A 57,671-nucleotide genomic window follows, 5' to 3' on the forward strand; every position below is an offset into this window, starting at 1 on the left:
TATACTTCATTGGCACTGAAATCCGCGGAGAAAGTTAGGAAATCCTGTCTTAACATACCCGATTTTTGATTGCATTTCTCTTTAATTCTCCAAGCCGGAAGTAGTTCCTTTATTCCAGCCCTAACAACCTCTAACTCCGAAACAAATTCCTCTTTACTAACTGAAGTAGATTCAGAATTTCCTATACTTATCCCTTTTCCCATCGCATATCAAACCTAGTGACATTCTCTCCGACCTAAATGGACGGAGTGTTCCAGAGAAGGTTGTTGGTCCAGCCAACCTTATTCTCTATGGTGTTGCCACACCAAAACTACTCTCCATTCCCAATTTGGTTTCAAGCATACCTATACCTGCCTTTTTTAGTCCATACTTGTTGTTTTGTGGACATGTTTTGTGGCATGTTTTGTGGACACGTTTTGGTCAAGCAATAGTCTACTGCTATTTAAACAATCATTATCTATGGCTATTATATCTATCGGGCCTGTATCCCCTCCCTAAAGGAAGAGGGGTCTTAGCCCTGTTTTAAGATGATTTTAAATCTAATCAATCTAAGCTTCAATATATATTGGTTATGTGTATTCCATACTCTATTTTGTAAATTAAATATCTCCTTATAAACATATTTTCCTTAAACTATTTACTATATCCAACATATTCATTTTTCTAATTGCCTTTTAATTCTATTTTTCGGTTTAAAAATTCATGATTAAATTTTTTCAACAAAATGTTTGTTTTAATTAACTAAATGGTTGTTTAACAAGGTTTTTAGAAACAATTTTTAATGTTATATTGTATTTTAGTTTTAACGTTCTTTATTTAGTCAAATATAATCAAGAGTATTGAAATGTTTTATTTTGACATCTTCTTGCCTTAAAGTACGTTGTTTTCTCTTCGTACTTCTGTAATGAAAAAACATAATGAGGTTAAGTGAACTCATTTTTTTGTCTAAAAAAACAGATAAAGGAATTTTTCATAGAATAAAATAAATATTTTCAATCTTAATATTTAGTGTTAAAGGTTTTTAATCAATTATCGATTATTTATTGTTAAGCCTTATATGGAGGATTATGTTGTGAATATAGATGTAGATAAATATTATGGATTGATATCTCCTCGACCTACGGTGTGCATATCAACTGTTGATAGTGATGGGAACAGTAATTTAGCGCCCTACAGTTTTCTAACGCCTTTATCTTTTAACCCACCGTTGATTGTAATTGGTGTTGGTGAAGGTAAAGACACCATAGTCAACGCTAGAGATATCGGTGATTTTGTAGTAACACCATTAACTGAAGACTGGATGGTTGAGGGAATTAAAACTGGTGAGTCATTACCTCATGGTGAAAGTGAGTTTGATTTAGCAGGTTTGAACACAAAAAGTTCAGAGAAAATTAAGTCACCTAGCGTTGCAGAAGCTGCTGTTAACATTGAATGTGAATACTATGGTGAATATGAAATTGGGGATCACCTCTTATTGGTTGGTGAGGTTGTGAACATTACAGCCAATGAAGACGCGGTAAAAAACGATCGTATTGCATTGGAGAAATATGGTGCTGTAGGCCATATATCTGGAGAAGAGTTCGCTGTAGCCAGAGATATAACAGAGATTGAACGTAATTAACTAGTTTAGTTTAACAAAAAATGGTATGAGTTTTTGGAGTGGTTTAAATTGAAGAGATTACAGAAACTGTCTAGAAGAGATTTTATTAAATTGACGGGTGGAGTTGCTGCTGTAGCTGCTGTTGGAGGTTGTATAGATGGAATCATCCCTGAAACCGATGTCCGTTTAGTTACTAGAACCCCATCTGAGATGGTTGAAGAACTAGGGATGGGGAGTATTGATGGTTTTATGGCTTGGGAGCCTTTCAACGCTGAAGCTGCGGTTGCAGGTTATGGAAACATCATTATAGAGAGTGGTGAGATTTGGGAGAATCATCCATGTTGTGTGATGGCTTATGGAAAAGAATGGCTCGATCAAGACGTAGATGATCGGGAAAATATCTTAAAACGGCTTGCTTGGAGTCAAGTTAAAGCTACCCGGTGGATAAACAACGCCCTTGATGAAGATTCTGAAGAACATGAAGAACTTCTTGAGTTAGCTCAAAGTTTCACTGATAGAGATATGGAGGTTGTTGAGAAAGCGTTTGGACCTATCAAGTTCGATTATGATTTGAACAAAGAAGGAACTGAACAGTATATCAATGACCTCGTAGAGTACCAGATCTTTGATCTTTCACGGTGGGATGAAGTTGGCTATGAAGATGCTGAAGAATATGCAGAGGATATTTTAGAAAAAGATTATGTTGAATGGGCAATTGAAAACATCGATCTATCTATTGAAGATGTTGTCGAAGAAACCGGTGGTGCATTGGATTATGAAATAAATGTTGGGTATCTAGAATACGATTTACATCAACTTTCGTATATAGTATCGGCTGAGAAAGGTTGGTTCGACGATCTCGGATTATCTGTGGAGACAAAGGAATATCCAAATGGCGCTGAATTAATGAGAAATGGTTTCGGCGATAACGACATCGATGTTGGATATTTAGGAACAACACCCGCATTGATACATAGAGTTAACACACCAGGCTGTGAAATCGGTATTTTTGCTGGAGTAAACGCTGAAGGCTCCGCTATTGTCGCTAAAGAAGGAATTGACGAGGTCGAAGATTTTGCAGATATAGAAGATGCGGTTTACGCCACACCTGGTGAGGGCACAATGCAAGAATTTATGTCAATCCGGGTTTTCGATGACGCTGGATTAACCCTCTAAAGTATTAAAACAACAATTATAGGGCCGATCTATCCCTCCTTCCTTTTTTATTTATTTAGGTATGTTGTTACTGTGTCTATTATGACTCCGTATGCTACTCCTGCAAACCAACTTGGTACGTCTTTAAATCCTGTTGTGATTGCTATTGCTGAGGTAACAAATATACCGAGTAACAGGCCTCTTAATGCTGCGTTTTTAAGCCAGTTTTGAGCGCCTGGTATCAATGTCCAACCTCCTGCAAACCCTATAATACCTCCCATAATAACTCTGTTGTACCACATTCCAGTTAGGAACCATTCGTTTCCAGCATACCCAATCCGTACTCCAACGCCTAATATACATAAAACTCCTAGTAGTCCGCCTAAGGCTATTGCGGTTAGAATTCTTTTTGAATTTTTATTCAATTTCATTGTTTAATGATATGTTTTTCGTATATTTATTTTGATTTTTTTTATCGATAGATTTTTAGAGTTTAATTTCTAGATAGGTATGTAGGGTTTGATCTTGCCTCTAGGTGATGTAAATGTCTAGGAAAAGAAAGGGAACTAAAAAATCTAAAGAACTCGAGGAGAAATTGCTTGAGGAGCATTTGGATGACATCAAGGAGATTGAGGAGGGAAGAAGATCGGAAAAGTGATTGTTGAGATAGAAGATGAAGAGGTTGAAGTGGAAGTTAGCGAGGGAGCCAAGATATCTAGTTTGGTTGAACAACTTGAGTTAGATGCAGAATCTATGGTCTTTACCAAAAACGATAGGTTTGTACCAATAGATGAAGAAATTGGAGGTTCTAGACGCATAGGAGTTCATAAGGTTGTTTCTGGAGGGTGATCATAAGTAGCCCTCCAACTTTACTTTATTTTATTTTATTTTGTTTTGTTTTGTTTTGTTTCTGGTTCCTTGATGGTTTTTAGTGGTGATGTGGGATTAGGGTTTCCACTCCTAGTATTATTGCTATTCCCAGTATGAACATTGTTAGGATTATCAAGCTTGTTTTTAGGTTTTCTCCGTCGTGTATTTCTGGTATTAGGTCTGCTGCCCCTATATATATGAATCCTCCTGCCGCCAATGGTATTATGTACATTGGGTCTATTATCTCTGCTCCAAGGTATGCTGTTATTCCTCCGGGCACTATTAGTAGAGCTGCTATGAAGTTTACGGATAATGCTTTTATTTTTTCCCATCCACCGTATACTAGTATTCCGAAGTTTCCTAGTTCTTGTGGGATTTCGTGTGCGGCCACTCCAATTGCGGTTACTATGCCTAGGCTGTAGTCGACTAGGAATGCGGCTCCTATTAGTATTCCATCGACGTAGTTGTGGATTCCATTTGCTATTAGGATTAGATAGCTGAATGGAGTTTTTTCGTGTTCTTGAGGTGTTTTATGGCAGTGATGCCAATGGAGGTATTGTTCTAGTATGAAGAAAAATAGGAATCCACCTATTATTAGTAAGGGTGCTGTTAGTTCACCATGTCCAACTCCTAGGTTATCGAATGCTTCAGGTATTAGGTGTATAAATGCTGCTGCGATTAAAGTACCGGCTGCAAATGCTACTAATAGTTTTATAAGTTTTTTAAAGGTTTTTTGTTTTAATGCGAGTGTGAGTATTCCAATCCAAGCCAGTAATGCTATTATTGTGGTGGCGGTTAAAATCCAGATTAGTTCTTGCATTTTTTTCTCCAGGTTTATATCTATTTAAAATTTAATTTCAATACTTATAATAAGTTTTTAGAGTTATTTAAGTAACCTAGAGCAATTAACAGTGTTTTTTAGTTATAGAAATAGTTTTTTAGAGTTATCTTATGGTTTTTCAGGGTTTTTAGTTGGATTAAGTTGGTTTGGGTTGGTATTTGTGTTTTTTTGTGTGTTATTTGATTCTTACTCGGCGTCCTTCTAGCATGTATACTATTCTGGCTCCTATTTTGCATACTAGGTCGCCTGCTCTTTCGAGGTATCTGGCTACGAATAATAGGTCTGTTGCTTCGTCAACTGTTTTTGGGTCTTTGACCATGAAGATGAATAGTTCATTTTGTATTTGTGTGAATGCTTCGTCAACTATGTCGTCATATTCTGAGAGTGATTCTATTTCTCCTATTTTTTTGTTCATTATTGAGTTTTCGACTATTTCTATCATTTCTGATGTTGTTTCGACCATTCTTTTTGTGTCTACTAGTGGTTTGATTGGTGGTTTGTCGCCTCTTTTTTCTGCGATTATGGTTATTCTTTCTCCTAGGTCGCATATTCGTTCTAGGTTGTCGGATATCTTCATCATTGATGCTATGAATCTTAGGTCGCTTGCTACCGGTTGGTGTAGTGTTATGAGGCGCATGCAGTCTTTTTCTACTTTTAGGGTTATTTTGTTGCTTTTTTCTTCTATTTCGTATACTTGTTCTATTTTTGCTGCATCGTAGTTTTCTAGGATTTCGACCGATTTGCATATTGCTTCTCTGGATAGGTGGCATAGTTTTAGTATGTCGTTTCTGGTTTCTTCTATTGCTTCTTCGAAGCTTTTTCTTCTTGGGGGTTCGGATGTGTCTTCTTCTATTTCTTTCATTTTATTCAACTCTGTTTTTGGTTGGGTTTTGGTTTTGTTTTTATCCGAATCTTCCTGTTATGTAGTCTTCGGTTCTTTTTTTCTTGGGGTTTTCGAATAGTCTGTCGGTTTTTGAGAATTCGATTAGGTCTCCCATGTATAGGAATGTGGTGTAGTCGCTTACTCTTGCGGCTTGTTGCATGTTGTGAGTTACGATTACTACGGTGTAGTTGTCTTTTAGTTTAAATATTAGGTCTTCTATTTTGGACATTGCGACTGGGTCTAACGCGGATGCGGGTTCGTCCATTAGGATTATTTCGGGTTCTACTGCTAGTGCTCTTGCTATGCATAGTCTTTGTTGTTGTCCTCCGCTCATGTCTAGTGCTGATTCGTCTAGTCTGTCAGATACTTCGTCCCATAGTGCTGCATCTTTTAGGCTTTTTTCTACTATGTTGTCAAGTTTGTTTTTGTCTTTTATTCCTGCTATTTTTGGTCCGTATGCGATGTTGTCGTATATGGATTTGGGGAATGGATTTGGTTTTTGGAATACCATCCCGATCTCTCGCCGTAGTTTTGCGGTGTCGATTCCTTTTTCGTATATGTTTGTTCCGTTGTATTCGATGCGGCCTTTTATTGTGCAGTTTTCGATCATGTCGTTCATTCGGTTTAGGCAGCGTATGAATGTTGATTTTCCACAGCCACTTGGTCCGATGATTGCTGTTACTTGGTTTCTTGGTATGTCGAGTGTTATTCCGTTTAGTGCTTGTGTTTCTCCGTAGTACACTTCTAGGTCTCTAACGTTCATTGCTGGGTTTTCTATGTATTCTCCATCTATCTCTATGGGTTGGGTTTTTTCTGTTTTTTTGCTTTCTATTGTTTTTGGTTCGTTTAATCCTGTTGTTGATAAGAATTTTTTTAACATATTTTTCTCACCTTTCATATCTATTTCTTATTAATACTGCTATTGAGTTCATGGTGAGGAGTAAGGCTAGTAGCAGTATGATTCCGGCTGCTGCTATTTCGTTTTGGAATGCTTCAACCGGTTCTTGTATCCATCCGTATATCTGTAGTGGTAGGGCGCTGAACTGGCTGAACAATCCATCTGGTGTTGTGAACATGGAGGTTGCTGCACCTATCATTATTAGTGGAGCTGTTTCTCCAACTGCTCTTGATAGTGATAGTATCGTTCCCGTCATTATTCCTGGAAGGGCTTTTGGTAGGACTACGTTTCTGATTGTTTCCCATTTTGTTGCTCCCAATCCGTATGAAGCTCTTCTCAGGCTGTTTGGTACTGATTTTAATGCTTCTTGAGATGAAACTATCACTATTGGTAGTATAAGTAGTGTTAGGGTTAATGCTCCGGCTATTAGGCTGCTTCCCATCTGTAGTGCTCTTACGAATAAAGCGAGTCCTAATAGGCCGTATACTATGGATGGGACTCCTGCAAGGTTTGATATGTTGGTTTCTATTATTCTTTTTAGTTTTCCATCTTTTGCGTATTCTTCGAGGTATATTGCGGTTCCTACTCCTATAGGTAGTGTGAAGAATGCTGTTAATATCATCAGGTATATCGAGCCTATTAGTGCGGGATAGATTCCTGCTTCTTCGGGTAGGATTGATGGTAGGCCTGTTATGAAGTCTATTGATAGCCAGGTCCAACCGCTTTTTAATACGTCTGCTAGTAGTACGATTAATGCTAATATTCCTACCATTGTTGCTAGGAGGCATATTGTGGCGAAGATTCTTCCTCCAAGACTATCCATCTCTTCGCCTTTGATTAGTTTGAAGTTCTTTAGGTCTTGGATGGTGGTTTTTATGTCCATTAGTCGTATACCTCCTGGTATTTTGATTTCATGTACTGGCTAACCATGTTCATAAGTAGTGTTATTATGAATAGGAGGAGGCCGACGGCGAACAGGCTTTGGTATGGTAGTGAGCCTACTGCTACGTCGCTTGAGCCGATTTCTACCATTGCTGAGGTCATTGTTTGTATTGATTCGAATGGGTTTGCTGTTATGTTGGGGGTTCTTCCTGCTGCGATTGTTACTGCCATTGTTTCTCCGATTGCTCTTGATATTCCTAGGATGAATGATGATAGGATTCCTGATAATGCTGCTGGTATTGTTATGTTGGTTGTTACCCGTAGTTTGGTGGCTCCTAAGGCGTAGCCACCTCTTTTAATTTCGTCTGGGACGGCGTTTATTGCGTCTTCGCTGAGGCTTGATATCATTGGTAGTATCATTATTCCTACAACTATGCTTGCGCTGGCTGCGTTGAATATTCCTACGTCTGGGAATATGTTTTGCAGTATTGGTGTTATGAAGGTTAGGGCGAAAAAACCGTATACGATTGTTGGTATTCCGGCTAGTACTTCTAGTATTGGTTTAATTATTTTACGTAGTCTTTTGTCGGCGTATTCGCTTAGGTATACGGCTGTTGCGACTCCTAGAGGTATGGCGACGATTGCTGCTCCTACTGTTATCATTATTGTTCCTGCGAGAAGTGGTAGGACTCCGAACTCTTGTGGCATCATTGTTGGATACCATTCGGTTCCAAGCAGGAACTCGGTTATTGGTATTTCGGAGAAAAAGCTGATTGAATCGCTTACAAGTATGTATATTATTGCTAATGTGGTGATTATGGAGATTATTGCGCAGGTTAGAAATAGTAGTTTGAATCCTTTTTCTTTTAGATTTCTTAGGCGTGTTGAGTCGAGGCTATTGGTCATTTTGTATCCTATTCCATCTTCTTGTAGGAGTGTTTTGGTGGGGGTTTATCGGTCGGTGTGTTCTTCTACACCTATTTCATCTAATATCTGATTTAATTTTTCTAGGTTTTTTTGTTTTAATTCGTCGCCACCAGGTACATATCCTATCTGTTGTATGTCTTGGCTTGCTGATGATTCAATATAGTATTTTAAGAAGTCTCTTATGTGTTTCTTTTTAAGTGACTCGGTGTTGGCGTATGTGTATACCGGTCTTCTTAATGGTTGATATTTTTCTGTTCTTATTGTTTCGAAGTTCGGTTTTATTGGGCCTTCGCCGTGGTCTATTGCAAGTGCTTTCAGGTGTTCTTTGTTGTTGTGGTAGTATCTATATCCGAAGTATGCCATTGAGTATTTTTGTTGTCTTACTGCGGTTATGTTGTAGTTGTGGTTTTCGAAACCGGTGTATCTTCTTGAAGCGCCTGTTTCACCTACTATTTCTTTTGTGAAGTAGTCAAATGTTCCTGAGGCGCTTGTTGGTCCGTATAATTCGAATTTTTTATCTGGCCAGTTTGGGTTTATGTCGATCCATTTTTCTGCGTAGTTATCTGGTCTCCATATCTGTCTTAGTTGTTCAGTGGTTATGTCGTCGATCCAGTCGGCGTTTTTGTTTACGACGACTACTATACCATCGTATGTTAGTTCGAATTCTTCGTATTCTATGTTGTTTTGTTTGCATTTTTGTATTTCTGATTCGGTGATTGGTCTGCTTGCATTGTTGAAATGTGTTTCGCCTTCGGCTAGTTTTGAGAATCCTCCACCTGTTCCTGATGTTCCTAAGGAGATTTCTGCTCGGTTTTCATATTCGTCGTGGAATCTTCTTGCTATGAACATTGCGAGTGGGTATATTGTTCCACTGCCATCTATGTTGATTCTGTATCTTCCTCCTATGTTTATGCAGCCGGGTATTAGTGCTGTAGTTGTTGTTGCTGCTATCAGTTTGAGGAAGTCTCTTCTGTTTATTTTTTCAGTGAACTCTTGTTTCTCTGGCCAGTCCAATTGTTTTTCACCAGTTTATTGCTAAATGGGTTAGACATATATAGTTTACCAATATAATAACTTATACATATATACAGTATATACCTTATATACTATATTTTGGTGTCTATCAATGGAATCAAGAAAAATATACAAAAGCGGTGGCTCAACCTACGTAATGTCACTACCAAAAAAATGGATAAAAGAATTTGAGATAGAGGAAGGCGACACAGTACTACTATCCAAAAGCGAATCAGCAATAAACATATATACCGAAACAGGTGGAACAGCATCAAAACACATAAAAATAGATACAAAAGAGATACCAACACCAAACGGACTGCTTAGAACAGTAATAGCAGCCTACCTAATGGGTGCAGAAACAATCATAATCAAACTAAACGAAAAAACAAAAGTAGAGTTCAAAAAGAAACTAGAAAAAGCAATAAACAACCTAATAGGAATAGAACTCGTAGAAGACATCGGAGACAAAATAACACTAGAAGTATTCATAGACTACAAAAGAATGGGAGCAATAAAAGTACTAAACAGAATCCACAACACAATGGACTCAATGCTCCACGACCTGGAAAAAGGAATAAGCCTAAACGACAAAGAAATGATAAAAGACGCATTAATGAGAGAAGCCGAAGTAGACCGACTATACTTCTTAGTAGTAAGAGAACTAAATTACGCAACAACATACCAAGCAATACACGAAGAAATAGAAATAAAATCACCAAGAGACGTAATAAGCTATTACGCAATAGTAAAAAGCTTCGAACGTGCATCAGACCACATAGAAGACATATGCAGAGTATACCTACAGATAATGAAAGGAGACGACAAAACACAGATATCAGAAAAAATAGTAGAACTATCAAAAATGCTACGAAAACTCCTAAACAAAGCATGGGAAACAAGAACAAACACACAACTAAACAACTACGAAGAAGTATTCAACGAAATAAAACAATTCCAAAAAAGACACAAAGAAATACACACAAAACTATTTACAGACCTAGAAAACCCATCACTAGTAAGAAAATACACAGACATAATGATCTCACTAAGCAGAATCGCCCAATACATCAGCGACATGACAGAAAACGAAATAAACATAAACATAAAAAACTTCGCAACAACAAAAACCAACAACTAAAAACCTAAAAACGATTCAAAATGCAAATAAAAAACGCAAAAAAAGGAAAAACCACAAAAGAAATAAAACAAATCGCAAAACAAGAAAACATAACCACAAAAGAACTAAAAAGAAAAATCGCAAAAGGCCAAGTAGTAATCCCAAAAAACATAAAAAGAGAAATAAAAAAACCAACCGGAATCGGAAAAGGCCTAACCACAAAAGTCAACGCAAACATAGGAACATCACCAGACTACCAAAACATAGAAAACGAAATAAAAAAAGCAGAAACAGCAATAAACGCCGGAGCAGACACAATAATGGACCTAAGCCTCGGAAAAAACATGCAAAAAACACTCAAACAACTAATCAAAAAAACAGAAACCCCAATAGGAACAGTCCCCCTATATAGAGCATTTCACAAAAAACCAATACCAGAAATAACATCCAACCACATACTACAAACAATCGAAAACCACGCAGAAATGGGAGTAGACTTCATAACAATCCACTCAGGAATAACACAAGAAGTACTACAAAAACTAAACAAAACAAACAGAACCATGGACATAGTCAGCAGAGGAGGTTCATTGATATCAGCATGGATCACACACCACCAACAAGAAAACCCATTACACAAAGAATTCGACAAAATACTAGAAATAGCAAGCCAATACGACATGACACTAAGCCTAGGCGACGGAATGAGACCCGGATGCATCAACGACGCAACAGACAAACCACAACTAACAGAACTCCAAACACTATCCAAACAAGTTGAAAAATGCCAAGAAAACAACGTACAAGTAATGGTTGAAGGCCCCGGACACATACCAATGAACGAAATAAAATTCAACATCGAAATCCAGAAAAAACTATGCAACCAAGCACCATTCTACGTACTCGGCCCACTCGTAACCGACATCGCACCAGGATACGACCACATCACAGGAGCAATAGGAGGTGCAATAGCAGCATGGCATGGAGCCGACCACCTATGCTACGTAACACCAGCAGAACACCTATGCCTACCAAACAAACAAGACGTAAAAGAAGGAGTCATAGCTTCAAAAATAGCCGGCCACGCAGCCGACATAGCAAACGGAATCAAAAAACAAAAAGACAAAGAAATGGCAGATGCAAGAAAAAATCTAAACTGGGAAAAACAAATCGAACAAGCAATAGACCCACAAAAACCAACACAACTAAGAAAACAAAGACCAACCGAAGACCCAGAAACATGCAGCATGTGCTCAGACAAATGTGCAATCAAAACAACAGAAAAATACCTCAAAAAAACCAAATAAAACAACAAAAATCCCAAACAAAGATATACCACTAACCCCATTACTTCATTTGAAGCCGATGTCTTTTTTTACAGCCAAGATCAACATCGGTACCAAAAAGAGGTTCTAATATGAGGGATGATGTTCTACACCGAAAATAAAGATAGAAAAATACGGATATTCGATACAACACTACGCGATGGAGAACAAACACCAGGAGTTTCACTCAGTATCGAAGACAAAATAAACATAGCAAACCAACTAGACGCCCTAAACGTCGATGTAATAGAAGTAGGATTCCCCTCCTCATCAAAAGGAGAGATGGATTCCGCTAAAAAAATAATACAACAAAACTTCGACACAAACATCTGTGGCCTAGCAAGAGCAAAAAAAACAGACATAGACGCATGTATAGAAGCCGGAGTCGACACAATACACCTATTCATATCAACATCCGACATACAACTAAAACACACAATCAAAAAAACAAAAAAACAAGTCAAAGAGATCATAGCCGACCAGATAACATACCTAAAAGACCACGACGTAAACTGTCTATTCTCAGCAATGGACGCAACAAGAACCGACTTAGACTACCTCATAGATGTCTACCAAAAAGCAGAACAAGCCGGAGCAGACACAATAAACGTCCCAGACACCGTTGGAATAACCACCCCACACGCAATGGGACAACTAATCAAAAAGATATCAAAAGAAATCTCAATTCCAATAGACATACACTGCCACAACGATTTCGGACTAGCAGTAGCAAACAGCCTACACGGCATCGAATTCGGAGCAAGCCAAGTACAAACCACAATAAACGGAATAGGAGAAAGAGCCGGAAACGCATCACTACAACAAACAGTCATGGGAATAGAATGCCTACTCAACCTCCAAACAAACATAAAAACAGAAAAACTCTACGAAACATCAAAACTAGTAGAAAGACTAACAGGAATCCCAATACTACCCAACACACCCATAATCGGAGAAAACGCATTCTCACACGAATCCGGAATACACGCACAAGGAGTCATATCTGATAGCGAAACCTTCGAACCAGGAATCATGACCCCAGAAATGGTCGGCCATAAAAGACGTCTAGTCCCAGGAAAACACGTAGGCAGGCACGCAGTAAAAACCATGCTTTCAGACGCAGGACTAAACCCCAACGAAGAACAACTAAACGAAATAGTCTCAAGAGTAAAAAACCTAGGAGACAAAGGCAAAAAAGTAACCGACGTAGACCTCTACACAATAGCAGAAGTAGTAATGAACTCAGTCTCCAAAAAAGTCATAGACCTACAAGAACTCGCAGTAATGACAGGAAACCAAATGACCCCCACAGCCTCAATAAAAGCCAAAATAGAAGGCAAAGAAAAAAGAGCCTCCGACATAGGAGTAGGGCCAGTAGACGCAGCAATAAACGCAGCCCAATCACTAGTAGGAGAGTTCCCCAACATAAGCCTAAAAACATTCAAAGTCGAAGCAATAACAGGCGGATCAGACGCAATAGCAGAAATAATAATCGAAGTAGAAGACAGCGAAGGAAGAACCGTAACAGCAAGATCAGAAAGCGAAGACATAGTTATGGCAAGCGTAGACGCATTAATATCAGGAATGAACCGCCTAATGATAGAAAAACAAAAAAACAAAAATAAACAATAAAAAACCGACCCCTAAAAAAAAAGGGGTCTAAAAACCCTTGACATCCTTCCCAAAACCACCCTAACCAACCATACTATCCATTCTATCGATCTAAATTTATTTTTAAATCACTTTCTTTTAAATCCTATCTCCCTTCCGATCGATATCACCAATGTAGTTAACACCACTATAATAAATGTCGATATGATGTTTTGGCCCGGTGTTTCTCCGACATTGACTGTTAAAGTTTCAGTATTGTAACTAACAACTTCATCCCCAGTTTGATATCCATCCGCTTCAACAAGGAGTTCATGTTCTCCTGCCTGAGTGAAATAGATAACAGCCAATCCATCACTATCTGTATTCTCTGATTGATAGTTTGTTGAGATGGTGGCGTTTTCAATTGGTTCACCATCAGATGTAACCTCTATCTCTACAGCTCTATCAACAACTATATGTCCTTTATCAGTCTTTATTTCCACATTCAAATCTTTTTCAACCAGGTCGTACTTAACTTCAGTTTCCATCCAAGCATTGTAATAACTAACTTCATCCCCCTCTTTTTCAGCAAACACATCGACGGTTTCAGTTGAATTAAATGTGAACACAACCTCACCATCTTCATTCGTTACTCCGGTTCTATCGCCTGCAATGACCTCAGCATCTTCAACAGCAGTACCACTTGAACTTACTGTATAAACAATCTCCTCACCTACAACTACTTCTTCAGACCCATCTATCTCCAGTTCTTTATATTCACCTTTATAAACATCTATATAAGCAGTTGGTTCTCCATCAACCAACAACTCAATCGCTTCAGAACCTGTTGCAGTAGGAGTTATTGAAATCCATCCAAACTGTCCGGAGTACCCTTCATTATACTCGGTTGTACTGTACACTCGATACTCAGTTATAGAGCCATCTGCGCTGATTTCGATTCCATCTTCAAGAGGTGCATCACTTAAATTAGCTGTTTTTAACGTAACCATTAACTCATGGGTTTCCCCAAACGGCAACCCCATCGATATGTTATCATCACCGGTGGTCAACGTCTGGTTTAACGTAGGGCTATAAACTTCCATATGTGGAGATTCGGCAATCAACAAAGGAGTATCTACAACTCCAGCTTTCAACTCACTATCTACAGACTCACACCCAACTTTCCAATACACCTCTACAGGCTTATTAGGTGTAAAACCAAAGGTAGCATTACCATCACTATCTAGTTCTAGATATTTTTCATCAGAACAATTCAAACCATTAAAAAAACTTGCATTTAAAACATCATCTGAACAATTCATCCATAAAGTACCGTTTTCAATAGGATTCCCCTCAAAATCCAATGCAGTTATGTTTACCTCATACTCCCTATCAAGCCCAGATGTTGCTATAAACTCCATATCAAAACCATCTATAGTATATTCAATATCTGGTGGATAAACGGTTATCTCGCCTTTAACAACCGTATTATTCTCATCAGTTATGGTAACATTAAAAACACCACTCTCATTAAAAACAAAATCATCATCACTCAAATCTAACTCATCAGACTCTTCCGAATCAAAATCATCGATATCTATGTCATAAAACTCTCTATCCCCATATGAAATAACAACATTTAGATCCCCAGAAATATCTGAATCGATTTCAGATATAACTAAAGAATCATATTTAACGCCGGCCGTTAATTCTTCAGGATCAATATCAAAAGAATCCTCATCATCAAACGACGTAGCACCATAAACCGGGTTTAACAACCCTATAACAAATAAAGCCACAATACATAGTGAAACAAACATTATTTTAATTCGAACATCAATATCCATTTATTCTCCTCCGATAAAGTTAGTTACAACCTAAGTTATATTCTTTATGGACAAGACGACAAACCTTATATGTGCTTCCACATAAAACAGTTTATTATCTAAATTAATCCAACCTAATCCGACCTAACTATCAGTAAATTTAATAATCCTAAGTATAAACAAACTTTATCTTTATAATTGATATTTTTTTATTTAGTTTGGATTTGTTATGAGTTAACCTTATACTGGTTAATTATATAACTCATTTATGAGTTATGTTGTAGATCAACATAATTGATATAAGGAGGTTTTTAGTTATATGAAAAGTTCTTCTAAACGAAATATCTCAGTACTAATCGGAGTGGCGTTATTGGTTTTGGTTTTTACTCTAGGGTCTGTTGCTGCTGTTTCAGCAGAACAAGAGTATATAGATCCACGGATTCAACCCAGCGACGTTGTGAAAGGAGATAATGTTACCTTCACTATGCAGATGTGTACACCTATAGATATCGTTGATGGAGAGTTCGAAGATCCTGATCATTTTAAAGATATAATGGATTCAATGCTTCAGTTTGCTGCTTTAGATGACGAAAGAAATAGTTATATTGGTATTGATGTTAGAGATATCTCCATTGAGATACCGGATAACAAGGTAGAGAACCTTGAGGTCGATGATATCTATGCCATTATGGGTGGGGAAACAGATGAAAATATCTCTGCAGAGCTTGTTAAAACCCAGTTCGACCAGATAACACTTTTTGTGGACACTGAAAACCCAGAATACGGTGCTTTTGAAGTAAGCTTCATAACAGACCCATACCAAGAAATAGATGAGGAAAATGAAGAGGCAAGGCTTTGTTGCGTAGAAATGAAATGGATTACTGGTGAAGAAACAGTTAGTGGGGACTACAGTATACGTGCTTCAGCAACACCACTAGGCTGTGAATCAAAAGTATTTACCGTTGCTGATGGACAGTTATCGATAGATGGGCCTGAAGAAGTAGTTATTGGAGAAGAAGCTGAATATGAAATAACAGATCAACATGGAGAGCCGGTTGAGAATGCAACAGTCACAACTGAAAACCAAGAAGTAACTACAGATGAAGATGGAGTAGCAGTCATCACATTCGAAGATACAGGCACTTTCAATGTCCAAGCTGAAAAAACCAACGAACTGATCTACCTAAGCGATGATATGTACACCCAAGTAACATCAGAATTGCCTGGATTTACATTAATAATAGCATTAATTGCATTGATAGGTGCAGTAGGAGCTTATGCCCTAATAAATAAAAAGAAACAATAAAGAACCTAACTCAGGGTAAAAACCCACCTACATCACATTATTTTTTTATTTTATCTTTATTTTGGTTTGGTTTGGTTTGGCTTTTTTGCTAGTGTTTTGACTATGGCTCTTTTTCCTTGTATGGTTTCTTCTATTCGTTCTATGTATTCGATGATGGTTAGTTTGTTTAGTAGTTTTAGTAGTTGGCCTCTTTTGTATCTTACTTCGTTGTTTTCGGGTCCGATGTCTATGTTTGTGTTTGTTTTTATGTGGCTTTCCCACATGATGTAGCCACCTTTTTTTAGGGAGTTTATTAGTTTGTTTATTTGTTGTTTTTCTTTTATATGGAAGTAACTTAATGTGATTAGGTTGTATTTTTTTGGTTCGGTTTGGAGTTTTAGTATGTCTCCGTGTATCCAGTTGACTTCTACGTTTTTTTTGTTGGCTCTTTCTTTTGCGATTTTTAGGGCTTCGGTTGAGATGTCTATTGCATCTACGTTGTATCCTTGTTCAGCTAGGTATATTGAGTTTCTTCCGGCGCCGCAGGCTATGTCGAGTGCGTTGCCTTTTGGTATTTTCTCGATCCATTTAACTAGGAAGGGGGATGGGTCTTCTCTTCGGTGTCTTCCTTTTTTGTATTTTTCGTTCCAATGTGATTCATCAAATTTGTCTTTTTCCATACTGGTTTCCTCATTTGTCGTTTTTTGGTTTGTAACTTCCTCCAGTTTTTTGGAGGCATTCTGCGGCTATTTTATTTCCTTCTTTTAGACATTTTTCTGGGTTTTTGTTGTTTATATATGCTTTTATGTATCCTGCTGCGAATGCATCTCCAGCACCTGTTGCATCAACTATTTTTATGTCTTTAGCTGGTGCTTTGTAGCTTTTTTGTCTGGTGTGTACTGTTGAGCCTTGGCTTCCAAGTGTTACAACAACTTTTTCAACGCCGATTTTAAGTAGTTTTTGATGTGCTTTGTTGGTTTTATCCCCGGTTAGGTCTTCTAGTTCTTTTTTACTTAAGAAGAGGATGTTTATTTTCTTTAGTATGGGTTTGAGTTTTTCAAGTCCTTGTTCCCTGCATAGGGGTCCTGGGTTGTAGCTGAATTGGTTGTCTGTTTCAAGTATTTTTTTAGTGAATTTGTGGCCTTTTTGGTCTAAGAAAGAGCTTATGTGGATTAATTTTGGTTTTGTTAGGTATTTCTGGTTTATTTTGTTGTAGTCGATGTGTGAACCTACTCCTCCATAGGTGTATAATGTTCTGTCTCCGTCGGAGTCTACTATGCTGTATGCACAGCCGGTTCGACCCGGTTTTTTCTGAATTTGGCTGTGGTCTATGTCGTTTTCTATTAGGTTTTTAAAGATAGATTTGGCTTCGGGGTCTTTACCTACTGCTCCTATAAAACCAAGCTGGAGGTTGTATTTTGATAACCATGATATGGTGTTATAAGCCGATCCACCCGCAGATTCTTCTATTTGGTTTATTGGTGATTCACCGCCACGTTCAGCCAGTTTATCGGTGAATAACAAGCGGTCCCAATTTAGGTTTCCAATACCTACTACATCCATTTTGTTCACCCTAGGTCTGCGGCTTCTCCACGAACGGTTTTTCTATATTTTATGTGTTTTTTTACTATTTCTTCGGTTTCTTCCTCTCTTACTAAACGTATATCTGGTATTGAGGTCTCCAGTTCTATTAAAAGGTCTTTAATTGGTTTTGGAGCCGATTCAGTGTTTTTCTCGATTTTTTCGATATTTTTTTCCCATTGGGTAACCAGTTTTTCAGGTTCGTTTGAATTTAGAATTGGCTCTATGTATCGGATGTTTTCGGAGCCAACTGCGTATTTGGCGTTTGGGATTGCATATTGGTTTCCATTAAAAACTATGCTTTTACCATCATGTTTTTTGATTTCACCTAGCATTTTGTAATCTGTTATGCTGTCGCCAACGACTGAGATGTCTTGTAAAGGTACTTTGTATTTTTTTGAGATCTCTTTAACCGCCTCAAGTTTTTTAGCGCCACCAACAACTTTAACTCTTTCTAAGGGATTGCCATACTCTGTTTTGGGCAGTTCTTTGAAGAAAAAACTATCCAGTTTTTCAACTAAACCATCTATTTCATCTATTTCAACTATTTCATGGCTAACTTCTTTTATCCGGTTTTTAAGGTCTTTAGAAATCAATTTCTGAAGTTCGTTGAAATCTATTTGTGTGCACCATATATCTTCACTCGGAACTCCTATTCTATCTCCAATAGTGTGCGCGTGATAGCTATAGCTGGTTGATATTATCTTAACTATCCATCCATCTTTTTTTAATCTATTGACAAGTTCTTTAGAACCATTTACAACCTTGGCTTTATTAGAAATTTCAAGGACGTTATTTTCATCAATTCCCTCTGCAACAAGGAATGGAGCTATTAGTGAGAGGGTGTCACCAGGCTCATAACCCTCCCTACCTTCAAGCGATATAATATCATCAAACTTACTTATTTTTTCAAAAACCTCTTTACCACCATCTAATAACCCCATTACCTCAAACGCATTATCTTGTGGAGACAAAGGTCCTTCTAAATCAAAACAAACAATCTTACGCATATATATCCTCCATTAAACAATCAAATCGAACTATATTAAACAAACATGAATTAATCTCACAAAAAAATAAAACAATTCACTTGAACAATTCAGTTGAGCAAAAAAATACTGACCTCATAGAAATCATAATAGGTAAAAAAACAAAAATAAAGTTAAGTTTGAGTTAGGTTTATTACTTTTTTTGTTATCTTTTATGGAGAGTAGTTTTGATAAGGTGGTTAGTTTTAATAAAGGTTTAAACCCCTTTATCTTGAAGGTGGAAGGGGTTTTGGTCTTAGATTAGAGCATATTTGAATTAAAATATTTTTTTAGATTTTTTGTTTTTTAGCTAGGAGTTCTGCGTTTAGTATAGATGCTCCTGCTGCACCTCTTATCGTGTTGTGTCCTAGTATTGTCATCTGTATTTCTTCGTCCCCTCTGATTCTACCGGCGGTTACGGCCATTCCTTTTTGTTTGTTTCTATCCAATCGGGATTGTGGGCGGTCGTTTTCTTCTCTAACTATTACTGGTTGTTTTGGTGCTGTTGGGAGGTCCAGTTTTTGTGGTTCTCCTTGGAAGTTGTTCATCGTTTTCTTTATTTCTTCGAGTTCTGGTTTTTCTTCTAACTCTATCCAGAGGTTTTCAAGATGTCCATCTATAACTGGTACTCTGTTGCATGTTGCTTTTATTTTGAAGTCTTTGTGTTTTATCTCTCCATTTTGTAGGTCTCCTAACATTTTCTGTATCTCAGTTTCAACTTTGTCTTCCTCGCCACCTATATATGGAATTACGTTGTCTACTATCGCCATTGATGGTACTCCTGTGTAGCCGGCTCCACTTACGGCTTGAAGTGTTGCTACTCTCAGGTTTTTTATTCCAAACTCTCTTGCTATAGGTGTTACTGGTAATGTTAGAATTATTGATGAACAGTTGGGGTTTGTTATTATTGCTCCGTCCCAACCTCTGTTTTCTCTTTGGATGTCGATTAGATCTATGTGTTCTGGATTGACTTCCGGTATTAGTAATGGGACGTCTTCTGCCATTCGGTATGCAGATGCATTACTTGCTACTGTATATCCTTGTTCTGCGAATTTAGGTTCAACTTCACGGGCTATGTTTGAGGGTAGTGCGCTGAAAATTATGTCTGCTTCGAAGCCTGGTTGGGTTTCAACAACCTCTATGTCTCTGACAGATTCAGGCATCTCGGTATCCAATACCCAGTTTGCGGCTTCGCTATATTTTTTTCCAGCACTTCTCTCGGAAGCTGCTAATGCAGTTAGATTAAACCATGGATGGTCGGTCAGTAGGGAAATGAATCTTTGACCCACCATTCCGGTGGCACCGATGACTCCGACGTCTAAGTTCATTTTATTTTCTCCAGTTAAACGGGTCCAACTGGACACTCAGTTTCGCAGTTTCCACATTCTACACATTTGGAGCTGTCAACATTTACCATATCTTCAACTGTTACAGCATCTACTGGACATACAGTCTCACAGGCTCCACATGAAATACATTCTTCTAAGTCAACTATTGCTGGCATAATAAAAAACCTCCATTAATTTTCGTGATAATTAGATGTTTTTTAGATATATAAAAACTTTCGATAAAAAATAAATAGAAACCACCCCACCCAGACAAACCTACCTAAACTCTCTAAAAACTATTTCGAACCGAATTTAAAAGATCTAATCAACTCCCTTATATTCTTCAGTAATAACCTTGAGAATCCTCTCAGCAGTTTTCTCTCCAACACCCTCAACATCCAGTAAATCTTCCTTATCTGCAGTAAAAACACCACGAACAGATCCAAACCTATCTAACAATGCCTCAGCAGTCTTAGGACCAACCATTGGAATTGAAGAAGCTACATACCGCTGAATCTCACCAACCGACTTAGTAGGTTTTTTTGAATGAGGGTTAGGTGTTCTAGAACTACCATCCTGCTCCCTCTTCGCAATCAACTTAATATATTCCGCCGTCTCAAAACCATTTTTCGTACGAATTATTGGAATCCCATAATCTATAGTTATAGACGATATAGCACCACGAACCGAATTAATATGTATATCACGACCCGCTCTATCATCCAATCCCTCAATGACTAAAACAGGACACTCAAAATTATCACGCAATTCAGACAACTGATCAAAAAGACCACGATTCCGGTCAACCATAGACGAAACAAAATCTACAGTAGACTTACGCTCAACACAAGTTCTATCAGACAAAACATAATCACCAACATCAAGCGCCTCAACAACAACATCGACATCTGAATCTACCAAAGCACTAAAAACATCACAACGCCTCTCCCTATGATCAACAACAATCTTTACAACCAAAAACAAAACCCCCAAATCCAAATCAATTCAAACATAAATCCAAATCCAAATGAAAAATCTATACATTATTCAAACAACTATACAACCAGCTCTAACCTTAATTACTAAAAAAACCCAACCCAACAACTAGAACTTATTTATCTTAACTTGATAATTCGTTAATGATTTCTATTTTAAACCATACTATACTTATTATCTATAAAAGTTAATTATTTTATCTATAAGGAAACTTTGACACTGTTTTATATTTGATTTATTTGGGGTTGAGTTAATTGAAAGTCCTTGCACCAGTTAGGTATCCTATCCTTGAGCAAGGTAGGAGGACATTGATTAAAGCTAAGGAAATAGCTTTAGAAAACGAAGCCGAGTTAGTTATACTTTATGTAAATCTTTTTCAAGATGGAGATGACATCAAAAAGATTGAACTTCGGCGGGAAGTTGAAAGACTTATAGATGGCTATCCAGCACAATATATAATTAAAGAAGGTTTTCTCGTTGAAGAAGTTATTCTAGATGAAATCGTTCGACAGAACCCTGATTTAGTGGTTTTAGGTAAAAACCAAGAGTCAAAGTGGAAAAGACTACTTAAAAGCCTTATTAAAACGGAAGCTAATAGATATTTCCCTAATGTCGAGAAATACATCAAGGATAGAGCAGATACAGAAATCATAGTGGTTGATTAACCTTGGATATAAAATAAGTATTAATTAAACAAACAAGAATTAATACAAGGATTAATTTAATCCTAATTTGGTTATGATTACTTGATAACTTTGTTTAAATTGTTTGGGATGGAAATTGGGAATTGATTGAGAATACTGAGTTATTTTGGAGCCGGATGTCTGAAGCAATCTATAGCGTAGGTCCTCGTTTTATATTAGCTATAGTTATAGTTGTAGTTGGTTATGTAGTCGCTAAATGGTCTATTAAACATTTCACGAGGCCGATAGCGGTATGGTTGAAACGTCCCGCTTTGGTTAAACCAGCGCTTACCGCATTGAAGTATTTGATTTTAATTTTATTCATATTACTTGCCTTAAGAGTTGTTGGTATAGAACTGACCAATATACTGTTAAGTGCAACCATAATCTCTGTTATCGTTGGTGTTGTCGTTGCTCCAATAGCTGCTAACTTTATTTCAGGGGCATTTTTGTTGTCGGACCGTCCATATGACGTTGGAGACCTGATCCACATACCTGATTTAGATCGTACAGGTTTTGTTAGAGAGATAACGATGTCATACACACGTATATTGACTTTAGAAGACACTTCTCTTGTTGTTCCAAACAGAAGGATGCGGGATAGGGACGTTGAAAACTTTACACAAGGAGATTTGAGAATAAAGCGAACATTCGATTTCGAAGTCAGCTACCAAAGCGACTTAGATAAAGCTAGAGAGGTGGCTACAAACGCTGCGGCAGAGGTAGAAGGCGTCATAACAGACCGAGAAAGAGTAACCTTGATGTCAACATACTATCCCATTAAACCTCAAACAAGAGTTAAGGAATTCGGTGAAAGCGGAATAAAACTACAGTTAGTATACTGGCTAGAAACACCCTACTATCTAAAAGGAATGAACTCAAAAGTAGCTTACAATGTATACAAAAAACTAATAGAAAACGATATAAGCATCCCTTATCCACACAGAAAAATAATAATGGATCAAAACCAGCGTGTAGAAAAATAAAAACTATCGGTTCCTAAAACTTAGTTTCGAGTTTATTCTTCTACATGTGGTTCTAGGATAATCCGGTTTTTGTTTTTATCAACATATATATCTGATTTGCAGGTTGATAGGTCTAAACCAAGGTTTCTACCTACTTCCCGAGGTATCGTTATTTTAAGGTAGTTTGTTCCATTGCTTTTATATTTTGAGAATTTTCTTGTGCCTATGAAGACTGGTGAACCTATCATAATAACCAGTATTTAGACTAAAATAGATAAAACTATCTATAGAAATCTAGTTAAAACCACGAAACCTGGTATCTATAGTCTAGGTTTCGGTAAATTCAGTTGGGGATAGCTCCTTTGATTAGGTATGAAAGCCCTGTTAAGAAGAAAGCTGCAGCAACCCAGTAGTACAGTAATGCAGGGTATATTATGACTAAGGTTCCTGCTGCAAACAGAACTATACCCATGAATATGTTCACTATCCGGTTAGTTTTAGGTATTTTATTTTGTGTTTCATCCATTACATCAACAACTCCAACCAAGTTAAATGGGCCGTAGTGAAGTTTTTTATCTACAACCAGGTTTCTGAGTTCGGTTCCAAATGAACGCCAGAATCTTTTGAAGAAAATTATGTTTAAGAGAATTAAAGCTATTATAACTACAGCTGTGTATGTGATTGGGTCCCAGTAATCTTCAAAATGTGTGAGTAGTAGTCCGAGTTCATCGAAGAATATTCCTAACCCAGCTCCATATAACAACGCTGCGATTCTATGGATATCTCTGTCTTTATAGATTATTGCTATCCAACCTGCAATAATCATTAATATAACGCCGTAATAGAAGTGATGTACCATATAATATTCAAATGGAAATACATCTCGGCCAGTAGCTATATCTCCTAAAAAAAACACGTAGGCTCTTGCGACTATAAATGATATTAGGAATGACAGGAATATTAGGAATGGGGCTTCGGTATATATATTACCTGTTTTTTCTTCACAGTTTTTTTCACTACTCATATTGAATATCGATTTTTAATGTTATTATACCCATATCGATTCGTATTATGGTTTGTTTTGGTGTATTTTTTTTCTTTTTGATTTGTTGGTTTTATAGTGTTATGTTTCTTAGTCTTTGGGCGTTTATTGCTACTACTACTGTGCTTGCTGACATTAGTATTGCTCCGATCGCTGGTGTTAGGATTATTCCTATTGGAGCTAGTATTCCTGCTGCTAGTGGTAGTGCGAATACGTTGTATCCTGCTGCGTAAACCAGGTTTTCTTGCATTTTGCGGTAGCTTTTTTTGCTTAGTTTTAATATTCTTATGACGTCGTAGGGGTTGTTTTCTACTAGTATTATGTCTGCTGATTCTATTGCTATGTCTGTTCCACTTCCTATTGCTATTCCTACGTCTGCTCTTGTGAGTGCTGGTGCGTCGTTTACACCGTCTCCAACCATGGCGACTGAGTTTCCTTGTTTCTGTAGTTCTTGTATTTTTTTGTCTTTGTCTTCTGGGAGTACTTCTGAGTATATTTTGGTTATACCTAGTTCGTTTGCTACGGACTGTGCAACGTCTTTTGAATCTCCGGTTAAGATTGCGATGTCTTTGTCCATTATTTTTAGTGCTTCGACTGTGTCTTTGCTTTCTTCTCTAATTTTGTCTGCAAGGGCTGCTGCAGCTATGGTTTTTTGGTTTTGTATTAGGTATACTACTGTGCGTCCTTTTTCACCCATTTTTTCGCTAAAAGATTTTATTTGTGGGTTTGGTTCGATTTCTAGTTCGTTTAATAGGTTTCTTCCCCCCACATATGTTTCAGTGTTTTTGTATACCGCGTAGACCCCTTTGCCTTTTAAAGCTTGGAAGTCTTTTACATCGGTTAAATCTATTTGTTTTTCTTTTGCAGCTTTTCTGATTGCTTGGGATATCATGTGCTCTGAATCTGATTCTACTGAACCCATTATTTTTAGTGCTTCTTTGTCTGTTATCTGTTTTGTAGTTTCGATTTCCATTACGGTTTGTTCGCCTTTTGTTAAAGTACCAGTTTTGTCGAAAACAACTATATCGATATCGCGAGCTTTTTCGGAAGCAATTCTATCCCTTATTATGATTCCATTTTTTGCAGCGATTGTAGTGTTTATAGCTACTACCAGGGGTATTGCTAGTCCTAAAGCATGGGGACAAGCTATTACCAATACTGTTACAACCCGTTCAATTACATCGATTCCGAAGCCTAGGTACAGTGTCCACAAGATTCCGGTTATAAAAGCTATGGATAATGCGGCATAGAACAACCATCCAGCTGCTTTATCAGCTAGTGCTTGGGTTTTTGATTTGGTTTTCTGTGCATCCTCAACCAAACGCATTATTCCGGCCAACGTTGTCTGGTCGCCGGTGGCTGTGACCTGAACCCTTAAACTACCATCTCCATTTAAAGTACCACCGATAACCTGATCGCCATTTTCTTTACTGATCGGTGTAGATTCTCCTGTTATCATTGATTCATCGACTTGGGAACTTCCTTTTACAATTTCTCCATCCACTGGTATGTTTTGGCCGGGTCTAACCAAAACCAGGTCTCCAGTTTTAATACTGTTTAATTTGACTTTTTTCGTCTCTCCAGAGCTAGTTATTTTCTCAACGGTTTCAGGCATCAAGTCTGCGAGTTTGTCTATTGCTCCTGATGCTTTCCTGACACTACGCATCTCGATCCAATGACCTAGTAGGAATATCACGATCAGGGTGACGAGTTCCCAGTACAAAGTCATACCGATGTCAAAGATTGATGCAAAGACACTGTAGGTGTATGCGACCAAGATTGCTAGAGAGATTAACATCATCATTCCGGGTTGTCGGTTACGGGCTTCGACATAACCCATTTTTAAGAATGGGATTCCGCCTACGATGAAAACTATCGTAGCAAACAGAAAAGTGATATATTCGCTGCCAGGGAATGTTGGTGGTGTAAAGCTAAACCAGTTTTGTATTGTTGGGCTGTATACAAGTACAGGAATGCTTAAAAAAAAGGTGATGTAAAATCTTTTTCTGAAGAGTTCTTCATGTCCCGAATGGTCTATCCGTTCGTGTTCGGTTTTTTTCTCTTCTTGGTTTTTACATACTCTACAGCAACTGCATTGTTTTTCTTTTGACATCTCCAACAAAACATATTTTATATTTACTGGTTATTATATTGGTGTTAGTTTTTTGATTTAGGTTTTTCTAGTTGGTTTGTTTGGCTGTAGTTTTTTTTGTTGTTTTTTTGGGTGTTCGGCAAAAAGATAAGGTTTGTTAAGGATAATTTGAAGTTGTTTTGGTTTTGAATATTGGTGAGTGATTATGAAGTTGTTTATACCCGGTCCGGTTGAGGTTCGTAAAGATCTTCTTGAAGTGATGTCGGATCCTATGATTGGTCATAGGAGTCCAGAGTTTTCAGAGTTGTATGATGATGTAGTTAGTGGTTTGCAGAGTGTTATGCAGACTGATAACGATGTTTTTATTTCTACTTCATCTGCTACTGGACTTTTAGAGGCCTCTGTAAGGAATACTGTTGATGAGAAGTGTCTTAATATTTCGAATGGTGCTTTTGGTGATCGTTGGCATGAAATTACTATGAGAAATGGTAAGGATTGTAGGAAGCTTGAGTTTGATTGGGGAGAGCCTGTGGATTCAGATGTTGTTGCTGAAGCTTTTGAAGAGGAGTTTTATGACGTTGTGACTTTAGTTCATAATGAATCTTCTACAGGTTTGATGAATCCTGTTAAGGAGGTTTCAAAGGTATTGCCTGATGATACTTTGCTTCTTGTGGACACCGTTAGTTCGATGGGTGGTGTAGATTTCCCTGTTGATGAGTATGGTGTTGATATCTGTGTTTTTGGTACACAGAAATGTATGGGTTTACCTCCTGGTCTTGCTTTTTGTTCAGTTAGTGAAGATGCTGTGGATAGGTCTGAGGTTGTTGGTGACAAGGGCTATTATTTCAGTTTTGATATATTCCGGAAATATAATGGAAGGCGGCAGACACCTACCACTCCCAACATATCGCTTTTGTATGCTTTAGAGAAACAACTTGATTATATTGTTAATGAAGAAGGGGTTGAATCACGTTGGGAAAGACATTCAGTCATGGCTAATGAGACACGGGAGTGGGCTCGAGAACATTTTGACGTGTTTCCTGCCAGTGGTTATGAATCTGAAAGCCTTACTGCTGTTGAAAACACAAGAGATATCGATGTTGGTAAATTAATATCAAGACTTAAAGATAAAGGGTATGTTATCAGCAATGGATACGGGGATTTAAGGGAAGAGACATTCAGAATAGGGCATCTTGCTGATAGACAGCCAAAAGAGGTTACCGAGCTTCTCAATATAATTGAGGAGATACTTGATTTATAGTCAAGGTGTTTTTAGAGACTTGATATATGTTATATTATGTTAAGTTATGTTGGTGTTTTCATGGGTGTTGGTGGTAAACTTAAGGTTGGAGTTGCGGATACTACATTCGCTAGATATGATATGGCTTCGGATGCTATAGATGAGATTAGGCAGCGAGCTTCTGTTGAGGTAGAGCGGTATACCGTTCCGGGGATTAAAGACCTGCCGGTTGCTAGTAAGAAGCTTATCGATGAAGAGGGTGTTGATTTGGTTTTAGCGTTCGGTATGCCTGGTCCTGAAGAGATCGATAAAATGTGTGCTGATCAAGCTAGTAATGGATTGATTCAGGCTCAGTTGATGACTAACACCCATGTTTTAGAGGTTTTTGTCCACGAAGATGAGTGTAGTAGTGATAAGGAGCTTGCTGGTCTCGCTGAGAGGAGGGCGAGGGAGCATGGTAGGAATGCAGTAAAGTTATTACTTAAACCCGAGCATTTAACAAGAGAAGCTGGTATGGGTGAAAGAGAAGGGGGGCCTGATGTGGGTCCTTTATTTAGGTGATATTTATGTCTGTAAAACTTGGTTTTGTTATATCTGAATTTAATTATGATGTTACAGAGAGCATGCGGGAACTTGCGGTGAGGCACGCTGATTTCTTAGATGCGAATGTTGTTGAAGAAGTTTTTGTACCAGGTGTTTTTGACATGCCTTTAGCGATAAAAAGCCTTCTTGAACGTGATGAGATTGATGCGGTGGTTACTTTGGGTTGTGTGATTGAAGGTCAGACCGATCATGATCAGGTTGTTGCTTCCCAGACCTCTAGGAAGATTACCGATCTCTCACTTGATTATGATAAACCGGTTTCTATGGGTGTTAGCGGTCCTGGTCAGACAAGGCATGAGGCACAGCAGAGAGTTGATTATGCAAAAAGAGCTGTTGAATCAGCTGTAAAGATGGCCGAGAAAGACCTATGAGCCGAAAAATTTCACGTAGGGTTCAGAGGATTGAGTCCTCTGCTACTCTTAAGATGGCGGATTTAGCTAAGGAGCTTCGGAGACAGGGTGAAGATGTTATTTCTTTAGGTGTTGGTGAACCTGATTTTGACACTCCACGTAACATTAAAAAGTGTTCTAAAGAAGCTTTGGATAGTGGTTTTGTCCATTATACTGATTCTAAAGGTATTCCTGAGTTGAGAGAGCTGTTGTCCGAAAAACTTGGTAGGGAAAACAACATCGATATCGAGTCGGATGAGATAATATTAACTCCTGGTGCTAAGTTTGCTATTTTCCTTGCTTGTCAGACTTTGCTTGAGGATGGGGATAAGGCATTGTTGTTCGATCCTTCATGGGTTTCGTATAAAGAAAGCGTTAAAATGACTGGAGCGGGGATAGAGTGGTGTTCGATGAACAATGAACTGAGGCCGTCTGTTGAGGAGTATAAAGATATTTTGGAATCTACAGATATTTCTCTGGTTGTTTTGAACAGTCCCTGTAACCCTACTGGTCAGGTTTATAGTGAAGGTGAGATAAGGGAGTTGGTTGAAATTGCTTTGGATAACGATGCTTATGTCTTGTCTGATGAGATATATGAGAAGATTATTTATGATAGGGAGCATTACAGCCCTTCAGCTGATTACGAAGACGTTATAACTATTAATGGTTTTTCTAAGACCTACTCTATGACTGGATGGCGTTTAGGTTATATTGTGGCTGATGAGGAGTTAATAAATCAGTTTATTAAGATACAGCAACACTCAGTTAGCTGTCCAACCTCTTTTGCTCAAAAAGGTGCTTTATGCGCGCTTAATGACCCTGTATCTGATGAAATCGTTGGTGAAATGGTTGGTAGGTTCAAAGGCCGTAGAGACATGCTTGTAGATGGCTTGAACTCTTTCAGTGATGTTGAGTGTGTAACTCCTGAAGGGGCTTTTTATGCATTTCCAGATGTTGGTAGGGACTCCGATGTGGTTGCTGAACAGCTGCTTAGAGAATGTCATGTGGTTGTCACTCCAGGAAGTGCTTTTGGAGAAGACTGTAAAAACAATATCCGTATTTCCTATGCGAGGTCAGAGGAAAGAATAAAAGAAGCCTTAGAGCGTATGGAAAAAATATTTGATTGATCACAGGCCATGGGTTTTGGAGTTACCCCTTTTTTTCTTTCTTTTTTTGTTTGAGTTTTTGTTTTGATTTTATCTATTTTTAGTTTTTGTTTTTTTTGGTTTTGCGTTTATTAAATTATTTGTGTTACGAATTATATTTTTTTATGAAGTTTTATGGCGTTTTTATTGTTTTTTATTACTTATTTTTAGATATAGAGCTATTAGAAGTGTTTTTAGGGATAGGTTTTAAGTAGTTTTGTGTATAACAGTTTATTTAGGTTGAAAATGTTGGAGGTGATTATTTATGTGTTGTAAAGAACCAACTGACTCGGATTGTTGCCACGATCATAATGAATCCGATTGCTGCCACGATCATAATGAATCCGATTGCTGCCACGATCATTGATTGGTTTGGTTACCTGGGGTTTTTGGGTGAGGTTCCAGGGGGTTTTTATTTTTCTTTTTTTGTTTTTACTTGAACGTCTTCTGGGTTGAATGATTGGTATTTTGCTGTGTATCCTAGTTTTTCTAGTGATGCTTCGGTTAGTTGGTGTTTTTGTAGTATTTCTTTGACTTTTGGTAGTTTTTTGTTTTGTAGTTTGTTTATTTCGTTTTGGATTTCTTGTATTTTGTTTGGCGGTATGTATTTGTTTTCGCAGACTGCTCCGGGTTGTTTTTTTAGTTTCTTTTTGATTGTTTCTGGGGGGACTTCTTTTTCTTTTGCTTTCTTTTTTATATCTGTTATCTCTGTTTTTTGGGTTATGTCTGTTATGTCTATTTTTTGTATGTTTTGTTTTATTGCTTTGTTTTCGAGTTTTTCCATTCTCTTGATTATTTTTTTTAGTGGGATTCTTTTTTTGTAGAAAAATACTTCTTCTGCTTTTTTGAAGTCTTGTTTAGTGCATTTGAGGTTTTTGTTTACTGCGAGAATTACAGGTTTATCTGCTTCCATGTTTTTTACTTTTTTTATTTTCTTTTCTATGTATTCTGGTGTCCAGAATCCGACTACTTCTAAGTAGAATGATTTGTTGTATTTTTCGAAACTGAAGTCTGGTATCATCACGCTGTTTCTCGATTTGATTATTGTTGGCTCTCTCTTGATATTCCAGTTTGGTTTTATTTTTTCTAGTCTTTCTGCAAGGTCTCTTTCCACTTCGCTGTCGAAGCTTTGTTGTTCTTTGGTTTTTAGTGTTGAGAAGTATTTTTGTTTTGTGTTATCGAGGTGGAAGTTGTATATTTTTGGTTCTCCTCCATATTTTTGTTCTATTTTTGCGGATACATTCCATTTGTTTGCTTTCATTATGTATGGAAGTAGTCTTGCGATTTGGTTTCCATATTTTCGTGTTTTTTTGAATATAGATCCGGGGCCGGTGACTGTTATGTTAAGGTTTTTGTCAACTGTGTACATGAGACCTAGGTATTTTAACATCCCGAATATCTGTCTGTAGTTTTCAGAAACTTTGAATTGGATTTCCAGTGCATCGAAAAAAAGTGTTTGTGTTGCTGAAAGGTTGTATTGTTTTATCAGTTTGGTTGGGTTTCGATTCACTTTTGTCTTTAATATCTCGTTGTCTTTTCTGTCAGCCCAAAACCATTTATTTACCTTGTCTTTGTCTATTTTATGTTCTCTGGCTGTTTCTTCGATTGCTTCCTCTCTTTCTGTTGGGTTGGTTACATATCCTTTGTCGTATAGTGTTTTTCTGATTTGGTTTGGCGGTGTTTTTGCTTTGTTTTCGAAGATGCATCTACGTTCGATTAATGCATGTAGGCCTCTTAAAAACTTGTAGTCCTGATGGGTTTCATGGGATTTAACGGCTTTTTCTATTTCGCCCCTTGACCTACCTGGTTTGAATTCGTTTATGACTTTTTTTGCTTTTTCTTTTTGTTTTTCTGGATCTCTATAATGTGGTTTTATTTTGTTTCCTGTTATTTTGGTTTCTAGTAGTTTTTTTGTTAGAATATGTACCACACCTCATTCTCTTTTTCTTCTACTCGATGTACGTAGTTCGGTTGTGTTTTTAGTTACTACTTCGTATAGGATTGTGTCGTTTCCAGAAGGCCTTAATAACCTTCCTAATCTCTGTCTGTATTCCCTTTTGCTTCCAGTTCCACTGAGTATTATGCCTACGTTTGCATCTGGGACATCTACTCCTTCGTCGAGGACTTTTGAGCTAACAATCGCTTGGTAGGTATTGTCTTTAAATTTTCGTAGTATCGATTCTCTTTCAGTTTTATCTGTTTCGTGTGTGATTGCTGGAATCAGGAATTTTCTGGATATTCTATATACCATGTTGTTGTATCTGGTGAATATGATTATTCGGTCTCCAATGTGTTTTTTCAGTAGTTTAGCGAGTTCTTTTATTTTGGCTTCAGAACTGTATGCTATCTGTCGAGCGTTGTTTTTTGCTCTAACTGCTTTCCAAGCCCTTGGGTCGTTACCGCTTCTCATAACGATTTTCTTGAAGTCGCTTGGACCTTTCATCTGTATGTTTGTTGACCTTAGGTAGTTTCTGAATATGGAGGTGTATTCATCATATTTTTCAAATTCCTGGTCTGTTAGTTCGACGCGAATTATCTCGGTTCTATAGTCCGAGAGGTATTCGCCTGTGAGTTCGTCTGTGTCAACCTCGTATACCTTGCCTCCTAGGAGGTCGGATAGGTCTCGATGGAGACTGTCTTCCCTTTCGTATGTGGCTGTTAAACCCATTCGGTGGGGTGATGCGAAGAACTCGGCAATATGTCTGTATCCTTCTGAAGGTAGGTGATGTACTTCATCGAATAAAATCATTTTATATTTATTACCCAGTTTTTCAGCATGTATATACGCTGAATCGTATGTGGAGACAGTTATTGGTTTAGTTTGTTTTTTACGGCCGGTATATTCTCCGGCAGGAAGTTGGTGTTTTTTCAGTACATCAATCCATTGGTCCACGAGGTCTAGTGTGGGTACTACGATGAAACAAGGTGAGTTTACGTTGCATATAGCTGCAATCCCTACATATGTTTTTCCAGAACCTGTTGGTAGAACTATCACACCTCGTGTTAAATCCATCCAACGGGATATAGCTTCTTTTTGGTATGGCCTTAACTCTACGTTGAAATTTAAATCAGATGTTGGTATTGGGTCTAAAACACGGTCTTCATACTCGATACCGGATTTATCTAAGTAGTCTTTGATATCTCTATACCTATATGCCATCGCACGTAGGTTATCTGTTCTTTCATCCCATTTTGTATAAGGAAGGTTGTACTCTCCTTTAATAGATATAGTTCCTTTGTCGTACTTTAATAACATTTACAATCGAAATTTTTTATTTGTAAAAAAACCCATTGGTTTTATCTTAAATCGAATGATCTGTATATTCCTACGGCGCCTGACATCATTACGTCACCTATTGGATGTGCTAGTTCATAGTTTATCGTGTTTGGGATTACATCTCTTCTGGGTCCGGTGACAGTTATTCTATCCGGCTCTAATGATTCAAGTGAATATGCACCGTGTCCACCGTCTCCATATACTTCATCGTCAGTGATCTCTCCGTGAATCAATTTTTCAACCAACTCTGTTATACGGTCGTCATCAAGCATTCTGGTGTGATGTTCAAACAAACCGACTAAACGTCCTTTTTTTATCGATGCCGCCATGAAGTGGCCATTACCAGCATCGATTATAACCTCTTTTCCACCATTGTAACAACCTATTATTGCAGCTATTTTAGAATCAAGGGCAACGGCTTCATAGCTTGATAGTTGTTCTAAAGCACTGTCGATTCTACTGAACCTACCTGTTTTTTCTGTGAAAACAAGGTCTTCCAAACGTCCTTCTCCTTCAATAACCTCTCTATAGAAACTGAATCTATATCTCCTGTCCGACATACCTTCTGGAGCAACTCCATGGTCCTGTACACCAACACCGATTCTCTCTGGAGTTTTAAGCTGCATAGAACTTAAAAAACGGAGTATTTCATCTAACAAGATATCGGTAAACTCGATCTCTGTATAACTCTGATAATCACCTACCTCATCACTGCCGATAACTGTGATTCCCATATCTCTAACAAAATCTAGGTTATCTGAAATAGTGCGGGCAGCAGACTCAACCATTACAACGTCATTAGAACGTACATGGTTTCTAATAACCTTGGAAACGGGGCCACCTCCCATCGTTTTACCGGTGCACAATAAATCACCGTCTACCTGCCGTATCTTATCGGCAACAACCCTGGTTGGAGAAGGTAAAACCATTTTAACGACATTTTCATCGAGTTTATCAGCATACAAAACATCTTGAGTGCCTTTACCAACATCAACAGCCATTGTTAAAGGGTTTAACCCACTATCATTAGAAAACAAAAAAACACCTCAAACAATAATTATTTCCATGGTAACAAATCTTTATTTAGGAATATTTACATTAAAACTCATTTTTTTGTGTCTAATAAAGTAACTCTCTCCAACACAAGGTATGGTGTTTTCATTTTCCCTACAGCCTCCAGCTCTCTATCTGGAATCCCAAATGTCTTACAGATTTTATTAAGTTTATCTTCATTATAATTGATTAGTGAGCTATCCAGCTCTAAACCAATCTCTTCAATTAGTGAGCTCCAACCAACTTCTCCAATGCCGACTAAAACTATTTCTTGACTGCCTTCCGCGACTCCAGCTTTCTCTAATGCTTTGTTTATCTGGCGTTCTCCAACAATATACAATAATATCTCCATGCCTAGGGATTGGGAGATTGGGTTTGTCTTCCACGAGTTGATTGCTTTGAGGGTTGCATGTCTCAAGTGCTCCTCACCCGCTACGATACCCGCATCAACCGCTTGAACCACTCCATCACCACTATGTCTATCCAATACCTCTAAAAAAAGATTTATATCCTCAATATCCACCACGCCAGCTTTAAAAACTACTTCGTTGGAGTTTTCTATTTTTTTAACTGCATCATCATTCATTTCCACCTAACTCCCTTTTGATTTTCTCTATAGTTTTTGCTCCAACACCATCTACCTCACGAACTAGAGATTGGTTATCAATTAATTCGTGTAAATCAGATTTGGTTCTATATCCATTTTTATAAAGTTCTCGGGCACGCACCCTACCAATACCTGAGATGCTAACAAGATCTGATAGTTCTTTTTTAACCCCGTACTGCATCCTTCTCTGAAGATTTCGAAGCCTATTGATATATAGAGACATAGACATTTTCGATAACTCAGCGGCGGAATGCAACAACCATTCAGCAGTGCTGGCCTTACGCCTTATATCACCAGAGCTAACTCCATACCAATCGCAGATATCACCATCATCTTCTTCATCGATCCAATCCTTCAATAACAATGAGGTTTTTACCTCGCTCAAGAACCAGTCATCCATCTCCCCTCGCTCCTTCAACCTAGGGTTCTCCTTCAAGAAAGATTCAACACGGGAGTAATCACTTTTCCTCATATACAAGGTATCCATATCCGGAGTTTCACAAACCATGTGAAGGAACTCGATATCGCTTTCCATCCCACGTCCAGAAAGCCTCTCTAAAATCCTTGAAGCACTTAAAGGATCGATATACAACTCAGAAACCCGCTTACCAATAGCGGTTGCATCAAACCCACTACCACTACCTAAACCGAAACCATCAACCTCGATAAATCCTTCAGACTCAAGAAACCCAAGAACCCTCTTAACAAGTAACTGAATATCTTCAGGCCGATTCTGTACAGCAAAGAAAGTACGGTCTATAAAATCCATCAACTCACTATAACTACCTGCAAACCCTGAAGCAATAGTCGAAAGAACATGTGAACGTAAAGCAGGTTCAGAAGCAAGTTTAGAAGTAATATTCTCCGTATCACCCACAACATACCGATCTATAAGCTGGTCCCTCTCAACCTCATTCTTAGCTATCAAAACAGCCTCACCATAAGGATCCATACCAGGACGACCAGCCCTACCAAACATCTGTTTAACATCAAGAACAGGAATAGGCTTCATACCATAATTAGGGTCATACCTCTTATAATCCCTAACAACCACTCGCCTCGCAGGCAAATTAATACCCCAAGCCAACGTTGGAGTGGAACAAATAGCCTTCAAATCACCACTAGAAAAAAGCTTTTCAATACGCCTCAAATGCGTATTCCTCAAACCAGCATGATGAAACGCTACACCCCGCCTAACATAACGAGCAAGCCGCTCCCCCTCCTCAGTAACACCATCAACATCCAAAATATCGTTCGACAACTCCATCAAACGATCCTCCTCCATCGGTGAAAGAAGATCATCCAAAGAACCAACTATACGGCCAGCAGCACCACGAGAATTACGTCTCGAAGAAGTGAAAACCAATGCCTGACCACCCTCCAAAACAGCATCCCTCACCAATGAAGTAGCAACATCATCCTCATCCGAACAAACCTCCTTACCACCATCAAAAGGAAAATCTATAAAATCATCAAAAACAACACCCTCCTTAAGCTCAATAGGCCTCCAATCACTCTTAACAAGACCTGCATCAAGCCAGTTAGCAATCTCTCTAGCATTACTTATAGTCGCACTCAAAGCAATAACCTGTGCCCCCGGATTCATCATCATCAACTTAGCAAGAGTAACCTCAAGCGTAGGACCCCTCCTATCCGAATCAACAAGATGGACCTCATCACAGACAACAACATCAACATCACCAATCCAATCAGTACCCAAACGCAACATCGAGTCAGCCTTCTCACTAGTAGTCACAACAACATCCATATCACTTAAATAATCAGCACTCCGATCATAATCCCCTGTAGCAACTCCAACATTAAAACCATACCTCTCATACTCCTTAAACAACTCAAACTTCTCATAAGCAAGAGCCTTAAGAGGAACAATATAAAGAGTCCTACCACCACTAAAAACAGACTTAAGAATACCTAACTCAGAAACCAAAGTCTTACCACTAGCAGTAGGAACAGCTAAAACCAAATTACGTCCATCAAGAACACCGGACCGAACACCATCAACCTGAGGAGGATACAACTCCTCAATACCCCTATCACCAAAAATCTCCAAACCCTCTTCAGGCAAACCAAAATCCAATAAATCATCAACCATCATAACAACAAAACCCAACAAAAACCAAAAACACCAATACTCAACCGACAAAAAAAATATGTGAAGAAAACTATTCAATCTTACCCAAAAAAACACAAAAAACACCAACAACCAACAACCCAAAAAACGAATAATACAAAAAATATTAAGTTAAACACAAACCAAAACTATTGAAGTCCTTACCAAACTAATACTAAAAAGATAAATAAATTCAAACTAATTCTATATGACGCGCGGGGGTTGCCGAGCATGGAAAAGGCGCAGGACTTAGGATCCTGTCCCGTAGGGGTTCGCGAGTTCGAATCTCGCCCCCCGCACTAAACACATCAGAATTTTCTCTACGGGGTTTATTTTGGATTGAGGGTTCTAATCTGTTTCTAGCTATAACGAGTTGGTTTTCTAGGAATTTGGAGAGGTTGAAGCCGTATTCTTTTGCCCATTGGTGTATTTCTTCATCTATTCTAATGGTTGTTTTCTTCTTAGGCATTTGCCTTACACATGTCTTAGTTGTATGGCGTTTTCCATATTCCTGTCTTTCTTACACTGTCACCTCTGATGGAGCTAAAACATCTAGAAATAAACGGTTATATTAAATCCAGGACTGATTGTAATTCTCTTATCTTGAATAGAAAGCTCTTAGTAATAAGTCTTAATACTATTTTTACGAAGAAGTTTTAAGGGTTTTTATTGGTCTGGTCTAATGAAGATCTCCTAAAAAAGGTACACCCTTCTGGCCGAATGAAACAGAGAAAAACCTCATTAAACCACATAGGCAATGCTTACCCCATGTATATAACGGCCAGATATTATAACCACCCCCTCCACTCCTAAACAAAACAAACAACAACAAACACAGAAAAGGGGATGCACTGGCCCCTCCAATGCTAAACTATAAAAGTCTATTAAGAATGGCTTAACATTAAAAACAGATATCCACCCTATATTAATCTATATAAAAAGAATACTATCCTCCTTTCCTTATAATATTGTTTTCTGTTCTCCCTTGTTCCTTACATTTACTGGGGTGCCTGGCTTTTTGTTGGTTTACTGTAAACCCACCTTCCATTCAGCTATCTATTTTAAACGCATCAGGATTTTTGTAATTGATTTCTTTCACGTATTTTTTATTAATTTGTTTTGGTGTTTCTGCGCCAGGCGACATATATTTAAAGAATTCATTTTTCTTTTCTAATAGAAAAACATTTTTCAATGTTTCTTTCTCTGTTTTTATATCTACTAAATCCAATGTTATTGATGAAATACGGTATAACATAGCAATATAAACGAATACTGTAAAGTAGATAAAGAAACCGAAGATAAAGGTTATTATTGAGATATCTGTTAGAAGTAATGCCAAAAGTAGAAGATGTAAAGGGATAGATTTCAAAAAAAGCAATACTTTTAGGTATTTAGTTCTACTTAAGCTTAATTTTTTATTTACCCTTAAACTTCTATTTCTATATCGGGTTTTCAATTTTTTATAATTTTTAAACTTTTCAGATTCGTTTGTTAAATAATTATATATCTTAGCTTGATAAAAAAGCAATAAAACAAAGATAAATAAAACAACTAAAAAATTCCCTAATCTAAATTCAATTGTAAATATATCTATAAATCTCAATATATCTAAAGTAATTAATAACAAATACAAAGCGAAAAAAGGTAATATAATAGTTAGATAACTAAATCCTAGCGTGTGAAGAGTTCTATTATTTTTTATCTCTTCTTCTTTTGAATCTGAAGGTGGAAGTATAATACCAAAATATGAGCTTAAACCAACAATTATAGATATTAAAACCAAAGCTCCAGATATTTCTATATAAAAAATATTTTGAAGCTGATCTAACATCCTATCAAGAAGAGTCACCTCAAAAAAACGGATAGACAAAATAATTATTAAAACTGCAGAAATAGAGAGATATAATACGAGTAAGATTTTTGACTTCTCTTCATTCTTACGCATATACGTATCTAAAGAGGTATTCTCCTTCATTTAACAAACACTTATATTTTATTTAAATATACTATTTAATTGATTGAATTTGGTTTTTTTATTGATTTATTTTTTTAGGTGTGGTTTTGGAGAAAACGTTTAGTTTTAGATTCTTTTTTATGGTTGTCTTTATGGCATCATCAACCATAGAAATGCTGCAACTCCAAATATAAATATAATCAAGAAAATTGCCCAACCAACAGCAATCTTGTTTTTTGTTTCATCATCCATATTAAAAACACCTTTTTGTATTGTTTTTTTGTCTATATCCCGGTTTTAATGTAATCTTTTAAAATGATTATTTATTTTGTTTTGGGATTCAAAAGGTCGAGTGTCTATTTTTTAGGATTTTTGTTTGGGGTTTTTTGGTTCAGAAGTAATCTTTTAGTGTGGTTTTTTTAGGGGTTTTTTGTGTTTTTTTATGTTTTTTATCTTTTTTGTGTAGTTTTAGACCTGCTTCCTTTCTAAAGTTGTTCCAACTTCCGAAAATTCTGTATATTGGATCTACAGAAGGAAGTTCCTCCTTTTTTCTCCATTCGTTTTGAGTTAGATTTGGATGTTTTTTAATCAGTTTTAATAATTCTTCTTTAGACCAATTCTTCTGTATTGGTTTTAGACCTGCTTCCCTTCTAAAGTTGTTCCAACTACCAAATTTATTTGTCACAGGTGTTTCAGAGGGAAGGTCATCCCTTTCCACCCATTTATTTCTGGTTAGTTCTGGGTTTTCTTGAATCAGCTCAATCAATTTTTTCCGGGTATATTTGTTTTGTGGCGCTATTTGGGGTTTGATTCCTGCTTCCTTCTTGAATTTGTTCCAACTACCAAACTTATTGATAACTTGGGTTGAGGAGGGTAGGTCATCTCTTTCATTCCATTTATTGATAGATAGGTTGGGTTCTTTTTTGATTTTCTTTAACAATTCTTCTTTAGTCCTTCTTTTGAATCTTGTTTTTAGATTTGCTTCCGTTCTAAAGTTGTTCCAGCTTCCGAAACACCGTGTGATTGTTTTTAATGAAGGTAGATCTTTTCTTTTTCTCCATTCATGGCTGGTTAGTTCTGGGTTTTCTTTGATTAGGTTTATTAATTTTTCTTGATCGAAGAAGTCTCCTTCTCTCCTTACTTTTTCTTTCACTTCAGTATTTTTAACTTCTTTTTTTTCTATTATTTCTTCTAAATTCTGTTGTCTCAAGATGTCTTCAAGTTCTGATAGTTTTTTGAAGGCGAACAGAGGTTTTTCAACAAGTTTTCTTCTTCTTTCTTCGTATTCTTCGATTGTTTCAGGGTTATAATATACTGAATGTGGTTCTAAATAGAATTTGTCTTCGACTAAGAAATCTATCTCGGCTTCTTTTTTGTTTATGTGGGTTTTTATATCTAATCCATAGGTTTTTAGTTTTTCATATACACAGGCTTCTAAAACTGAGGCGAAATAGATTCCATCGTATTCTATGAAGTCTCTCCCATGTCCTCTTTCAGGGAGACCTGCTTTTTTACGTGCTTTGTTCCAGCTTCCAAAGCGTCTGCTGTATGTTGTGGAGGAAGGTAGGTCATCTATTTTTTTGAAGTCTTCTGCATCTAAGTCTGGATGTTTCTTTAGTATTTCTAACAATTTATCATCGCTGTAACTATATGGATGGAAGCCGTAGGGTTTAAAACCTGCTGCTTGACGTGCTTTATCCCAGCTACCGAAATGATTACTTATTGTTTGTGCAGAGGGGAGGTCATCTCTTTCATTCCACTTTGTGTATGTTAAGTCTGGGTTTTCTCCAAGTTCTCTTTTCAGTATATTTAACAATTCTTCTTTTGAATAACTACTCACAACTTCAGGTTCCCTTCCTATCGCTTCTTTAGCTTCACGCCAACTACCAAAATGCCTTAAAATCGTTGAGTATGATGGGAGGTCATCTCTTTCCTGCCATTCCTTCAGCGATATGTCTGGGTTTTCTCTCAATAGTTCTAACAATTTTTCTTTTGAGTATCTTTTACCCCTTACTTCTAATCCTGCAGCCTCTCGAGCTTCGTTCCAACTACCAAAATGTCGTTGTAAAGAACCTAATGATGGTAGATCCTCTCTTTGCCTCCATTCACTCTGAGTTAAATTAGAATTTTCTCGAAGCAGTTCTATAAGCTCTTCTTTAGAATACCTTCCTCCACCCATCCTACTTCATTCCAATAAATATCTTTATCAAACTTCCAATTCTCTTAATGTTCATTTTTAGTCTTTATTTGTTTTGGATTCTCTTCTAAACCTCATATTATAGCTTTTAATAAAAATAAGAAAATCAGTACTAAATTAATTGTTCTCCATACTTTACGCCACTATATTGCTTATGAACAGTATAATTTCAGCATTAAGATAATACAATATAAACAGTAGTGCTAACGATTTCATGAGGGGTAATAAAATATCAAGTATTTTGTATTTAGTTCCTTTGCTTAGCGATTCTTTGACTTCTATATCTTCTTTATTGATGTTTATATCGGGATCAGAAATTAAAAGATTTTTTACTTCTTTTTCGTGATCCTCACCTACTACTACTAAAATGGTTTCATTTTCCTGTTGAATTATATCAGTAATCTTATTTTTGATAGCTTTATCTCTTTTAGAGTTCCTAGCGGGAATTAAAATAAGGAGAATAATTAAAAATAAGGAGAATAATAACAATAAAAAACCAATTGAGAGATTAGTGCCAAATATTGGTAATAATAAAGCTAAGTGAATCAAAAATAAGGATAATAGGATCAAAGATAAGTAGATTATTATTGTTGTTTTTGACATCAATTTAATGAGTTTAAGGTTGTTTTCTCTTGTTTTATATAGTTGGATGTCAAGTGCTTTAGCCATATATTCTACGGGTTTTTTAGAAACCCAAATATTACCAAAAAAATAGGAAAAAACGTTGAATGGTAAAAGGAGTGACTTTTCTACTAAACTTATTTTTCGTTTTTGATTTTCTTCTCCTTCGAGGAGTATAGCATCTGGTTTTATTTCTGAAATTAATTCTAATTCTTCTCTTAAATCCTGTATTGAAGTATGATTTTCCTTTTTAAGAATTATTTTAACCATTTTACCTGAGTTTTTTCAAAAGTTATTTACCTTTTTCATCTTTGATTGAATTTAATTGTTTTATTTCTTCTTTTAGGGCTTTTGAAAGCTTTTCTTTGTCTTCAAGTAAAGCTACGTAGTATAGTGTTTTTAGCTTACTTGAATATGTAGATTTAATTTTTCTTAGTTTTTTGAGGATAGTTTTTTCTCTTCTTCAAGAGCTTTTAAGTGTACACGGGCAGTGTGAAGAGTTTTTAACTCATTTATCCAGTCAATTTTATTTCGTTCTTTTGAATTGTGAAATAATAAAATGATAAATGCAATTAAGAATACTGAAATTGCTATCAAGTTTAGATATGAAGGCTGTTGAAACAATTCTAAAAGTATACTTGCGGCTGTGGCTATTGCAGTAATAATGAGAGCTAGAATTTCAACAATATATAATGTCTTTTTCTTTATGTTAAGTAAGTTATCGAATTCTTTGGAATCCAATTTTGCATCCATATTCACTTTTTATTTTTTAAATAAATATGTAAATTTTTGTCAAGGTTTTAGAGATATTTAGAGAGGGGGGAGAAGAGAGGGGTGAATGGTTTTAGGTGTGGTTTGGTTTGGTTTGTTATTTATAGTTGTGCTTAGGTTTAGAATTGAAAGAAGGAGTTTTGAAGATAAAAGTTTTTATTTTTAAGATTTATTTTTAAGAACCTTTATTATTCATTGTGTATTATGGTTTATCTGTATGTCTGTTTTATTGGTTCGTTGTGTTTTTCTTGGTTTTAAAGATTTGGTTGGTAGGTGAGTATATTGGTTTCTATTTTTCTGAATGAATCAAAGAAGTTGGTGCGTGGCCCAATCGTTTTGACAGGTGTATTTGCCTTTCTTTCTTTTTACCTGTTTGTGGTTTTTCCTAGCATTAAAGAGGAGGCTGAGGCTCTTGAGGGTGCTATGCCTGAGGCGATGATAACTCTTTTCGGTATAGAGGCTCTGCATACAATAGAGGGTTTTCTGGCTTCCTATACATATGAGTTCTTCTGGGTAGTGTTTATTGGTATTTATTTTGCTTATTTAGGTGGAGGTTTGATTGCTAGCGAAATTGAGGATAGAAAGATGGATTTAACGCTTTCAAACCCAGTTTCAAGAGAATCAGTTATATTGCAGAAAGTTGGAGCTCTTTGGGCTCCTTTATTAATTCTAAATCTTGGTTTCCTTGCTATAGTCTTTATAGGTACATTTTTGATTGGTGAAAGCATTGAAATAATCCCTGTATTGATGGTTCATTTACTTTCAATTCCATATTTATTAGCTTGTGCAGGTATAGGTTTGGTTTTCAGTGTTTTTATGCGAGATGTTAGCAGTGCTCAAGCTGGAGCTGTGGGAGTTGTTTTTATTTTATGGTTGATTGAAGGTATCGTTCAGATGGATCCAGATTTTGAGTGGATGGCTTATCTCTCACCAGTGCATTATTATGATGTTGCTGACATACTGATTCGTGGAGAATATGCGTTTGTTGGTGCGGGTATTCTCACATTTTTGTTCATCGCTCTACTTGCGGTATCAATAGTTTGGTTTATTAAAAGAGATATTTAAAACGAGATGTAATATTTCACATTTTATTAAAGTAATGGTTGTATTAAAATGGTTAAAATGAACTCTAAAGCTGCTATAAACCTTGATAACCTGACTAAGGTTTATGGAGATGTTAAAGCTAATAAAGACTTATCTTTTAGCGTTAGAGAAGGGGAGATTTTTGGTTATTTAGGTCCTAACGGTGCTGGTAAGACAACTACTATCCGTCAGTTGCTTGGTTTGATAAAACCTAGTTCTGGAACTGCTGAGGTGTTGGGAGCAGATATTCAGGATAGAAAAGCGTTGACTGAGGTTAAACAGGAGATAGGGTACTTACCTGATGAACTTGGTTTTGATGGAAGTATGACCGGGAATGAAGTTCTTGACTACTTTGCACGTATGCGTGGTGATAACCGGAGGGAGGAACTTCTTGAGATGTTCCATCCACCACTTGATCAAAAGGTTGAGACATATTCTTCTGGTAACAAACGTATGTTGGGTATTGTCCAGGCTTTTATGCACGACCCAAAGCTTGTGATTATGGATGAACCTACCTCTGGATTAGATCCTTTAAAACAAGATAGACTCCATAAGTTTGTTGAAACCGAGAGCGAGAAGGGTAAAACGATTTTCTTTTCCTCTCATTTCTTGAGTGAAGTTCAAAGGGTTTGTGATCGCGTTGGGATTATACGGGAAGGTAGGCTTGTTGACCTAGAGGAAATCGATAAGTTGTTGGCTAGAAGCGGTAAAAAGGTATGGGTTCATTTCGAAGAGCCTGTCGATAAAAACGTTTTTTTAAACGAAAATATGATCGAAACTGAAATTGTCGATAATTCTTATCACTTTACATATACCGGTGATTCTTCAGAACTCATCAAGCATCTATCTAAATATGAAATAAAAGACATTGAAATTGGTGATCCACAGTTGGACGAAATTTTCAAACATTATTATGGAGAGTGAATCCTTTATGAAAAATCCATGTTACCTCTCTTCAGAGCTAACTACACTTAAACGTAGGATTTCTGAAAAAAATGTAAATGATATAGAAGTTCATGATTTATTCTCATCAATAATTCAAGGCCTATCTAAAGTTAAAGTTAAACATAAAGTTAAATTCTATATAGGTGTTTATTGATGACTTCTATTCTCAGGAATGAATCAAGGAAGCTTTTGCGTAGTTCGGTTATTTTAACCAGTGTATTCGCCTTGCTTTCTGTTATGTATCTATCTATATTCCCTGAGTTTAAGGAAGAGGCTGAAGAACTGCTTGCTGCATTTCCTGAATTTTTCTTCGATATGTTTGGGATTGCAGAATTAGATACTATCGAGGGGTTTATTGCAGCCGAAGTATACGCGTTCTTCTGGGTTATACTAGTCGGTATTTACTTTGCATACATAGGTGCAGGGTTTGTTTCAAAGGATATAAAAAACAGAAAGATGGATTTAACGCTTTCAAACCCAGTTTCAAGAGAATCAGTTATATTACAGAAAATTGGGGCATTATGGGTTCCATTATTAATTCTTAATGTTGGTGTTGTGGTGATACTTTATGTAGGTACATCTCTGATCGGAGAGCCTATTGAACTTATCTCCCTGATCATGGTTCATCTACTATCAACACCATACCTACTGGTTTGCGCTGGAATTGGCTTACTCCTATCAATAGTGTTTAAGAAAGTAAAACCTGCTCAAGTAGGTGCAATAGGCATAGTATTTATTTTATGGCTTATAGAATCTGTATCAAAAGTCGTACCCAACTATGAATGGGTAGGATATATATCTCCAAGCCATTATTTCGATCAAACTGAAATACTTGTTTACCAAGAATACAGTTTCTTAGATGCCAGCATCCTATTAATCGCGTTCATAGTTTTACTGGCCCTATCCATCGTTTTGTTTGTTAAAAAAGACATCTAGTGGAGCTTTAAATCGATTGTTCAATTTAAATAGTCTATCATATTTGTAAGAAAATACTGAAGATCATTAAATTCTTTAACGGAAAAACATTTGCAAAGTGGAAAAAACCCAATCCGTTATTAAAACGATGAATTTAAGCACTATAGTGGGCGTATAAAAAACTTAGTAATTCATTTCTCTCTATTTATATGTTGATACATCAAAAGATAATACACTCATCACCAATAACTTTTCAAGAATACCTGCTTGCCTTATTTATTCAAATCTAATTTTAATTCCCAAAAAATTTTTATCGAACATATCAAAACTACCGGGTATAGGTCCACAGGTTCTCTAAATTTTAGGTTATATTTTAAAGTTATTTTTTTTATCTTTTAGGGATTTGATTAAGAACAAATTAATTGTTTCAAGATTAAATTATTTTTATGAGTTTTGAAGAGAAAACTTCGGTTTTTTTCGATGACGATGTTTCTGATAGAGAAAGGGGTTGTTTCGAATTAGGGGTTTCTTTAGGAGCTGTATTTCATCAGTTTGTTGGGACGCCTGTTGGAGATAACTCTGTTGAGGATGTTAAGAGTGCTATAGAAAAATCTATAAAAGAACAGCCATCTGTAAAACAAGTCGATGTTGAAATTAAGCGGGAAGAGGGGGAGGGGTATTCTGCATTGAAACCTGAAGACTTGGAGATAAAGGTTGTAGTTGAATGTGGCGATGCAGTTGTTACAGGAAAACTCGCATATTTAGAGAAAATAGATTATCCTTTGATGTGGATAGTTAATATTGATTAAATAACTTTTATTAAATAACTTCTAAATCTTTTTTTAAACCTACCTAATTTATAGTTTTATTCATGGCCATAGACCATAATATAGGTTTAAAGAGAGTATCAAGACGCCTAGAACTGCGCTGAAAACCATTATTTGTTTTGGACCAATAATTGGTGTGTCTTTTGATTCTTCATCGAAATATCTCATCAGTCCTGCAGATGAGGTTAATCCGTCTCCTTGTTGTTTTACCATTATTTTTCCTCAATTTTTGTTTGTTTTCTGGGTTATTAATAGTTTAGCTATTTGCTAGTGGATATCTTTAAAATCGAAGTTAATGGTTTCTAATCAACGATTAAACTTTCACTCTTATTTAATGGATTGCTTGTTTTTTATTTAGATGTAGTTTGGGTTATGGTTTGTATAAATAGTTTGTAGTAAGTTTTTGTTGTGTTTTTTTGTTTTGTGTTTATTGTTTGAGGGTTTCTTTTATTTCTTTTATTTTTTGTATTTCTTTGTTGTTTTGTTTTGATATTCTGTATTCTCTTTCTACTCTGTTTCCTCTTCTCTGTAGGTATCCTTCTTTTGCCATTCTTGATAGGTATGTTGAGACTGTTGAGAGTCCGATTTCTTGGTATTCTTTGTCGTATTTTCTTTTTACTTCTCTAGAGGTGAACCATTGGTTTTCGAATTTTACTATTAAAAATAGTTTTAATCTTTTTTTGATTGTTAGTTGGTTGTAGTTTGATAGATCGATTTCTTTTTGGCTGTTTTGGTTCGGTTGGAGTGCGCTGGATGAAGATTTGGTTGAAGGTTTCGATGAGAGGTTTAAGGCCTCTATGAATTTGGAGATTCTTTCTAGTATTAACTCTTTGTCGAGGTCTCCTTCAAATTCCATAGAGGTTTTTACGCCATCTTCATCGATGGCCTCCAACTTTATCTTCATCCTGAGTCACCTTTTGGTATCCCATCCCCCCAGATGCAATACGCTTCTAACATACACTGTGAATAAACGTTTTGTGAACATGTGTATGTATTTTTTGTGAACATGTAATTATTAGATATATGACCTTATATAAAGTTTTAGGTTGGTTTTGTTGTTATTAGTTGTGTTGAACTTGTAAGAGGTGTTTTATGTGTTCTTTTTGTTGTTTTAGTGTTTCTTTTTGTTTTGTTTTTTATTTATTTATTTGCGTATTCATCGTTTGTGTGAATAGTTATTCTGATAATTATTGTTTTCCTTTCTTTTTTTGGTTTTTGAATATGTTAGGTGTGTTGTTAGGTTTTTTATTAGGTTATTATGTTGTTTTGTTTTGTTTGGTTGGTTTTTGTTTTGTTTTGTTCTATATTTTTGTTCATTTTGTGATTGCTTTCACTTTTATTTGTGTTGAATTGAAAAGGTTGGTGTATTACTGTTTTTTTGTGGTTTGGTTGGTTTGAGAATTGAAATCTTTAATAGGTTTCTAATCTATTTTGTTTGTGTGGTGTTTTTGAATTAGTTTATGGGGTTTTATGATGGATATTAAAAGATTGTCTTTGTTTGGGTTTGGAATTTCTGTTGTTTCAGCTTTGTTTTTGTTTTTTGGTCAGTTGGTGTTAGGTTTGTTTTTTATTGGGGTTTGGATTTTTTTAGATCTTGTTCATCTGTTTTTTTTGAGAAGGAAGACATTTGTTACTCGTTATGATGATTTTTTGAGCACTACTCTTAATACTGGTTCGAGTTTGGTTTTGTTATTGAGTTTGGTTTTTGGAGGTTTTGTATCGAATGAGTTAGGTTTGTTGGCGGTTGTTGGTGTTTTTTTAGTTCATTATACTGAGGTGCAGTGTGCTGCGATTGGTTTGAAGCGTAGTGGAGTTGAAAGGCCGTTTAAATTAGGTTTTTTAGGTTTGGTTTTGGTTTCTGGTGTTTTAGAGGTTTCTGTTGGTGTTGAACCACTTGGTTTTGGTTTGATTTGGTGGGGGGTTTTGGTTGTAGCAGTTGTTTCGATTTTGATTTCGGTTTTCTTGGCTGTCGCTATGTTTTTAAAGCTTTCGGGTAGAAAAAGTGAATTTGGTTTTTTATAAAGTTGGGAGTTTTATTAGGCTTGGTTTTTTGGTTTTTTTGGTTTTTTTGGTTCCCCACAAACTGGGTTTGTGGGGGTTTTTGTTTATTTTTGTTTTATTATTTTGTTTTTCCCCATTGCGGACATGTATTTTGTTTCGCCGCCTTCTTCTATGTTGTTTAGTATTTCTTGGTCTTCTACGAGGATTTCGAATGTTTCGTAGGTTTCCATATCCATTAGTTGAACGTTGTTTCCTGATATGGATATGATTTGTGCGTCTTTTCTTTCAACTATTGGTACGTCTACTTTTGTGTCTACAGGGTTTAGCATGTTTCTTTTTTTGTCATCGAATATTCCTTTAGCAGATATGTTTGCTTTTGCAGATCCGTGTTTTCCTGGACTTGAGACCTGTAGTTTTGTTATTTTACTTGGCTCTCCGTCAAGTAGTATATAATCTCCTTCATCTAAATTTCTTATTTCAGTTCTTCTTTTTGCCATATTTTTTCCTCGATTATAGGTTACATTAGTTTTACTCTTACTTTTTTATGGGAGTTTTACATTTATTTTTTTAGGTTTTATGTTTTTGCTATTTTTGCTGCCATTGCTCCGGCTGTGAAACCTGCGTCTATGTTTACAACGGTTAGTAGGGAACATGATTGAAGCATTGATAGTAATGCGGCTTCTCCGTTTCCACCTGCACCGTATCCTGTTGATACGGGTAGGCCGATTACGGGGATGTCTGTCATTCCTGCTACTACTGGAGGTAGTGACCCGTCTCTTCCTGCTGCAACCACTAGTACTTGGATGTTTTCTTCATTGTATTTTTTTAGAACTGGGAGTATTCTGTGTATCCCTGCTACTCCTACGTCATATGCGTTATATACCTTGCATCCAAGTAGTTCAGCTGTTACTTTTGCTTCTTCTGCTATGGGGAGATCGGCTGTTCCAGCACAGATTACGCCAACTTTACCTTCTTCTTTTTGTTTTGTTTTTTCTGTTTTAAGTACAGCTATATTGGCTTTTTCATGCCACTCCATTTCTAGTTGACCTTTATTTTTTTGGAGTTGTTGTTTTTGTTCTTTGTTTACCCTAGTTCCTATGCTTCTACCCTTTCTCTTGGCCATTTTTTTCATTATCTTTACAAATGTTTCTGTTTTTTTTCCCTCTCCTAAAATTGCTTCTGGTAATCCTATCCGATCTTCTCTCATTGTATCTATTCTTGCCTCATCCTCTAGTTCTTCAAGCTGTAAAAGGGCAATTCTCTCTTTAGCTTGTTTTTTAGATATCTTGTCATTCTTAAATTGATTCAAAACTTCATCTATTTCCATAAATACCACTACGTAGTTCTTAAAAAATGTTTATTTAGGTTTAAAATGCCTAGGTTTAGTTTAAGTTAGGTTATTTAGTTTAGGTTTTTGTTTTGTTGGTTGTTGGGTTTGTTTATTGGTTTATTGTTTTTTGTATTTCTTTGTGGATTGTTTTGTTTGTTGCTATTGTTTTTATTTGTTTTTTTACGTGTTTTGTTGGGAATTTTTGGGGTATTGGTTGGAATTTTCCTCCTGCTCCTTTGATTATTATTGAGGCTGCTGCGATGTCTGTTGATCCGGCTCCTCGGGTGTCTATGAATGCGTCTAGTTTTCCTGAGGCTACGTAGCACATTTCTAGTGATATGCAGCCTAGTGTTCTTATTCTGTGTACTTTTTCGTTGAGTCGTTCTTTTTGTTGGCGTTGTTTTTTGTTGTATCCATAGTAGCTTATTGAGGCGTTTTTTAGGTTTTGGGTGTTTGATACTGTTATTTTTTGGTTGTTGTGTTTGCTGGTTTTTCCGTCTGATTTGTAGGTGTCTCCGTTGTTGAGGTTTTTGATGTATCCGTATTTTATTTGTTTGAGTTTTTTGTCGGCTATTGCTATGGAGGTTGAGTATAGGGGTATGTTGTTTGTGGCGTTGTAGGTTCCGTCTATTGGGTCTAGTATTATTGTGTGTTGTGGTTTTCCGAATCTGTGTAGTCCGGTTTCTTCTGTTATTAGTTGGATGTTTTTGTTTGATAGGTAGTTTATTGCGGTTTTTTCTGCTATCAAGTCGATTTTTTTGGTTGGTTTTCCGTCTGCGCCGATTTTTATTGTTTTTGATGCTTTTTTTGTTCCGATTAGGTGTTTTGTGTTTTTTTCGATTTGGTTGGCTAGTTTTTTGCATAGTGTTTGGTGTTTCATTGGTGATCTTTTTTGTTTTTTGTTTTTTTAGCGCCAGAATACTGCTACTGCTACTGCTGCTCCGGTTTTTGTGGGGATGATTTGTTCGGATTCTATGTGGATTTTTTTGATTGTTTTGTTTCTATCTTCGGCCATTTGGTTGAGCATTTTTTTGGTTTTGTTTACTGTGGTTTTTTCTATTGTTGGGGCGCTGTGTTCGCATATTAGTCCTATTCCTTTTTCGCATTCTGCTATGGCTATTGCTGCGCTTATTACTTGGTTTTTGTTTGTGGTTTGTTTTGATATGACGCTTGGTGTGAAGGAGCCTGGTGGTATCTGTGGTTTGTTTTTTATTTTGCAGTTTTCTGGGAGTATTGAGCTTACTTTGATTAGGTTCAGGTCTCCGACTCCTGCGTTTTTTAGGGCTCTGTCGTAGGCGTTTAGTTGGTGTTCGCTTTCTCCTGTGCCGGAGGTTATTGATATTTTGTTTGGTTTGAATTTCATTTCTATTTTTTTTGGTTTTTGTTTTTATTTGATTGTTTTTTCGAGGGGTGGTATTACTTGTTTTTTTCTTGATAGAACTCCTTTTAGGAGTGTTGAGTTGTTTTGGATTTTTGTTTGGAATGCTTTTTCGAATTGTTCGGTTTCTCCTGTTATTAGTGCTTCTGTGTCTTTTTTTAGGAGGTCTGTTATTAGTAGTATGAGTGTGTTGTAGTTTTTTTCGTTGGTTATTTTTTTCATTTCTTTTATTAGTTGGGGTTTTTGTTCTAGTACTTCTTTTGGGACTACTGTTTCTACTTGGCCGACTCCTATGAGTTTTTTGTTGAATTCGTATTCTTTGAAGTCTCCTAGTATTATTTCTCTTGGTGGTTTTTCTCCGAGTTTGCTTTTTTCTTTTAACATTTCTTTTCCGTATTTTTCGATATCTATGTTGGTTATTTTGGATAGTTTTTTAGCTATTTTTTCGTCTTTTTTTGTGTTTGTGGGGGATCTATGGACTACTGTGTCGCTTAATATTGCGCTTAATAGTATTCCTGCTGTTTTTTTGGGTATTTCTTTGTTTTTATTTAGGTAGATGTCAGCTATGATTGTGGCGGTTGATCCTACGGGTTCGCAGTGGAAGAATATTGGTTTGCTTGTTACTAGTCCTCCTATTCTGTGGTGGTCTATGACTTCGTTTATTTTTGCTTTTTTTATTCCGTTTGCTGCTTGGCTGTATTCGTTGTGGTCGACTAATATTATGTTTTTGTTTGATATGTCTGTGATTTTTTCTGGGGTTGGTGTGTTGAATTTGTTGAGTACGTATTCGGTTTCTGGGTTTATTGGTCCGCATCTAATTGGTTTTGCTTCTGTTCCTTCTTTGTTTTTGAGTTCTGCGTAGGCTATTGCTGAGCATATTGAGTCTGTATCCGGTTTTTTATGTCCTATTATGTATTTCATTATGTCACCTTTCTGTGGGTTTTTAGGTTGAATAGTTATTTTTTGTTTTGGTTTGGTTTTTTTGGTTGTTTTGTGTGTTTTTACATTAGTTTTTCTTTTATTTTTGAGTAGAAGTCTTGTCCTTCTACTTTGACGAATAGGGCTGGGTTTTCTGCTTCTTTGAATGTTATTATATCTCCTTCTTCCACTTTTTTTGTTTTTTGTCCGTCTACTATGACTTTTGCGTGTTTTCCTTTTCTTATTAGTTCTATTTCTATGTTTGATTTTGATGGTATGACTATCGATCTTGCTGATAGTTTGTATGGGGCTATTGGTACTAATAAGAATGCTTCGACTTTGGGGTCGACTATTGGTCCTCCAGCGCTCATTGAGTAGGCTGTTGAGCCTGTTGGGGTTGCTATTATTATTCCGTCTGCGCCGAATTTCTCTACTTCTTTGCCGTCGACTAGGACTCTGAGTTTAAGCATTTTGGCTGGTTCCGATGTTAGGATTACTACTTCGTTTGTTGCTGGTGGAAGTTTTTCGCCCTGATTTATGTTTACTTCCAGTCTTGTTCTTTTATCGACTTTGAATTCTTTTATGATTTTTTTTAGTTCTTTTTTGTAGTTATCCATTTCTATGTCGGTCAGGAAACCGACTTCTCCTTTGTTTATTCCGACTACAGGGATTTGTTGAGGTAGTTCATGGAATGTTCTGAGTATTGTGCCGTCGCCTCCAACGGTGATTACGAGGTCGCAGTCTGTCATTTGTTTTATTGGTGTTCCTTTTACTCCGATTTTTTCTGCTGTTTCTTTGTTTATGGTTGTTTCAATATTTTCGTTTTCTAGAAATTTTATGAGTTTTTTGGTTTCTTGTATTATTTCTTGAGAGTCGTATCTTGCGATTATACCTATTTTGTTAACGGTTAATTTTGACAACTAAACACCTCGATCCTTAAAAAGGATTTGTCTGTATTTTTGTTTCTATTTAAGTTTCATGTCTTTATAACAAAATATTTATGTCATTTCTTGAATGGATTGTTTTTCTATGTTTTTTTATATGGATAATGGTTGAAGGGTATTACTGTATGGGTGTGGTTTTTGTTTTGTTTGTTTTTGGTTTAGGTTGTTTTAAGGAGAATAGTAATTATGTTTGAAATTGTTATTTAGATGTAGGTTGTGTGTTAGTTTGAATAATCTTGAAAGACAGTATTTTGTTTTTGATACTACGGCGTTGACCGATGTAGAGATGCGGAAGCGGGAGGGTTATGACTCTTTGTGCGAGGGTATTGATGGTGTTCTTGAACTTGTTTCCAAGGCTCGTTTGGAGTTGAATATTAGTTGTTATGTGCCGTATCCGACTGTTTATAGGGAGATGAGGGATTTTATTAATAGGCATGAATGTGATGAAGAGGTTAAGGTTAAGCTTGATACTTGGCTTGTTAAGAAGACTCCTAATCGTTATGAGGTTGAGATTCCGGCTAGTATCTTTTATGAGTATGTGGATTTTATGAGAAGTCGTATTAATAAGGGGATGAATGTTGCTGAGGATGCAATCTGGGATATTTCCGTTAACTGTCTTAATACAGATATTGGGGATATGGATGCTGAGGAGGTTGAAAAGGATATCAAGCGTGAGATGATTGGGCAGACAATAAGTGATTTTAGGGATAAGTATAGGAGTGCTTTGAGGTATGGGATACTTGATAGTGCCCCGGATATAGATGTTTTATTGCTTGCTAAAGAGCTGGATGCAGCTGTTGTTGGTGCTGATGATGGTATTGAGAAGTGGGCTGAACGTCTGGGGCTCCGTTTCGTTAAGGCAAGTTCTTTTCCACGGATGATTCAGGAGTATCTGCGTAGGAAAGATGAGATTCGTTCTAGAGGGCAGGCCGATGATTTCGAGATTTAATTAAGTTGTATGTTTTGTTTATATTGGAGGTTTTATAATTAAAATTCAGAAACCTAAAGGAACCCGTGATTTAGACCCAGAGTCAATGGATGTTAGGCGTAATGTTGAAGAGGCTATGAGAACTCACTGTGAGTTTTGGGGTTTTGAAGAGGTTGAAACGCCTACTTTTGAGCATCTAGAGCTTTTTACATTGAAGTCGGGTGAGGAGATTGTTGATGAGATATATGCGTTTAAAGATAAATCTGAACGTGAATTGGCTTTAAGGCCTGAGATTACTGCTTCGGTTATGCGTTTTTTTGGTGAGGAGTTGAGAGCTAGGTCTAAACCTTTGAAGTTGTATTATTTCAGTAATTGTTTTAGGTATGAACAGCCTCAGAAAGGTAGGTATCGAGAGTTTTGGCAGTTTGGAACTGAGACGATTGGTGGAGATTCGGTTAAAACTAGTGCAGAAACTATTGCACTTGCATGCAGTATTTTAAGTTCTTTGGGCCTTGAATTTGATGTTCATATCGGGCATTTAGGTGTTGTTAGAGGTGTATTGGAGTCCGAGGGTGTTGTTGGTGGTGACCAGGATAGGTTGATGTCTTTGATTGATAAAGGAGATGTTGATGAGATTTCCGGTTTTCTGGATGGTTTGTCTGTTTCATCTGAATGTAAGGAATTGGTTTTCGAGTTGATTGGTTTGGTTGGTGATGGTCGTGAGGTTGTTTCTCAAGCTTCTGGGGTTCTAGAGAGTTATGGTTTCGATGAGGTAGGTGGGGCTGGTCTTGTGGAGTTGGAGAGCACTCTTGGTTATTTAGAGAGTTATGGTAATTTTGATTATACAGTCGATCTTGGTATAGCTCGTGGTCTTGAGTATTATACCGGAACTGTTTTTGAGATTTATATTCCTGGGCTTGGTGCTCAGAATCAGGTTTGTGGTGGGGGGGAATATAGTATTCCTCAGTTGATGGGTAGCGATCAGTTTTCCACTGGTTTTGCATTCGGTTTTGATAGGGTTGTTGAGGCGATTGAACATCAGGGTATTGATCTTGATTTGAAGCCTGGTTTAATGGCTTATGTTGTCCCTGTTTCTGATGAGTTTAGGGATGAGGCAGTTGGTGTTTTAGGTAGGATGCGTGATAGTTTTCCTGCTGATATCGATATGACTGGACGTGGTATTGGGGATCAGCTTTCTTATGTTGATTCGGTTGGAGCTCGTTTTGCCGTTATTATTGGTGAGCGTGAGGTTGAGAATGGTACTTTAAGTCTTAAGGATATGGAGTCTGGTGAGCAGGTTGAGTTGGATGTGGATGAAGCAATTGATAAAATTAGGAGGGAGTATGAAGTCCTTTTAAATTGATTTAGTTTTTTGTTGGGTTGTTTGGTTTTTGTAGTTGAGTTTTATCTTTGGTTGGGGGTGGCAGCCTCCTTTCCTAGATATTAGGCTATATCTTCTCCGTGGAAGAAGGGATTTATATCTCTGAGTCAAGATAAGGCCTTTTTTATTCTATTTTTTTGGTAGGATACGATTTCGATAACTGACCAAAATATATATGTTTGTATATGTGTATATTGTATCGTGTGTGAGAGTGGTTACCTACTCTCCCAAGATAACAGTTATATTTGATGTTTGAAGTTGGGTCTACACGGGTGTGGTGTTTTGTTGGGTTTGGACCTCGAATTCTGTCATATTGTATGTGTTGTTATGCCGGAACTCTGTAGCGATGACCTGTTCTCTACCTCTGTAGGTCAGAACAAGTGTGGGATTTTAGGTAAGGCTTGAAGCTTTGTCTTTAATGTCGGGTAGGATGTAACGGTGGATACGTATAATTTATATTGGTATCTCGATTATTTCATTATTTTTGTATAATCTTAGTATTGAATGGGAGTTGTATTATGTCGAAACGTGAGAAGGTTAATAAGCTGCTTAGTAAGATTCGTTATATGTATTATCAGACTGAGCTTGATGGTTCAGAGGTTAATTTTATTGATTTTATTGAAGGTTTGAAGAGTGGTGGTAGTTTCAGGGGGATTGTTCATACTGAGCGTGAGCTGGATATCAGTCGTGGAAAGGTTATGAAGGAGGATGGTTATCTTCTTATTGATGATGGTGAGACTAAGTTGGCTATTTTGATCAATAGTAATGTTTATCGTGGTGAGAGTGCTTTGGAGAGGATTGAGGATCCTGATAGGATTCGATATACTCGTATTTCTGATAAAAAAGCTGAAGAGATCCTTGAAAAGGGGAGGGCTGCTGGAGTTACGCTTTGATTTTTTTTATTTTAGTTATCTTATTTAATTTGATTTTGTTTTGCTTTGCTTTGTTAAATTTAATTTAATTTAATTTGATTTAATTTGATTTAATTTAACTTAGTTCAATCTGGTTTAGTTTTATTTGGTTTATTTGGTCTTTTGTTTGTTTTTTATGGGTTTATTTGTGGTTTTGTGGTTTTTTATTATTTTTTTTCATTTTGTTGTTTTGGGTTGTTTTTTGGTTTTTTGGGTTTATGATGGTAAACCTTATAAGTGATAAAGCATTTTTGTATTAATTAAATAAAACTTGATGCAATATTTTGTCTGCTTAAAACAATACGGTGAAAGAATGGATAAAAAAATTTCAAGAAGAGATTTTATAAAAATAACAGGCGGAACAGCAGCAACCCTATTAGTAGGAAGCGCAGCAATAACAGCCGGATGCATAGACCCAGAATTCGAAGAAAAAGAGACAAGAGAAATAAAAGACATGTGGGGACGAAACCTTGATATTCCAAAAGACACAGAACGACTCGTAGCGACATCTGCCGGTGCCTTACGTTTAACATCATACCTTAAAGCAGGTGATAAAGTAGTTGGAGTTGAAGAAAACGAACAAGCCGACATCGAAAGGCCTTATCAGATGGCAAATCCACAATACCAGGAAGTGCCTACCATAGGTCCACAACACAGTGGTGATGCAGAAAAAATTTTAGGTGTTAATCCGGACGTTGTACTCACAACCTACAACTCAGACATAGACCCAGAAAACCTACAAGAAAGCATAGGCATACCAGTTGTGGTCGTAGAATATGGAGAGATTTTGACTAAAGAAAAACGCCAAATAATTTACGAAGCACTACGAACCTACGGAAAAGTCTTAAATAAAACAGATAGAGCTGAAGAAGTAATAGATATTTTTAAAGACAGAATCGATGACCTGGAAAGACGGGGTGAAGAGGTTGAAGACGCTCCCAGAATGTATGTTGGAGGTATAGGGAGAAGAGGTCAACAAGGATTGAGGTCAACAGTCCCTGATTACGCTCCCCTTGAACTCCTTGGCTACGAGAATATGGAGGGACAGCTAAAAGGAATAGATGAACTAGGAGAAGTTGTTGAAGTTGACAGAGAAAAACTAATCGAATACGACCCCGAAATCATATTTATAGATGGCGGTGATCCTCACCTATCCCTTGAAGAGTTGGAAAAGCCAGAATATCAAAATTTAACTGCTGTAGAGAACAATGAAATTTACAAACTAACAGCATACAACAGCTATACAACACAATATGAAAACGTATTGATTAATTCGTACATGGTTGGTAAGTATTTCTCTCCTGAACAGTTCAACGATATAGATATCAAAGATATTTCTAACGAAATTTATAAAGATATATATGGAGAACCCGTTTACAGTGATATGGTTGAGAGGCATGGAGAATTTGGAGAAATAGAGGTTTAAGCGATATCCCAATTGTTAAATGTTTTATATCTCATAAAAATTCATTTTATTTTTTTTATTATCTTTTTTCGGTTATTTTTTGTTTTATTCTTTGGTCTTTACAAAAAAATTATATATTACTTTTCTTAATTTTATTATTACATAGTGTTACGAATAATTTGTTTGTAATACCAGGGTTTTTGGTTTGTATTGATTTAATGAGGATAAATACTATGAAAAGAGATAGTTTTACTAGAAGAGGTTTTATTAAGCTGGCCGGTGGGTTAGCAGTTACTTTAAGTGTTGGTGGATGTTTAAATCCGGGTTTTCAGCAAAAAGAGAGTAGAGAGATAGTGGATCAATATGGCCGCGAAATCAGTATACCAAGTAATGTGGAGAAGATTGTGGCGGTTGGTTCGGGGGCGTTACGCCTTGTTTCTTATATGTTGAGTACTGATTTGGTTGTTGGTGTTGAAGAATTTGAAATTAATGATGGTAGGCGGCCGTATGTTATGGCGAATCCGGGTTTACAGGAGCTTCCTAATATTGGTCCTCAACATCGTGGGGATGCTGAAAAGATATTAAGTGTTAACCCGGATGTTGTTATCGCATCTGATGAATTTGATGGGGATGTGGAAGGTCTTTCGGAGAAAACAGGTTTGCCTGTAGTTGAAGTTAAATATGGTGATATTGTTGAAGGTGAACGGGATACTTTTTATAACGCTCTGGATATCATTGGAGAGATAGTTGGTCGTGAAGAAAGAGCTTCTGAGGTTAAAGATGTTT

Annotated in this window: 58 protein-coding genes and 1 tRNA gene (2 of these 59 cut by a window edge); 24 read left to right on the plus strand and 35 right to left on the minus strand. The window is 36.8% G+C overall.

The window, feature by feature from the left end:
• Positions 1–203 carry the start of a GNAT family N-acetyltransferase gene (locus AMET1_RS03210; protein ID WP_086637038.1) on the minus strand. The gene continues 295 nt to the left of window position 1, outside the view, so 203 of the gene's 498 nt are visible here — the first part of the coding sequence; its start codon is at positions 201–203; its stop codon lies off the left edge, out of view.
• Between the two features lie 854 nt (positions 204–1,057).
• Here AMET1_RS03210 and AMET1_RS03215 point away from each other — a divergent pair.
• Together AMET1_RS03215 and AMET1_RS03220 are read left to right on the plus strand one after the other, a co-directional pair.
• A complete protein-coding gene (locus AMET1_RS03215) occupies positions 1,058–1,621 on the plus strand; it encodes a flavin reductase family protein (protein ID WP_086637039.1) in 564 nt (187 codons plus the stop codon).
• Between the two features lie 48 nt (positions 1,622–1,669).
• Positions 1,670–2,776 carry an ABC transporter substrate-binding protein gene (locus tag AMET1_RS03220; RefSeq protein ID WP_161490740.1) on the plus strand — a complete coding sequence of 369 codons (1,107 nt, stop codon included), beginning with the start codon at positions 1,670–1,672 and terminating at the stop codon, positions 2,774–2,776.
• A gap of 47 nt (positions 2,777–2,823) precedes the next feature.
• Here the strand turns inward: AMET1_RS03220 and AMET1_RS03225 are convergent, their stop codons facing one another.
• Complete coding sequence (locus tag AMET1_RS03225) at positions 2,824–3,186, minus strand: hypothetical protein (RefSeq protein WP_086637041.1); 363 nt, start codon at positions 3,184–3,186, stop codon at positions 2,824–2,826.
• Between the two features lie 223 nt (positions 3,187–3,409).
• Between AMET1_RS03225 and AMET1_RS03230 the strand changes: the two genes are divergently transcribed.
• The gene (locus AMET1_RS03230; RefSeq protein WP_161490741.1) at positions 3,410–3,604 is read left to right on the plus strand and encodes a MoaD/ThiS family protein; all 195 of its coding nucleotides are present in this window, start codon (positions 3,410–3,412) and stop codon (positions 3,602–3,604) included.
• 79 nt (positions 3,605–3,683) lie between these two features.
• On the opposite strand, the gene AMET1_RS03235 is transcribed toward AMET1_RS03230, so the two are convergent.
• The 6 genes from AMET1_RS03235 to AMET1_RS03260 form a co-directional block, all read right to left on the minus strand.
• Positions 3,684–4,445: a ZIP family metal transporter gene (locus AMET1_RS03235; protein WP_086637043.1), complete on the minus strand. Its 762-nt coding sequence runs from the start codon at positions 4,443–4,445 to the stop codon at positions 3,684–3,686.
• Positions 4,446–4,641: 196 nt separating this feature from the next.
• The gene (phoU, locus tag AMET1_RS03240) at positions 4,642–5,328 is read right to left on the minus strand and encodes a phosphate signaling complex protein PhoU (protein WP_086637044.1); all 687 of its coding nucleotides are present in this window, start codon (positions 5,326–5,328) and stop codon (positions 4,642–4,644) included.
• Between the two features lie 40 nt (positions 5,329–5,368).
• Positions 5,369–6,229: a phosphate ABC transporter ATP-binding protein PstB gene (gene pstB, locus AMET1_RS03245; protein WP_086637045.1), complete on the minus strand. Its 861-nt coding sequence runs from the start codon at positions 6,227–6,229 to the stop codon at positions 5,369–5,371.
• A 7-nt stretch (positions 6,230–6,236) separates the two neighbouring features.
• Complete coding sequence (gene pstA, locus AMET1_RS03250) at positions 6,237–7,070, minus strand: phosphate ABC transporter permease PstA (RefSeq protein WP_394334878.1); 834 nt, start codon at positions 7,068–7,070, stop codon at positions 6,237–6,239.
• 59 nt (positions 7,071–7,129) lie between these two features.
• Positions 7,130–8,035, minus strand: a complete 906-nt coding sequence (gene pstC / locus AMET1_RS03255; RefSeq protein ID WP_086637047.1) for a phosphate ABC transporter permease subunit PstC — start codon at positions 8,033–8,035, stop codon at positions 7,130–7,132.
• Positions 8,036–8,080: 45 nt separating this feature from the next.
• Positions 8,081–9,070: a substrate-binding domain-containing protein gene (locus AMET1_RS03260; RefSeq protein ID WP_086637048.1), complete on the minus strand. Its 990-nt coding sequence runs from the start codon at positions 9,068–9,070 to the stop codon at positions 8,081–8,083.
• Between the two features lie 112 nt (positions 9,071–9,182).
• Between AMET1_RS03260 and AMET1_RS03265 the strand changes: the two genes are divergently transcribed.
• From AMET1_RS03265 to AMET1_RS03275, 3 genes are all read left to right on the plus strand, one after another.
• Complete coding sequence (locus AMET1_RS03265; RefSeq protein WP_086637049.1) at positions 9,183–10,211, plus strand: PhoU domain-containing protein; 1,029 nt, start codon at positions 9,183–9,185, stop codon at positions 10,209–10,211.
• A 20-nt stretch (positions 10,212–10,231) separates the two neighbouring features.
• Positions 10,232–11,497, plus strand: coding sequence for a phosphomethylpyrimidine synthase ThiC (thiC, locus tag AMET1_RS03270; RefSeq protein WP_086637050.1), 1,266 nt, complete (start codon positions 10,232–10,234; stop codon positions 11,495–11,497).
• 117 nt (positions 11,498–11,614) lie between these two features.
• Positions 11,615–13,147, plus strand: a complete 1,533-nt coding sequence (locus tag AMET1_RS03275; RefSeq protein ID WP_086637051.1) for a 2-isopropylmalate synthase — start codon at positions 11,615–11,617, stop codon at positions 13,145–13,147.
• A gap of 107 nt (positions 13,148–13,254) precedes the next feature.
• Here the strand turns inward: AMET1_RS03275 and AMET1_RS03280 are convergent, their stop codons facing one another.
• A complete protein-coding gene (locus tag AMET1_RS03280; RefSeq protein ID WP_086637052.1) occupies positions 13,255–14,952 on the minus strand; it encodes a carboxypeptidase-like regulatory domain-containing protein in 1,698 nt (565 codons plus the stop codon).
• Positions 14,953–15,250: 298 nt separating this feature from the next.
• Here AMET1_RS03280 and AMET1_RS03285 point away from each other — a divergent pair, with 298 nt between their 5' ends.
• Complete coding sequence (locus AMET1_RS03285) at positions 15,251–16,237, plus strand: Ig-like domain-containing protein (protein ID WP_086637053.1); 987 nt, start codon at positions 15,251–15,253, stop codon at positions 16,235–16,237.
• A gap of 56 nt (positions 16,238–16,293) precedes the next feature.
• On the opposite strand, the gene AMET1_RS03290 is transcribed toward AMET1_RS03285, so the two are convergent.
• The 6 genes from AMET1_RS03290 to AMET1_RS03315 form a co-directional block, all read right to left on the minus strand.
• Positions 16,294–16,896, minus strand: coding sequence for a class I SAM-dependent methyltransferase (locus AMET1_RS03290; RefSeq protein WP_086637054.1), 603 nt, complete (start codon positions 16,894–16,896; stop codon positions 16,294–16,296).
• 10 nt (positions 16,897–16,906) lie between these two features.
• Positions 16,907–17,779 carry a carbohydrate kinase family protein gene (locus AMET1_RS03295; protein ID WP_143406825.1) on the minus strand — a complete coding sequence of 291 codons (873 nt, stop codon included), beginning with the start codon at positions 17,777–17,779 and terminating at the stop codon, positions 16,907–16,909.
• A 5-nt stretch (positions 17,780–17,784) separates the two neighbouring features.
• A complete protein-coding gene (locus tag AMET1_RS03300) occupies positions 17,785–18,807 on the minus strand; it encodes an HAD hydrolase family protein (RefSeq protein WP_143406826.1) in 1,023 nt (340 codons plus the stop codon).
• A gap of 308 nt (positions 18,808–19,115) precedes the next feature.
• Positions 19,116–20,153 (minus strand): aspartate-semialdehyde dehydrogenase, encoded by a 1,038-nt coding sequence (asd, locus tag AMET1_RS03305; protein WP_086637057.1) that lies wholly within the window; start codon positions 20,151–20,153, stop codon positions 19,116–19,118.
• Positions 20,154–20,167: 14 nt separating this feature from the next.
• Positions 20,168–20,329 (minus strand): DUF362 domain-containing protein, encoded by a 162-nt coding sequence (locus AMET1_RS03310; protein WP_086637058.1) that lies wholly within the window; start codon positions 20,327–20,329, stop codon positions 20,168–20,170.
• A 145-nt stretch (positions 20,330–20,474) separates the two neighbouring features.
• The gene (locus AMET1_RS03315; RefSeq protein ID WP_143406827.1) at positions 20,475–21,131 is read right to left on the minus strand and encodes an ERCC4 domain-containing protein; all 657 of its coding nucleotides are present in this window, start codon (positions 21,129–21,131) and stop codon (positions 20,475–20,477) included.
• Positions 21,132–21,403: 272 nt separating this feature from the next.
• On the opposite strand from AMET1_RS03315, the gene AMET1_RS03320 reads away from it, so the two are divergent.
• Positions 21,404–21,814, plus strand: coding sequence for a universal stress protein (locus AMET1_RS03320; RefSeq protein ID WP_086637060.1), 411 nt, complete (start codon positions 21,404–21,406; stop codon positions 21,812–21,814).
• A 122-nt stretch (positions 21,815–21,936) separates the two neighbouring features.
• Positions 21,937–22,818 carry a mechanosensitive ion channel family protein gene (locus AMET1_RS03325; protein ID WP_143406828.1) on the plus strand — a complete coding sequence of 294 codons (882 nt, stop codon included), beginning with the start codon at positions 21,937–21,939 and terminating at the stop codon, positions 22,816–22,818.
• Between the two features lie 32 nt (positions 22,819–22,850).
• On the opposite strand, the gene AMET1_RS03330 is transcribed toward AMET1_RS03325, so the two are convergent.
• From AMET1_RS03330 to AMET1_RS03340, 3 genes are all read right to left on the minus strand, one after another.
• On the minus strand, positions 22,851–23,045 hold the full coding sequence (locus AMET1_RS03330; protein WP_086637062.1) for a hypothetical protein: 195 nt from the start codon (positions 23,043–23,045) through the stop codon (positions 22,851–22,853).
• 95 nt (positions 23,046–23,140) lie between these two features.
• Positions 23,141–23,821 carry a hypothetical protein gene (locus AMET1_RS03335; RefSeq protein ID WP_086637063.1) on the minus strand — a complete coding sequence of 227 codons (681 nt, stop codon included), beginning with the start codon at positions 23,819–23,821 and terminating at the stop codon, positions 23,141–23,143.
• A 91-nt stretch (positions 23,822–23,912) separates the two neighbouring features.
• On the minus strand, positions 23,913–25,952 hold the full coding sequence (locus tag AMET1_RS03340; protein WP_086637064.1) for a heavy metal translocating P-type ATPase: 2,040 nt from the start codon (positions 25,950–25,952) through the stop codon (positions 23,913–23,915).
• Positions 25,953–26,136: 184 nt separating this feature from the next.
• On the opposite strand from AMET1_RS03340, the gene AMET1_RS03345 reads away from it, so the two are divergent.
• From AMET1_RS03345 to AMET1_RS03360, 4 genes are read left to right on the plus strand one after another with little or no spacing between them, the layout of a single operon-like run.
• Positions 26,137–27,192: a pyridoxal-phosphate-dependent aminotransferase family protein gene (locus AMET1_RS03345; RefSeq protein ID WP_086637065.1), complete on the plus strand. Its 1,056-nt coding sequence runs from the start codon at positions 26,137–26,139 to the stop codon at positions 27,190–27,192.
• 60 nt (positions 27,193–27,252) lie between these two features.
• Positions 27,253–27,732, plus strand: coding sequence for a riboflavin synthase (gene ribC, locus AMET1_RS03350; RefSeq protein WP_201721255.1), 480 nt, complete (start codon positions 27,253–27,255; stop codon positions 27,730–27,732).
• A gap of 5 nt (positions 27,733–27,737) precedes the next feature.
• Entirely contained in the window at positions 27,738–28,145 is a 408-nt protein-coding gene (gene ribH / locus AMET1_RS03355; RefSeq protein ID WP_086637067.1) for a 6,7-dimethyl-8-ribityllumazine synthase, read from the plus strand.
• Positions 28,142–29,290: a pyridoxal phosphate-dependent aminotransferase gene (locus AMET1_RS03360; RefSeq protein WP_086637068.1), complete on the plus strand. Its 1,149-nt coding sequence runs from the start codon at positions 28,142–28,144 to the stop codon at positions 29,288–29,290. The genes ribH and AMET1_RS03360 overlap by 4 nt, the downstream gene beginning before the upstream one ends.
• 430 nt (positions 29,291–29,720) lie before the next feature.
• On the opposite strand, the gene AMET1_RS03365 is transcribed toward AMET1_RS03360, so the two are convergent.
• From AMET1_RS03365 to AMET1_RS03385, 5 genes are all read right to left on the minus strand, one after another.
• Positions 29,721–31,238: a DUF790 family protein gene (locus tag AMET1_RS03365; RefSeq protein WP_086637069.1), complete on the minus strand. Its 1,518-nt coding sequence runs from the start codon at positions 31,236–31,238 to the stop codon at positions 29,721–29,723.
• 3 nt (positions 31,239–31,241) lie between these two features.
• Positions 31,242–32,564 (minus strand): DEAD/DEAH box helicase, encoded by a 1,323-nt coding sequence (locus AMET1_RS03370; RefSeq protein WP_086637070.1) that lies wholly within the window; start codon positions 32,562–32,564, stop codon positions 31,242–31,244.
• A 41-nt stretch (positions 32,565–32,605) separates the two neighbouring features.
• Positions 32,606–33,622 carry a DUF1786 family protein gene (locus AMET1_RS03375; RefSeq protein ID WP_086637071.1) on the minus strand — a complete coding sequence of 339 codons (1,017 nt, stop codon included), beginning with the start codon at positions 33,620–33,622 and terminating at the stop codon, positions 32,606–32,608.
• 68 nt (positions 33,623–33,690) lie between these two features.
• Entirely contained in the window at positions 33,691–34,224 is a 534-nt protein-coding gene (gene cgi121, locus AMET1_RS03380; RefSeq protein WP_086637072.1) for a KEOPS complex subunit Cgi121, read from the minus strand.
• Positions 34,217–36,361: a DEAD/DEAH box helicase gene (locus AMET1_RS03385; protein WP_143406830.1), complete on the minus strand. Its 2,145-nt coding sequence runs from the start codon at positions 36,359–36,361 to the stop codon at positions 34,217–34,219. The genes cgi121 and AMET1_RS03385 overlap by 8 nt, the downstream gene beginning before the upstream one ends.
• Before the next feature lie 230 nt (positions 36,362–36,591).
• On the opposite strand from AMET1_RS03385, the gene AMET1_RS03390 reads away from it, so the two are divergent.
• A tRNA-Leu gene (locus tag AMET1_RS03390) sits at positions 36,592–36,675 on the plus strand.
• Between the two features lie 749 nt (positions 36,676–37,424).
• On the opposite strand, the gene AMET1_RS03395 is transcribed toward AMET1_RS03390, so the two are convergent.
• From AMET1_RS03395 to AMET1_RS03410, 4 genes are all read right to left on the minus strand, one after another.
• On the minus strand, positions 37,425–38,351 hold the full coding sequence (locus AMET1_RS03395; RefSeq protein WP_143406831.1) for a hypothetical protein: 927 nt from the start codon (positions 38,349–38,351) through the stop codon (positions 37,425–37,427).
• A 370-nt stretch (positions 38,352–38,721) separates the two neighbouring features.
• A complete protein-coding gene (locus AMET1_RS03400) occupies positions 38,722–40,509 on the minus strand; it encodes a homing endonuclease associated repeat-containing protein (protein WP_143406832.1) in 1,788 nt (595 codons plus the stop codon).
• Positions 40,510–40,662: 153 nt separating this feature from the next.
• The gene (locus AMET1_RS03405; protein WP_086637076.1) at positions 40,663–41,418 is read right to left on the minus strand and encodes a hypothetical protein; all 756 of its coding nucleotides are present in this window, start codon (positions 41,416–41,418) and stop codon (positions 40,663–40,665) included.
• 162 nt (positions 41,419–41,580) lie between these two features.
• A complete protein-coding gene (locus tag AMET1_RS03410) occupies positions 41,581–41,901 on the minus strand; it encodes a hypothetical protein (protein ID WP_086637077.1) in 321 nt (106 codons plus the stop codon).
• A 291-nt stretch (positions 41,902–42,192) separates the two neighbouring features.
• Between AMET1_RS03410 and AMET1_RS03415 the strand changes: the two genes are divergently transcribed.
• The 4 genes from AMET1_RS03415 to AMET1_RS03435 all read left to right on the plus strand — a co-directional run bounded on the left by AMET1_RS03415 (position 42,193) and on the right by AMET1_RS03435 (position 45,671).
• On the plus strand, positions 42,193–42,984 hold the full coding sequence (locus AMET1_RS03415) for an ABC transporter permease subunit (protein ID WP_201721256.1): 792 nt from the start codon (positions 42,193–42,195) through the stop codon (positions 42,982–42,984).
• 48 nt (positions 42,985–43,032) lie between these two features.
• A complete protein-coding gene (locus AMET1_RS03420) occupies positions 43,033–43,926 on the plus strand; it encodes an ABC transporter ATP-binding protein (RefSeq protein WP_086637079.1) in 894 nt (297 codons plus the stop codon).
• Positions 43,927–44,100: 174 nt separating this feature from the next.
• Positions 44,101–44,883: an ABC transporter permease subunit gene (locus tag AMET1_RS03430; RefSeq protein WP_086637081.1), complete on the plus strand. Its 783-nt coding sequence runs from the start codon at positions 44,101–44,103 to the stop codon at positions 44,881–44,883.
• A 425-nt stretch (positions 44,884–45,308) separates the two neighbouring features.
• The gene (locus AMET1_RS03435; RefSeq protein ID WP_086637082.1) at positions 45,309–45,671 is read left to right on the plus strand and encodes a dihydroneopterin aldolase family protein; all 363 of its coding nucleotides are present in this window, start codon (positions 45,309–45,311) and stop codon (positions 45,669–45,671) included.
• A gap of 60 nt (positions 45,672–45,731) precedes the next feature.
• Here the strand turns inward: AMET1_RS03435 and AMET1_RS03440 are convergent, their stop codons facing one another.
• Both AMET1_RS03440 and AMET1_RS03445 read right to left on the minus strand, forming a co-directional pair.
• Complete coding sequence (locus tag AMET1_RS03440; RefSeq protein WP_086637083.1) at positions 45,732–45,902, minus strand: preprotein translocase subunit Sec61beta; 171 nt, start codon at positions 45,900–45,902, stop codon at positions 45,732–45,734.
• 214 nt (positions 45,903–46,116) lie between these two features.
• Positions 46,117–46,593 (minus strand): transcriptional repressor, encoded by a 477-nt coding sequence (locus tag AMET1_RS03445; protein WP_086637084.1) that lies wholly within the window; start codon positions 46,591–46,593, stop codon positions 46,117–46,119.
• A gap of 788 nt (positions 46,594–47,381) precedes the next feature.
• Between AMET1_RS03445 and AMET1_RS07880 the strand changes: the two genes are divergently transcribed.
• Positions 47,382–47,711: a hypothetical protein gene (locus AMET1_RS07880; protein WP_161490742.1), complete on the plus strand. Its 330-nt coding sequence runs from the start codon at positions 47,382–47,384 to the stop codon at positions 47,709–47,711.
• Between the two features lie 83 nt (positions 47,712–47,794).
• Here the strand turns inward: AMET1_RS07880 and AMET1_RS03455 are convergent, their stop codons facing one another.
• The 6 genes from AMET1_RS03455 to AMET1_RS03480 all read right to left on the minus strand — a co-directional run bounded on the left by AMET1_RS03455 (position 47,795) and on the right by AMET1_RS03480 (position 52,236).
• Positions 47,795–48,187: a translation initiation factor IF-5A gene (locus AMET1_RS03455; protein WP_086637086.1), complete on the minus strand. Its 393-nt coding sequence runs from the start codon at positions 48,185–48,187 to the stop codon at positions 47,795–47,797.
• A 77-nt stretch (positions 48,188–48,264) separates the two neighbouring features.
• Complete coding sequence (gene larB / locus AMET1_RS03460) at positions 48,265–49,017, minus strand: nickel pincer cofactor biosynthesis protein LarB (RefSeq protein WP_086637087.1); 753 nt, start codon at positions 49,015–49,017, stop codon at positions 48,265–48,267.
• A 112-nt stretch (positions 49,018–49,129) separates the two neighbouring features.
• A complete protein-coding gene (locus AMET1_RS03465) occupies positions 49,130–49,900 on the minus strand; it encodes an inositol monophosphatase family protein (RefSeq protein WP_086637088.1) in 771 nt (256 codons plus the stop codon).
• Positions 49,901–49,927: 27 nt separating this feature from the next.
• Positions 49,928–50,383, minus strand: a complete 456-nt coding sequence (locus AMET1_RS03470) for a pyruvoyl-dependent arginine decarboxylase (protein ID WP_086637089.1) — start codon at positions 50,381–50,383, stop codon at positions 49,928–49,930.
• Positions 50,384–50,407: 24 nt separating this feature from the next.
• Complete coding sequence (locus AMET1_RS03475; RefSeq protein ID WP_086637090.1) at positions 50,408–51,319, minus strand: manganese-dependent inorganic pyrophosphatase; 912 nt, start codon at positions 51,317–51,319, stop codon at positions 50,408–50,410.
• An 80-nt stretch (positions 51,320–51,399) separates the two neighbouring features.
• Positions 51,400–52,236 (minus strand): NAD(+)/NADH kinase, encoded by an 837-nt coding sequence (locus AMET1_RS03480; protein ID WP_086637091.1) that lies wholly within the window; start codon positions 52,234–52,236, stop codon positions 51,400–51,402.
• A gap of 220 nt (positions 52,237–52,456) precedes the next feature.
• Here AMET1_RS03480 and AMET1_RS03485 point away from each other — a divergent pair, with 220 nt between their 5' ends.
• The 5 genes from AMET1_RS03485 to AMET1_RS03505 all read left to right on the plus strand — a co-directional run.
• On the plus strand, positions 52,457–53,209 hold the full coding sequence (locus tag AMET1_RS03485) for an RNA ligase partner protein (RefSeq protein WP_394334879.1): 753 nt from the start codon (positions 52,457–52,459) through the stop codon (positions 53,207–53,209).
• A gap of 43 nt (positions 53,210–53,252) precedes the next feature.
• A complete protein-coding gene (gene hisS / locus AMET1_RS03490) occupies positions 53,253–54,551 on the plus strand; it encodes a histidine--tRNA ligase (RefSeq protein WP_269087996.1) in 1,299 nt (432 codons plus the stop codon).
• Between the two features lie 536 nt (positions 54,552–55,087).
• A complete protein-coding gene (locus AMET1_RS03495) occupies positions 55,088–55,462 on the plus strand; it encodes a hypothetical protein (protein WP_086637094.1) in 375 nt (124 codons plus the stop codon).
• Positions 55,463–55,793: 331 nt separating this feature from the next.
• Positions 55,794–56,906, plus strand: a complete 1,113-nt coding sequence (locus AMET1_RS03500) for an ABC transporter substrate-binding protein (RefSeq protein ID WP_161490743.1) — start codon at positions 55,794–55,796, stop codon at positions 56,904–56,906.
• Positions 56,907–57,118: 212 nt separating this feature from the next.
• Positions 57,119–57,671, plus strand: partial view of an ABC transporter substrate-binding protein gene (locus tag AMET1_RS03505; RefSeq protein WP_161490744.1) — the 5' portion only. 539 nt of this gene lie beyond the right edge of the window; 553 of the gene's 1,092 nt are visible here — the first part of the coding sequence; it begins with the start codon at positions 57,119–57,121; its stop codon lies beyond the right edge, outside the window.

Source organism: Methanonatronarchaeum thermophilum (genome assembly GCF_002153915.1).
GTDB lineage: Archaea > Halobacteriota > Methanonatronarchaeia > Methanonatronarchaeales > Methanonatronarchaeaceae > Methanonatronarchaeum > Methanonatronarchaeum thermophilum.

Excerpts from the sequence above, each read along its gene's own strand:
- AMET1_RS03465 (WP_086637088.1), bottom strand. The coding sequence starts at position 49,900 with ATGAAACACCAAACACTATGCAAAAAACTAGCCAACCAAATCGAAAAA.
- AMET1_RS03370 (WP_086637070.1), bottom strand. The coding sequence starts at position 32,564 with ATGTTATTAAAGTACGACAAAGGAACTATATCTATTAAAGGAGAGTAC.
- AMET1_RS03310 (WP_086637058.1), bottom strand. The coding sequence starts at position 20,329 with ATGCCAGCAATAGTTGACTTAGAAGAATGTATTTCATGTGGAGCCTGT.
- AMET1_RS03330 (WP_086637062.1), bottom strand. The coding sequence starts at position 23,045 with ATGATAGGTTCACCAGTCTTCATAGGCACAAGAAAATTCTCAAAATAT.
- AMET1_RS03435 (WP_086637082.1), top strand. The coding sequence starts at position 45,309 with ATGAGTTTTGAAGAGAAAACTTCGGTTTTTTTCGATGACGATGTTTCT.
- AMET1_RS03455 (WP_086637086.1), bottom strand. The coding sequence starts at position 48,187 with ATGGCAAAAAGAAGAACTGAAATAAGAAATTTAGATGAAGGAGATTAT.
- AMET1_RS03445 (WP_086637084.1), bottom strand. The coding sequence starts at position 46,593 with ATGAAGATAAAGTTGGAGGCCATCGATGAAGATGGCGTAAAAACCTCT.
- pstA (WP_394334878.1), bottom strand. The coding sequence starts at position 7,070 with ATGGATAGTCTTGGAGGAAGAATCTTCGCCACAATATGCCTCCTAGCA.
- AMET1_RS03335 (WP_086637063.1), bottom strand. The coding sequence starts at position 23,821 with ATGAGTAGTGAAAAAAACTGTGAAGAAAAAACAGGTAATATATATACC.
- AMET1_RS03430 (WP_086637081.1), top strand. The coding sequence starts at position 44,101 with ATGACTTCTATTCTCAGGAATGAATCAAGGAAGCTTTTGCGTAGTTCG.
- AMET1_RS03290 (WP_086637054.1), bottom strand. The coding sequence starts at position 16,896 with ATGGAAAAAGACAAATTTGATGAATCACATTGGAACGAAAAATACAAA.
- AMET1_RS03275 (WP_086637051.1), top strand. The coding sequence starts at position 11,615 with ATGATGTTCTACACCGAAAATAAAGATAGAAAAATACGGATATTCGAT.
- larB (WP_086637087.1), bottom strand. The coding sequence starts at position 49,017 with ATGGAAATAGATGAAGTTTTGAATCAATTTAAGAATGACAAGATATCT.
- AMET1_RS03295 (WP_143406825.1), bottom strand. The coding sequence starts at position 17,779 with ATGGATGTAGTAGGTATTGGAAACCTAAATTGGGACCGCTTGTTATTC.
- AMET1_RS03395 (WP_143406831.1), bottom strand. The coding sequence starts at position 38,351 with ATGAAGGAGAATACCTCTTTAGATACGTATATGCGTAAGAATGAAGAG.
- AMET1_RS03285 (WP_086637053.1), top strand. The coding sequence starts at position 15,251 with ATGAAAAGTTCTTCTAAACGAAATATCTCAGTACTAATCGGAGTGGCG.
- AMET1_RS03410 (WP_086637077.1), bottom strand. The coding sequence starts at position 41,901 with ATGGATGCAAAATTGGATTCCAAAGAATTCGATAACTTACTTAACATA.
- pstC (WP_086637047.1), bottom strand. The coding sequence starts at position 8,035 with ATGACCAATAGCCTCGACTCAACACGCCTAAGAAATCTAAAAGAAAAA.
- phoU (WP_086637044.1), bottom strand. The coding sequence starts at position 5,328 with ATGAAAGAAATAGAAGAAGACACATCCGAACCCCCAAGAAGAAAAAGC.
- AMET1_RS03400 (WP_143406832.1), bottom strand. The coding sequence starts at position 40,509 with ATGGGTGGAGGAAGGTATTCTAAAGAAGAGCTTATAGAACTGCTTCGA.
- AMET1_RS03300 (WP_143406826.1), bottom strand. The coding sequence starts at position 18,807 with ATGCGTAAGATTGTTTGTTTTGATTTAGAAGGACCTTTGTCTCCACAA.
- cgi121 (WP_086637072.1), bottom strand. The coding sequence starts at position 34,224 with ATGAATGATGATGCAGTTAAAAAAATAGAAAACTCCAACGAAGTAGTT.
- AMET1_RS03440 (WP_086637083.1), bottom strand. The coding sequence starts at position 45,902 with ATGGTAAAACAACAAGGAGACGGATTAACCTCATCTGCAGGACTGATG.
- AMET1_RS03385 (WP_143406830.1), bottom strand. The coding sequence starts at position 36,361 with ATGATGGTTGATGATTTATTGGATTTTGGTTTGCCTGAAGAGGGTTTG.
- AMET1_RS03340 (WP_086637064.1), bottom strand. The coding sequence starts at position 25,952 with ATGTCAAAAGAAAAACAATGCAGTTGCTGTAGAGTATGTAAAAACCAA.
- AMET1_RS03420 (WP_086637079.1), top strand. The coding sequence starts at position 43,033 with ATGGTTAAAATGAACTCTAAAGCTGCTATAAACCTTGATAACCTGACT.
- AMET1_RS03360 (WP_086637068.1), top strand. The coding sequence starts at position 28,142 with ATGAGCCGAAAAATTTCACGTAGGGTTCAGAGGATTGAGTCCTCTGCT.
- ribC (WP_201721255.1), top strand. The coding sequence starts at position 27,253 with ATGGGTGTTGGTGGTAAACTTAAGGTTGGAGTTGCGGATACTACATTC.
- AMET1_RS03265 (WP_086637049.1), top strand. The coding sequence starts at position 9,183 with ATGGAATCAAGAAAAATATACAAAAGCGGTGGCTCAACCTACGTAATG.
- ribH (WP_086637067.1), top strand. The coding sequence starts at position 27,738 with ATGTCTGTAAAACTTGGTTTTGTTATATCTGAATTTAATTATGATGTT.
- asd (WP_086637057.1), bottom strand. The coding sequence starts at position 20,153 with ATGAACTTAGACGTCGGAGTCATCGGTGCCACCGGAATGGTGGGTCAA.
- AMET1_RS03470 (WP_086637089.1), bottom strand. The coding sequence starts at position 50,383 with ATGAAATTCAAACCAAACAAAATATCAATAACCTCCGGCACAGGAGAA.
- AMET1_RS03475 (WP_086637090.1), bottom strand. The coding sequence starts at position 51,319 with ATGAAATACATAATAGGACATAAAAAACCGGATACAGACTCAATATGC.
- AMET1_RS03495 (WP_086637094.1), top strand. The coding sequence starts at position 55,088 with ATGTCGAAACGTGAGAAGGTTAATAAGCTGCTTAGTAAGATTCGTTAT.
- pstB (WP_086637045.1), bottom strand. The coding sequence starts at position 6,229 with ATGTTAAAAAAATTCTTATCAACAACAGGATTAAACGAACCAAAAACA.
- AMET1_RS03215 (WP_086637039.1), top strand. The coding sequence starts at position 1,058 with ATGGAGGATTATGTTGTGAATATAGATGTAGATAAATATTATGGATTG.
- AMET1_RS03280 (WP_086637052.1), bottom strand. The coding sequence starts at position 14,952 with ATGGATATTGATGTTCGAATTAAAATAATGTTTGTTTCACTATGTATT.
- AMET1_RS03500 (WP_161490743.1), top strand. The coding sequence starts at position 55,794 with ATGGATAAAAAAATTTCAAGAAGAGATTTTATAAAAATAACAGGCGGA.
- AMET1_RS03345 (WP_086637065.1), top strand. The coding sequence starts at position 26,137 with ATGAAGTTGTTTATACCCGGTCCGGTTGAGGTTCGTAAAGATCTTCTT.
- AMET1_RS03405 (WP_086637076.1), bottom strand. The coding sequence starts at position 41,418 with ATGGTTAAAATAATTCTTAAAAAGGAAAATCATACTTCAATACAGGAT.
- AMET1_RS03225 (WP_086637041.1), bottom strand. The coding sequence starts at position 3,186 with ATGAAATTGAATAAAAATTCAAAAAGAATTCTAACCGCAATAGCCTTA.
- AMET1_RS03235 (WP_086637043.1), bottom strand. The coding sequence starts at position 4,445 with ATGCAAGAACTAATCTGGATTTTAACCGCCACCACAATAATAGCATTA.
- thiC (WP_086637050.1), top strand. The coding sequence starts at position 10,232 with ATGCAAATAAAAAACGCAAAAAAAGGAAAAACCACAAAAGAAATAAAA.